A 56921-nucleotide genomic window follows, 5' to 3' on the forward strand; every position below is an offset into this window, starting at 1 on the left:
TCAAGAAGCGATGACGGAAGAAGAAAGAACAGACCAACAACAATTGAGTGAAAGAGAGCATCGGGCAAAGGGTTATGGTCATCAAGTAGCAAAAATGCAACGGGAGAACGTTTCTCCGGCTTATCAAGAGGTTCAGACAGAAACACAACACACTCCGCATTCAACTGTTAAGCAGGAGAATAAACAGCCGAATCAACCAGTTATAAGACCATCTGAGACACCTTCAAAAGTCCGAACAGATGGTTTTTCTATGGAGAAAAAACAGTCTGTTTCTTCCAGCAGTGAAAATCGATTCGTAAATCGTGAAGTTCCGAAAAAGATCACTGAAAAGCCTGTGACGCTGAAACGTAACAGTCCAAAAGTGATGAATAAGGTGGAGACCCTTCCCCTGCATGATATTGTGGGTCGCTCATCAGCAAAAGGCATAGATAGATTAAGAGAGGATGAAAGGACATGACAGTTTTAAGTAAGCCGAAGCCGAAAACATATCTTTGGATATTCATATGTTCAACTCCTGTCATCCTCTTCTTTCTTTTGGGGGTGGCTGCTGTCATGTTGATTTCGAGAGAACATGACATTGGAAACGATGAAATTGGGGGCGGAGATGGGGAATTTGAGACGATCGGTATTGCCCCGGAGGTTGAACGTTTCCGATTTGCGTTTGAAAGATACGCTCGTCAAGAGGGCGTATATGATCAAGTAAATGTGATTATGGCGCTCACCATGCAGGAAAGTGGTGGGCGTTCTTTAGATATTATGCAAAGTTCTGAAAGTATAGGATTGCCACCAAATACCATTACAGACCCGGAATATTCTATTGAAGTCGGTATCAAACATTTTAAAAAAGTGTTTAAAGAAGCTGGCGGAGATGTCCGGCTGGCTTTACAATCGTATAACTTTGGCTCTGGTTTTATCGGATATGTAAAGAAGCACGGGGGCAAATACACAAAAAAACTGGCTTTAGAGTTCAGTCGTCTTCAAGCCATTAAGATGGGCTGGAAAAGCTACGGTGATCCGAGTTATGTAGATCATGTGATGCGCTATCTCAAAGGCTCTAATAAGGATGTGAAGCCAGTTGATGGCGCAATAGATGGCTATGAAAACATTATGAAAGAAGCTCTGAAATATGAAGGACAGCCATATGTATGGGGCGGTTCAAACCCAAAAAGCGGATTCGACTGTTCGGGACTTGTTCAATGGTCATATGCAAAAGCTGGCATCACTCTCCCACGAACAGCACAGGAACAGCACGGAGCAACGAAAAAGATCAGTGAAAAGCAGGCTGTACCGGGTGACCTCGTGTTCTTTGGCGGCACATATGAAGGAAAGGCAATTACTCATGTCGGCATTTATGTTGGTGAAGGTCGAATGTTCAATTCGAATGACAGCGGTATTCAGTATTCTGATCTAAAATCCGGCTACTGGCGCAGTCATCTGGTTTCATTTGGGAGAATAAAATTTTAAGGAGTGGAAGCATGAAAACACATATTTCATGGATTTGTGTTTGTTTCTTTGTAGGCTTGGTAACAGCGTATTGGTTTCATGGGGCACAGTATTCTAAAATTGACCAACTCAATAAGAAAAATGATGCGTTAATAGAGAAAAACAAGGAATTGAGTCAGATTCAGAATGGGGGCAGCGCAAAAAAGAACAAGGCATTTTTTGAAGCGTTTCTGAATTACAGTGATATTGATAAGCGATACGATGCGGTAAAAAAATACACAACGGAAAAAGGTTTTGATTATGCCTTCCCTTCCCGATCTGACAAAAAGCATTCTATCAGTGTACAAAGCAAATTACGTTCATTGGAAAGCTATTCAAAGCCGATTGATGATTCGACTGAATTGTTTTTGAACATTGTAGAGGTATCAACTACTGCGAATTCAGTAACCAGTCAGCAAGTGTTGATTGTCCAAACAAAGATGAAGAAGGAAAAGAACAAGTGGCTGGTAGATGATGTACAGGTAAAAGGAAATGGGTGAAAAGTGGAAAAACATCTATATTTTGAGTATAATGAATATTGAAAAAAGAGGAGGTGCATACTTTGAAGAACCTTTTTATTTTCCTTAGTATATCCGCCATTCTACTGTTAACTGCATGTGGTGGAAATAAATATGATGATGCGATTAATGATGTAATAAAGCAGGAGAAGAAAACCAGGAAAGAAACAAATATAGATTCGGATGAGTATAAGAGGGAGAATTCTATAGTTCGTGTATATAATAACGGAAAGTATATTCAATTGGCATTTTATAAGCCCGAGGATAATTATAAAAAGCTCACCGCATTTTCGTATTATGAGAAGCTTGGTGATTCATATGAAGAGCTGACCCATATGCCTGTCGACGGAGATCAAGATCGTCTAGGCTTGTATAAAAAAACGCCAGATTATGAAGAGGATAAAGGTAAAAAAACGGAGTAGGCCTTGTACCTGCTCTTTTTTTTGATGAAAAAATCACCGTTTTTCAATAAAAGTTCCAAAAAATGTTTTTTGTAGAAGGAATTATTTAGATATAAGGAGAAATGAAAAAACACATTAATAAAAAGGAGAGTTTAAAATGAAAAAGAAAATTTTAATTATGATGGTGGTTTTTATTACATGTTTTGGTCTCTTTACTTTCAAAAGTAACAATGCTGAAGCCGCTGTGAAAAAACATGGACCGTATAAAGTAATGTCTTATGTGAAAAATGATTATGATAGTGTTTCTGTACATCTAGGTTCTAAAGTGAATAAAATAGTGGTGAATCTAAAACAATGGGGTATCCATAGCGGAGAGAAAGCTGATATTACTTGGAGTATCTCATATTTTAACGGTGGCGAAAGAAAAACTTGGCGAGTACAAGGAGATGGGACTAACACATTAACATATTATGTGAAACACCCTGGCGGAAGTTATCACGTTTCCTGGATGTCAAATAACAATAATGATATGCAAGGTTGGTATTATGTCACGGTGGATGGTCAAGTGCAAACATAGGGGCTGGGACAAAACCCACCTCTAAGACGAAAAAAACGGTGAAATTTTACGACGAGTAAACTTTCACCGTTTTTGATTATTTTACAATAAAAAATAAGGACAACTTCTGATAAAATTAAGTTACCATACAAAATCTAATCAGAAAGAAGTGTCCTTATGTTTAAAGATTATACCATGAATCAAATCGTTTTGCCTTTAGATTTAGAAGTAAAGTTACAAAATAATGATATTGCCTACCATGTCCATCATTTAGTGGAAAGTATCCCTCAAGAAGCGTTTGAACCATTTCTTCGAAATGAAGGTTGTCCTGCCTATCATCCACGCATGATGCTTAAAATTATTCTATGTGCCTACACTCAATCTGTCTTTTCAGGGCGTAAAATAGAGGCCCTATTAAAAGACAGTATCCGTATGATGTGGTTAGCTCAAGGGTATGAACCAAGCTACCGTACAATTAACCGATTTCGTGTTCAACCAGTAGTGAAAGATTTAATCCGTCAATGTTTCATCCAATTTCGCTGCCAATTGATTGAAGAAAAACTGATCGATCAAGAAGCGATATTTATCGATGGTACAAAGATTGAAGCGAATGCGAATAAATTTACGTTTGTCTGGAAGAAAGCGATTGAGAAATTTCATCAGCGTTTAATTGATAAGTCAAACCAGTTGTACAATGAGTTGCTTGAGAACGAAATCATACCCCAAATGGAACGGGAAAGTGATGAACAGCTATCATTTGGAGAGCTCACTCAAATGGTTCAAAAAGTAGACGAAGTAGTGACCGAATATGATAAACAAATAGAAGCATCTTCAGACGTTACGGAACGAAAAGCCTTACGAAGGGAACGAAAATACCCGAAACAAGTGCGTAAACAGTTGATTGATTTTATCCTAAGAAAACGGAAGTACCAACAGGATCTTAAAATCTTTGGACCACGTAATAGCTATTCTAAAACAGATCTAGATGCGACATTTATGCGAATGAAAGATGATTATATGAAAAACGGGCAATTGAAAGCTGGTTACAATGTACAAATCGCAACGGAAGGTCAATATGCGCTTGCTTATAGTCTATTTCCAAACCCAACAGATACACGTACGTTAATTCCATTTTTAGATGAGATCGAGCAACATTATTTCGAGTTACCGAAACATATAGTTGCAGATGCAGGTTATGGTAGTGAACAAAACTTTAGTGATATTCTCTCAAACAGAAACCGAGAAGCACTGATAACATATAACATGTTTTTGAAGGAACAAAAGAAAAAGTACAAACAAAATACATTTAATCCTGATAACTGGGTATATGATCAAGAAACCGATACATATACGTGCCCTAATCAGAAACGTTTAGAATTTCAATATCATTCTGTCCGAACGGACGCTACAGGTTTCCAAAGGAGTTTCAAAGTCTACGAGTGCGAAGACTGTTCAGGATGCCCATTCCGTTCATCATGTACCAAGGCAAAAGAAGGAAACAATCGAAAACTAATGGTGAACAAAAAATGGGAACAGCAAAAAGAATATGTGAGAGCGAAGCTTTCAGAAGAGAAAACGAGTGCCATCTATCGAAAACGTAAAACCGATGTGGAACCAGTTTTTGGATTCTTGAAGGCTAATTTGCGTTTCACTCGATTTTCTGTACGAGGAAAATCGAAGGTAGCAAACGAAATGGGTCTCGCATTAATGGCAGTGAATTTAAGAAAATTCACTGCCAACTTCTAAGGTAATAGAAGAATTTATACATAAAAATAAAGAAAGATGAATTTGAGTACCCCCAAATTCACCTTTCTCATTATTTGAAGCTAGTTTTGTCCCAGCCACTTTATTTCATTGATTGTGCTAACTGGACCATTTCCGTATCCTTTAAGTTAGAGCTATCCATTTCTACATAGGTTCCGTTTTGTACCCATCTTAAAATGCCGCCTTTTGTTCCGTCAGCCCATCTTTCAAATATACCTTTCTGTCCATTAATAGTAACGTTTTTAACGTTTTTTCCATCTGAATAACGTAACGGTTGATTTTTAAATTTGCTTTGTGCAATTCCGACCATTACATAGTTTCTGTAAGCATGGTCTTCATAATTAAGTCTTGTCATACTTATTTTTTTGTCATGATTTGGATAATTTTTTATGGTTAATTTCCAATTTGAAGAAGTGTCTTTAGGTACTAAAACGTGAAAATTTGCATGTTCTTTTAAATAAGATAAATCTTTTCTTGAAGAATTCCCCACCCCCAAGTCTGAAGTTGCAGTAACTTTAAGATTTGACCAAGGATTTAAAAGGAAAACAAGGGAAAGTGATATTCCAATCATAAATCTAAGAGGATATTTCATTTTAATTGCTCCTTTTCTGTTAATAAGCATCTTAAGGACAGTATCCCAATTTTGATATGTTAAATACGTAAAATTTTAAATTTTTTTTGTGCATAATTTGGATTGGTGAAGGTATCAATATAAAAAATATCTTTTGTCTGTAGCGATCAACGAATAAAGAATGAGTAGACATAGTATCTACTCACTTTTTGTATGTGCAGGAATGTGCTTTAGTTTTGAAACCAAGTATAACTTAAGTCGTAATTTTAGATATAAAGTACCTTTTTGCATTTTAACTTTGTCAAAAAATGTTGAATCTGACATAATACAATTAATGTAAATATTCCAACAATTTAGTGGAGATGGGGGAGCTTTCTTGCAGCAGGGTTTTTTAAAGAGAAGCAAAATTCCATATGATTTGGTGACAAAAAAACTAAATGCTTGGTACATGGCGATAAAGAGTGATTTGGTTGAGGAAGCAGAACGAATTAAAGCTGAAGTTGAAGCTGAACTAGCTAATATGGAAGAAAATCAAGATGCTCTATTATATTATCAGCTGCTAGAATTCAGACATGAAATCATGTTGAGCTATATGAAGTCAAAGAATATGGATAGCTTGGAAAATGCATATGAGACGCTAAGGGAAATTGAATCCCAAGGTCAATTAACCGGTATGTTGGAGTATTATTTTTATTTCTTTATGGGAATGTATGAATTTAGAAGGAAAGAACTGACTACAGCAATAAGTGCTTATCGAATCGCGGAGAAAAAGTTGTTTGAGGTGGAAGATGAAATTGAAAGGGCGGAGTTCTTCTTCAAAGTCGCCCATGTGTATTACTATATGAAACAAACTTATTTTTCTTTAAATTATGCCAATCGGGCGCTTAAAATTTTCAAACAGTACGATGCGTATGCAGTTCAAACCATAAGATGTCAAAATATAATTGCTGGTAATTTAATTGACTCTTTGGATTATGAAAGAGCACTAGATGTGTTTAGAGACACATTGCGTATAGCTGAATCAGTTGGAGCGGATTACTTGATTGGTATGTCTCGAATGAATATTGGTATTTGTTATGATTATATAGGTGAATATGATAAAGCAGCTGAGTATTTACAAACGTCATTAGAATTTTTTGAAAAGACTGAACACGTCTTTTTGACAAAAACATTGTTCAATATTGTAAATGTTAAAACGAAACAGAAAGCTCTGGCTGAAGCCTTACTTTATTTAAAAAAGGGGCAATCTGTCGCAAAGAAATACGGAGATTCAGAATATGAAGCAAAGTTTAAGATTATAGAAGGACTTTATTTTAGTGATGATGAATATTCTTTAATTGAAGAGGCCTTTTCGTATCTGAATGAAAAAAGAATGTTCGGAGACATTGAAAATTTTGCTATCAGAGTAGCGGATTATTTTTATGAAGAAGGGGATTTATCACGTTCCAATGAGTATTATCGACTGAGTATTGAAGCAAGACGAAAAATAAAAAAAGGGGAGATTATTAATGAAAATCAGCCGGACTTTGTTTACAGTCATTTTATTGGGTAGCATTGCAGGAGTGGTTTTAACAAATGATGTCCCTGTTATCAAAGCTCCTTTTCACGTTGCTGATGACAGAGTAGGTGCTTAATGATTTGGACAAAATATACGCTAAAAAGCTCTAACTAGACCCTTTGTGGACTAGTTAGAGCTTTTTTATTTGACCATGTTACCCAGTGTACTCCTCCATGGTGTGATTTAATACGCTATGGTTTAAAAATCCGAAATTACTCGTGAAGCACTAAAATTTCTCCTAAGCGCATTCCAGTCAGATAATCGGTCGTATAAAATAATCATTGTGTTGTTTATTGTTTTATTTTCAAGTCCTTTATCTTTTGAATTTGAAAGTGAGTGAGTGTCCATTTTGTGCCCAAAATTAATATAAAACGGTGTAAATGAATGTAATGAATAGCTTCAAATGCTTGAAATGACGGGGTTTTGTAACTAGTGATAAGCTATCACTTTATTGAGGGACCAGCGGGTGAATGACCCGTGAAGGTTCAAGTCCTCTCGGCCGCATCTCAAAAATACCAAAGGTTTAACCACCTTTGGTATTTTTTTGTGCTTATTTTTAAATGATCTACTATCCACAAACTGCCCACTTACCTAAAGTAAGTCATCTGCAGTAGACATCGCACAAATATTTTCATCATTATAGGTAGTTACTAATGCCTCAAACTCCAATTTGCAAAAGCAGAGAAAGTATTGCTAAGCATGGAAGAAAACCAAGATTTCGAGGAAAATGTTTCTGATGTTGAAAATTTTTCGATTGAAGTCGCTGATTATTTTCATGAACGAGGAAGCTTAATGCTCTCTACGAAAATTAAAAAAGGGGAGATTATTGATGAAAATCAGCCGGTGTCTATTGGCTGCAGTGATTTTAGGTAGTGTATTTTCAATAACTTATTTGCAAAGTGATCAAAATACTCAAACTATCTGGACAATACTTTGCTTGGTTCTTATTTGTCGATAGTCGCCGTAACGAAAGCACTAAACAACACCTTAAAGAGATTCTTTTGATATGACGGACACATATGACAGTTTGTGATTGTCAAAATTCAATGTTTAATCCTTGTTCAACTTACCCAGTTCAGTTAAAAGTTTGTTAAAATTGTGATAAATGTATGAAAGGATTAAATGTTCATATCGAAACATTTGGATTACAGGGAAGGGGAAACAAATACATGTCGATTTACCAAAAATAAAACCATTACCTAAGAAATGTTTCTTTATTTACAGCTGGATTTAAAAAATAATTTTGTTAGGTGTCATGCAATAAATTCAATTGTCGGTGATTGGCCTGATTATATGCATCCATTATTTCATACCCGGTGCTACTTATTTCTGTTGTAGTCTGTATACTGATTAATAGGTAAAGAAAGTCGAAAAGGTATACGACATTCTTCATACAAATTAAAGTTTTGAATGAAAGAGCAGGATTACTCCTGCTCTTTTTCTTTCTAATTGGGCTAGATTAAACGCAGACTGTTATTCCTTGGGAAAAACAAAAAAAATTTCTTCTATCCATTGACTAGCTTGGCTTTAGCCGGGTTTCTATCACCCTGTTGGGCTTGTCAGATTTTAAAAAGGTATGCTACGTTTATAGTGTTTTGTTTCACCTGATTGCGGGGTAATAAAGATAGAATCAGTAAATAAAGACGTAATGGAAGAACTAAAATATAGGTTTAGGATCCTTTGAAGAAATAAAAGTTTTTTTTCGATTGTGATAATATTCACAATAGAGCTGTATGAAGGGGAATCATTTCTCCAAATAGTCTGCAGAAAATACCAACCACAGCCCACGGATATATCACTAACCGCTTTGGCTGGTATTATCTGTTGGATGTTTCTCTTTTTGTTGCTTTTTGTATTATTTTTAGTCCAATCGGCAAAAATAAGTTAAGGAAACCAGCGAAAAAACTGAATTTCATCCTTCTTTCCTGGTTTACAATGTTATTTGGCGCTGATATGGATATTCGTCTAGTCTTTTAAGGTACAGTTGAACCAATCATCCACTATGCCGTTAGCTCTCCATCAGGTGAAACAGAAACCCCCAGACTTTAGAGAAGCATTACGCTATACATTCTGGGACTGCATGCTTGGACCGTTTATACGCTTGTATAATGTGGATTTGATAATTAAGGAGTCGATATTATTAAATGAAGTTTAACAAGAAAAAAATTAACGTTGTAGACATTCAAAAAGCGAAGAAAAGCGTGTTTGCTACAGGGATAGGAAACGCGATGGAATGGTTTGATTTTGCTTTATATTCTTATTTGGCAGTTATTATTAGTAAAAACTTTTTCAGTCCGGTTCAAAACGATGAATTAAAGTTAATATTTACTTTTGCTACATTTGCAATTGCCTTCTTACTTAGACCGGTAGGCGGAATTATTTTTGGTAAAGTGGGTGATAAATTTGGTCGGAAAATAGTATTAACAATTACTATTTTAATGATGGCTTTATCTACTTTAATAATTGGTGTGCTTCCTACCTATGACCAGATTGGTGTATGGGCCCCTATATTATTACTCTTAGCTCGTATTCTGCAAGGTTTTTCTGTAGGTGGAGAGTACGCTGGTGCAATGGTATATATCGCAGAATCTTCTCCAGATAATAAACGTATAAGGTTAGGCAGCGGTTTAGAAATCGGCACATTATCTGGTTATATAGTAGCGTCTGTTTTAGTTACAGTACTTTTCTGGACTTTATCTGATGTTCAAATGAATAGTTGGGGATGGAGAATTCCTTTCTTCTTGAGTATTCCAATAGGATTATTTGGTTTATATTTGAGAAGTCATTTAGATGAATCACCAATCTTTGAAAATGACATCTCTGAAAACCAAGAACAACAACCAGGTTTATTAGAAGTCATTAAAACATATAAAAAAGATATCTTTTTATGTATCGTATTTGTGGCATTTTTCAATATAACCAATTACCTATTGTTAGGTTATATGCCTTCTTATTTAGATGAGAACCTTGGTATAAGTGATAATATAAGTACACCGGTTACAGCAATTGTATTGATTATTATGGTACCGTTCGCTTTAACTTTTGGTAAATTGGGAGATAAATTAGGAAATAAAAAAGTTATAACAATTGGATTAGTATTAGGAATTGTATTTTCGATTATCTCTTTTCAATTTCTTAATATGGGGAGTCTAATATTCTTATTTATAGGACTTTTAATGTTAGGTATTGTATTATCTGTATACGAAGGTACTATGCCAGGATCTTTACCTACGTTGTTCCATACTGACATTAGATATCGAACATTATCCTGGACATTCAACTTATCAGTTTCTATTTTTGGCGGAACAACACCTTTAGTTGCTTCTTGGTTAACCCATGTGACAAGAAACAATTTGGCGCCGGGTTTCTATTTATTGGCAGTTAGTTTAATTGGCTTAATAGTTGTGTTAACCTTATTTAAAGATACTTCAGGTAAATCTTTAAAAGGTTCTTACCCAACAGTTGCTTCTAAAGCTGAGTTTCAAGAGGCTGTTGAAAATCCAAAAGATTCACTATGGTGGAAAATGGAACAAACAGAAAAGGAATGAAAAAAACATCCATTTAATTGACCGGCTACTCGAAATACAGACTCAGAATAAGCTGGGATTATCCGAGCAGCAATGACTGCAGCTCTTTTATATTCTGGAGGGCTTACTGCTTTGCAAAAGCAGCGTTGCTATTCTCGATCGTCATTATTTTATTGGTTGTGTCCTAATAATAAAACATTGACGCAAGAACGAAGAGAAATTAAAAGGTCTGAGCAATACAGCAAAATAAGAAACAAGAAGCTTTGTTATGCCAGTTCTTCTCCCGAAGGAGAGCTGGCTTTTTATTTTCTATATGGGGTCCAAAGCAGAAAACGAGAACTTGTACGCTAACTAATAATCCTATTGTTTTTATCAACAAAGGTTTTTTGGATATGAAGAGGGTGGACTGGTGAAAAAATAGAGTTTGTTGTGGAGTTAGCTTTTCAATTAGGGACATCTCAACAACAAAATAATAACCAGCCCGATTTAAAAGCTCATCAAAAGTTCCATTATTCCAACGTGAATATATTTGCGATAAGTGATTGAATCAATAATACGATCCACTCAATTATTTGAGTGGATCTGTTTGTTTTTTATTTATTTGCAGCAGTCTCTATGTGACGAAACAATAGATTCATTAAAACCCTTTACGCAGCCAGGTTGCGGCAAGATCAATTGCTCCGCGCGCAGCTTCAGTTTTAGCTAAGGCGTTGAGCATCACGAAATCGTGAATGATACCTAACGCAGTATTTGATAAAACCGGTTGTAATGAAGAAGAAATTAAAAGTTATAACAAGGAAATTCGTAATTTACTTAACATGCTGACAACTGAGCAATAGTTTTATGAATATAGATGGAGGGCCCTGCGGGTGAATAACCCTTGGAGGTTCAAGTCCTCTCGGCTGCATCAATGTTACCAAGGGTTGTAGACGCCCTTGGTATTTTTTTTGCGGAAAATTCATCTGTTACTGTATAGTAGGCCGTATGATTTGTCAGTCACCTTCATCCTTCTGCTGACTGCGTGCGGCGGTAGTAAATATGATAATGCAATTAATGAAGTGATGAAGCAGGAGAAGAAAGTCAGAAAAGAAATGCGAGCAGATTCAGATGAGCACAAAAGAGATAACGCCATAATTCGTGTATATGATGACGGGAAGTTTATTCAACTTGCGTTTTATCAGCCAGAAGAAAGTTCTCGCAAGCTTACTGCTTATTCTTATTATGAGAAGCTTGGAGATTCTTATGAGGAAATGACACATATGCCGGGTGATGGTGATGGCGACCGCCTTGGTCTTTATAAGAAAACACCTGATTATAAAGAGGTTAAAAGCAAGTAAACAAAAACAATGTGCTTGTTCATTCCTGATAGGGGAACAATTGTTTCACCGTTAAGTTGTTGTGTGAGAGCCAGTATGTTAAAATGCTACGTAGATTTAATAATAAAGTTTAGATTCAAGGAGATTTATTTATGAAGTTGGATGAATTCACCATCGGGCAGGTTTTTCAAACTAAATCTTTTGAATTAACAAAAGAGAATATAATGAATTTTGCAGAAGTGTATGACCCACAATACATGCATTTAAATGAAGAAAAAGCAAAAATGGGCAGATTTAATGGAATTATTGCTTCTGGAATACAAACGTTATCTATTACTTTTAAGCTTTGGATTGAAGAAGGGTGTCATGAAGACGATATTATTGCTGGGACAGGAATGAATAATATAAAATTCCTAGCACCCGTTTACCCTAATGATAAACTGCACACTATTGTTAAGGTTATTGATAAAAAACCAAATAAAAGCCAGACGGGGATACTTACTGTATTGTTATCTACCTATAATCAGAAAGAAGAAAAAGTGTTTGAAGGTGAGTTATCAGTATTAATTAAACGCTAAATGACTTTTGTGGCATATCATCGTCACCTTTCATTTTTTATAGGTGTCTGGATGAAATAAGCAATCATCTTAATGAATTGAGTGGACTTTGAGTCTGCTCTTTTTTATTTGTTCAACCTATGTCAAGAAACAAAGGACTAACAATAACGAAAAAATCATCTCGTAAATACGAATTTAAACATTGCTGCCTTGAGGTTTTTTGCATATTCCTCTGTATCATTGCACCGGATGAATATCTATAATAAGCGTTCTATCCCTCGATGTTATGTTTCCTTTTTACTTTTTGGTTTTGTCAGTTCAAAGCTGTACTTTACCATGTCATGGATTTGGTGCTCTGGGAGTCCCTCATCTAAGGTAAGAGTATTCCAATGCTCCTTGTTCATATGGTATCCGGGCTTGATCTCTTCAAAAAGACCACGTAGAAAATCAGCCCTTTCAGGCTCGCATTTAAGATTGACATATAAGTGTTCGTCGCGAGTGAAGATAAGTGCAAATATTTTCTTATTCCCTTTGTGACGAATTGCAGTCCAACCATCCCCAAAAGGATGGTCTTCATAAGAGTTTGGAAAGGTTAGGCAGTAATCTTTTATTTCATCATAATTCATTATCAATTCACTCCATACCTCATTATTTTTATATACAGAACATATTCGTTCAAACTAAGATTTGCGGTTTCTTTTATACCAATCCGAGATTTCCTCAAGTCTTTGTTTGAACTTAGCTTCTGAACCTTGAGTTGTTGGATAGTAACACTCACGCCCTATTAAAGAATCTGGCATCGTCTGCATTGTCGTTAATTTTTCCTCTGTATCATGAGCATATTTATATCCCTTACCGTAATCTGAATCTTTCATCAAAAGGAGCAGACTTTATGTCTGCTCTTTTTTTGTTCATGAAAAAGCCATTTTTCTTATCCTCAATCTGATAAAAGATTTTCTGTGAAATCATTTAACAATTATTGGTCAATTTTTCTTTTTCAATAATATCCTTTACCACATCATCAATTGTGATATGCCCAAGAGCTTTTTCCAAGGCAGATTGGGCGATTTCAAATATTGGACCAATTGTACTTTGAATGTTCCGGCCTACAGGACATTGAGGATTGGGATTTTCATGTATACTAAACAATTCTTTATCTTGAACAACATGAACTGCTCTATAAACATCAAGTAAGGTGATTTCAGTTAAATCCCTCGCTAATTCAGCTCCTGCAATACCTGGCCGAACTTTTACTAAACCTGCTTTTTTCAGCATCCCCATAATTTTTCTTATGAAGGCGGGATTTGTATTTACACTTCCAGCTAAAAATTCAGAAGTGCTAATTCCGTCTTCATTTATTTCAATAAGAGCCAATATATGAATTCCTACAGCAAAACGGCTGCTAATAGACATGATTTCTTCACCATCCTAATTACGTTACACTCTTTATAGTACACTTGTAACTGAATGTATTACAAGTTCTTTTACTCTAATATGCTCAATTAACAAGATGATAAAAGTATTGACAAATAAATAAGGTGTAACTAAAATTATTACATGTAATCGATATGGTTACATTTAAAATTTTGAATGATTAGGAGGACTTTAAATTGAAAATTGGAATCATTGGTGCAACCGGAAAAGCTGGAAGTCTTATCTTGAAAGAAGCGGTAAGCAGGGGACATGAAGTAACTGCAATTGTAAGAGATGCTGCAAAACTTAAAGGGGAAAAGATTTCAATCATTGAAAAAAATATAATTGATCTTACATCGGATGATCTAAAAAAGTTAGATGTAGCAGTTAATGCCTTCGGTGCTCCATTAGGAGAAGAACAGGCACATGTAGATGCTGGCCGGGCATTAATTAGGGCATTAAAAGGAACGGGCACAAGAGCTGTAATTGTAGGTGGAGCAGGGAGTCTTTATGTAGACGAAAATAAAACTGTCAGTGTAATGGATACACCTGATTTCCCGGAGATTTTTATTCCAACAGCTAAAGGGCAAGGTCGTAACTTGCAAGAACTAAAGGAAACTTCTGATATTAACTGGACATTTATCAGTCCTTCAGCGGTATTTGACCCAGACGGGAAAAGAACTGGATTTTATCAGTCAGGAAAAGATCATCTTCTTGTGAATTCGAAAGGCGAAAGTTATATCAGCTATGCAGACTATGCAATTGCAGTATTGGATGAAATTGAAAATCCAAAACATATAAATGAACGCTTTACAGTTGTTGGAGAAGCTGAATAAGTTCCATGTATAATAAGTATCTTTCCTAATCCTGTGTAAAATTATTGAAGGTCAGAAACTGTTCTCCATCTCGATTAAATCTTTATTAGCAATGGCCAGCCGGGATACAAAAAGCGTATGAAGATTATACCCGGCTCTTTATCGGGCCAAACTCTCTCCATGCTCCCCTATGTGAATCGGTTTATTTAGACCGTAAACATTGATTGTTTGAGGAACAAACATGACAAGTTAATACCGTTAAAATAGGGGGTATACTTGAATGATCGTTTGGAAACATCTGCAGAAACAAAGCTATACCAGTGAACAGCCAAGAGTATCTTGTACTTGAACAAGAAACAGCTGAGCTTTTTAAAGAAATCTTTAACAATCAATATGAAGTACTGGGTTTGAAGACACTCGTGATTCATTTTCACGGTGTTTTCAAACCATAGTTATTAATAGGCATCTTATTTTGCACTCGTATCGACAGGTTTAACAAATAAAACATGAATGAACACATTATTAATTTGCAGTTATTTCCGTTTCGTGCTATGATAAAGGGGAATTATTTTTGTTCGTGTAAAGGATAGTATGAATATCGACTTTTCGTCTTGATGATACTTTGGGCAAGGATAGTAATACAATGTGTAACACACTAGGAGGCAACAAAAATGGAACAAGGTACAGTTAAATGGTTTAATGCAGAAAAAGGTTTTGGATTTATCGAACGTGAAAATGGAGACGATGTATTCGTACACTTTTCTGCAATCCAAAGTGACGGATTCAAATCTTTAGACGAAGGTCAAAAAGTAACGTTTGACGTTGAGCAAGGTGCTCGTGGAGCTCAAGCTGCTAACGTTCAAAAAACTGCTTAATCTTCAATCGTTTATACAAACAGGCTCTTTATATAGAGCCTGTTTTTTTATGTTCTCTGTATCATACTGAATAAAAAAACCCTACTCAACGTTCGAGTAGGGACAGTTGCTACAAGGTAAGAAAAAGGTTTAAAACCTCAAAGGATTGTTTACAGTATAACATACCGGATTGACGATATGTGGAATATATATAAATGATTTGTTTTTATGTTCTCAATATATCTGTATGTTATTCTTTGTTACATTTCGCATATCTCTAATATAAAAAGAAGATAAACAACTGCTATTCACTGTGGAAGCAGATGTAAGAAATTCTTAAAGATAAAGAGGAGAGTGGTTGTTTTTTCTTCTGGAAATAATCACTTAGACCTAAAACAATGAAAGCCCTGCCTCTCTTCCATCCTTACGGCTCCTTGTCCGTGCCAGTGTGAATCAGGATTACAAAAATTAAGTGACTATTTCATCGAGTTTTTTGATAAAAATTCAAATGTTCGTTGAAGAAAAAAATAAAACAGATTAGATTGTTGGGGTAATAAAAGGGGTTAATGTTTTAAAAGTAAGTTGAAGAAGTTAAACATCTAATCGTAATATTCCGAAAACTTTCGGGTGCTTTTTGGAATGCAAAACATTATTTAAAATTAACCTTAGCAAAAACTTTTTATTTGTTTTTCAGTGATTCCTTTAATGAATTCCAGTTCACTAATCAAAAATTCATATGCATGATCCAACATTTTTTTTTCGCTTGAATTAAGTGCTTTTTCTTTCTTCATCCGTCTTAAATCACGTACAACTTCAGCGCCTTCTTGTATTTCACCCGTTTTTATTTTGTTCGTGTTTACTATATACCTTTGCTTCCACGGCAGTAGCCTATCTGATTCTCCATGCTGAAAAATGTGTATAATGTGTTTTAATGCACGTATATCAGTAACCGGCCGTATATTTGAACTCAATATTTTACGCGTTGGAATCATAACTGTCATATTACTGATTGACATTCTTATGACATAATACTGTTGTTTTTCCTCTAAGAATTGTTTTTCTTCTATGGCTTCAATTGTACCTGCTCCGTGCATTGGATAAACAATGTTATCGCCAATTTGAAACATATCATCCACCTCCATATATAGGAACTTAACTTAAGGTTATCATATATGGAGTGAGATATCAAATTTTTAATGATAACATGGTCGTTTATTGGTGTCAATAACTTTTTGGAAAAACAGCATCAAAACAAGAGGGAGCCTGTGGGATTCCTAAAAAAGGAAAGGTCAATTGGTCCGTGTATATCTTGGAATCTCGACTAATTAACAGAGAGCAGTTTTTCGTTGAAAATGAGTTATTAAATCTCCTTTAGGAGTTCATGACTTGACATCAATGACAGCAATTGAATCCTAGGTTTGTTTACTTTTTTACTTTTTCGATGTCTTCTTCTCCTCAAGGATACCAATTATGCAATTAAGAGCATGTTAAGTAAATATGGAGACTTCTTGTGATTAATCTTTTGGGTTTAACGTAAAACAGGGGGTACTAATATTAACTCTTTATAATCATTCTCATGCCGTCTTGAAAATTGACAGTATACCTGTAAGGGTATAATATTGATTCACAAACATTATCTAGTTAATAATGTAGTGTGATAAAGCATAGTATGAAGTGATAGTTGATAACATGCAAATATATAAATTTCAAAGAAGGAGTTCAACGCATGGAATATGATCAAAAGATTAAAAATCGCTTACGCCGGATAGAAGGACAGATAAAAGGTGTATTGACCATGATGGAACAAGGAAAAGATTGCAGAGAGGTTGTGACCCAATTAGCTGCTTCACGTAATGCGATCGATCGAGCAATGGGTTTGATTGTGAGCACAAACCTTGAACATTGTGTTCGTGAAAGTTTAGAAAAGGGAGAAGACACACAACACTTAGTAAAAGAAGCGGTCGAATTATTGGTAAAGAGCCGATAAAAAAATTCATCAACCTATCATCTTTAAGGTTGACGAATTTTTATATTTATTATAATATACCCCTGCCAGTATTTTGGGTTGAATAATAGGAGATCTTCCGAAAAAATTTTTAATTGTAATATACCCCTAGGGGTAATGGTGGTTAGTCAGGAGAATAAACATGACAAAACAAACAAAACGCACAACAATTGTTTTATTTAGCGGCGAATATGACAAAGCAATGGCAGCCTATATTATTGCAAATGGTGCAGCTGCCTACGATCATGAAGTGACGATCTTCCATACGTTTTGGGGATTAAACGCTTTACGTAAAGAAGAGCTGATTCCAGTGAAAAAAGGATTTCTTGAAACAATGTTTGGAAAGATGATGCCTCGCGGTGCTGATAAGATGGGTTTATCTAAAATGAACTTTGCAGGTATGGGCCCTAAAATGATTAAAAATGTGATGAAAAAGCATAATGCACTTACGTTGCCTCAGTTGATTGAGATGGCTCAAGAACAAGGTGTAAAGCTCGTAGCTTGTACGATGACAATGGATCTTCTTGGTTTACAGGAAAAAGAACTATTAGATGATATCGACTATGCTGGTGTAGCTGCTTATTTGGCAGATGCTGAAGAAGGCAATGTCAACTTATTTATCTAATGTTATCCATTGCAAATTGAATAAGTGAAGGGGGTTATAACACTATGAATAGCGGAGTAATGTTCAATACTTTACTCATTTTATTTTTACTTTGGATCGTATTTCGACGTTTTTTCCCATTGCATGGTGTTAAACAAATAACAACTGCTGATTTAAAGTCAGAGCTGAAAAATAAAGACAAACAGTTTATAGATGTACGAACACCTTATGAGTTCCGCACAAGGCATATTAAAGGGTTCAAAAATATTCCTTTGTCTATCTTGCCTCGTCAAACTCATCAGCTTTCGAAAGACAAAGACGTCTTTGTGATCTGCCAAAGCGGAATGAGAAGTATAAAGGCAAGTAAAGTATTGAAGAAACAAGGATTTAAAAATATCACAAATATAAAAGGTGGTATGAATACATGGTATTAACATCCAGAGAGTAACTTTTTGCATATTTATATACCCCCGCCCCTATATGAGAAAAGGAGGAAAAAATGATGAAAGCAAATATTGTACTAGACGCTAAAGGTTTGGCGTGTCCAATGCCTATCGTAAAAACGAAGAAGAGTATGAAGGATTTAAAAGCTGGTGACATATTAGAAATTCAAGCGACAGATAAAGGTTCTACAGCAGATCTGGAAGCATGGGCAAATAGTACAGGCCATGAATATCTAGGTACTGAAGCAGAGGGGGAAATACTTCGTCATTTTCTTCGAAAAGGAGGAGAGCTTTCAGCAGAAAATGCAGCTTCAATTCCTGAGATTTCATTAGAAGCTTTCAAACAGAAAGTGGATAGTGACGAGTCTCTTCACATTTTAGATGTACGAGAGATAGAGGAGTATGAAGAAGCCCATATCCCCGGAGTGGTGCATATCCCTCTTGGCGAAGTGAAAAAGCGCTCTAACGAATTAAACAAAAATGATGAAATTTATATTATCTGCCATTCGGGAAGAAGAAGTGAAATGGCGGCCCACACCATGAAAAAACAAGGTTTTAAAAAGGTTATTAATGTTGTCCCCGGTATGCGGGATTGGACTGGTAAAACAGAAAAAGGAGGTATGTAAACATGACCGTTCAAGCACTTACCGCAAAAGAAGTCACACAAAAAATCTTTCACAAAGAATCTTTATTTATTCTGGATGTACGTAATGAAAATGATTTTAGCGATTGGAAGATTGAAGGACATTATTTTGACCATTTAAATGTACCGTATTTCGATCTTTTAGATGGCGTAGAAGATATCTTGGAGAAAATTCCTTCTGATAAAGAAGTGCTGGTCGTTTGTGCAAAAGAAGGTTCATCTGTCATGGTATCCGAAATGCTTTCTGAAGCAGGTCATTCTGTATCCTATCTTAAGGGCGGAATGAAAGCATGGAGCGAACATTTAGAGCCGGTAAAAGTCGGGGATTTAAAAGGTGGCGGTGAGATGTATCAGTTTGTTCGAATCGGTAAAGGCTGCCTGTCATACATGGTCATTTCCAATGGTGAAGCAGCGATTATTGATGCGACACGTATGGCGGATATTTTTATAGACTTTGCGAAAGAGAAGGGCGCGGAGATTACTCACGTATTTGATACACATCTTCACGCAGACCATATTTCAGGCGGCAGAGTCATAGCTGAAAAAACAAAAGCAACCTACTGGTTACCACCGAAGGATGCAGAAGAAGCGGTATTTGATTATCAGCCGCTGGAAGAAGGCAACGATATTGTCATTGGAAACACAAAGATTGGCATTCAACCGATTTATTCACCGGGGCACACGATTGGCTCCACTTCTTTCATTGTCGATGATCAGTATCTTCTTTCAGGTGATATCTTGTTTATTGATTCAATCGGAAGACCAGACTTAGCCGGTATGGCAGAAGATTGGGCGGGAGATTTAAGAACAACGCTTTATAGCCGTTACAACGCGTTATCAAAGGATTTAATTGTATTACCGGCACACTTTATGATCATTGACGAGCTAAATGAGGATGGAAGTGTTGGTAAAAAACTACGTACATTATTTAGCGAGAACCATGGTTTGAACATTGCGGATGAAAGAGAATTTAGACACCTAGTAACAGATCATTTGCCTCCGCAGCCAAATGCATACCAAGAGATTCGAGAAACAAACATGGGGAAAATCAGCCCAGATGAAGAAAAACAGCGTGAAATGGAGATTGGTCCAAACCGCTGTGCAATACGGTAACACAAGTTTCTATTAAAAAGAGGAGAGATGAACATGAAATCAGATAAAGTATTAGACGCAAAAGGCCTGGCATGCCCAATGCCAATCGTCAGAACAAAGAAAGCGATGAATGAACTGGAATCAGGTCAAATATTAGAAGTGCATGCAACAGATAAGGGAGCTAAAAATGATCTTGCAGCTTGGTCTAAATCAGGCGGGCATGACCTTTTAGAGCAAACTGATGAAGGCGATGTATTGAAATTCTGGATTAAAAAAGGCTAATAAATGTGAAAGGGTATCGAATACAAAGATGCCCTTTTTCTTTGAAAGGAGGAACCAAAATGGATATTGCCTTTATCACAACTCTTTTCATTATAGGGTTTATTGGTGCCTTTATTTCCGGAATGATGGGTATTGGCGGATCAGTTATTAATTATCCAATGCTATTATACATTCCTTCTTTAGTGGGAGTGATGTCATTAACTGCCCATGAAGTGTCAGGGATAGGGGCTATTCAAGTTTTCTTTGCGACACTTGGCGGTGTTTGGGCTTATCGTAAAAGTGGTTTTTTAAATAAAGCATTAATTATGTACATGGGAAGCAGCATCCTTTTAGGGAGTGTATTGGGGAGTTACTTTTCTCATTATATATCTGAAAAAGGAATTAACTTTATATACGGAATTCTGGCTATACTAGCAGTTGTTTTAATGTTTATACCTAAAAAAGGACAAGAACATAGCGAAGACGAAGAAGTGATATTTAATAAATGGTTGGCTTCGTCCCTAGCGTTTATCATTGGCGGCGTATCAGGTATTTTAGGAGCTGGCGGCGCTTTTATCCTGGTCCCCATTATGTTATCGATTTTAAATATCCCTGTTAGAATCACAGTCGCTTCATCTCTTGCGATTACATTTCTTTCATCTATTGGCGCAACAGTTGGAAAAGTAATCACGGGCCAGGTTCTTTTTGCACCGGCTCTGGTTCTTATGATTGCCAGTTTAATTGCTTCTCCTATTGGCGCATCTGTTGGGCAAAAAGTAAATACAAAATTCCTGCAATGGATTTTAGCGTTATTAATAAGTGCGACAGCTATTAAAATTTGGTTAGAGCTCCTTTGATATGAGTCAGCGGGTAAAATGAAAGATTAAAAGATTCATCACTCCTTGGTTTCTTATTCATGTTATAACACTTGCTCACGTTCAATAAATGTTTCAAGTGCTTGATGAAATTCTTTTTGATAATGGTGACTTGGGCAAGTCTTGACTATAGTACCGTGAAAAACATTTGACTTAGTTGCGACCAGTGTTTTATTTAGGACAGCGTTATGGGACACTATAAACCTGTACGTTTTAAAACGAAGATGGTGATTTTAACAAACATGGCGCCCAAGAGCAAGTCGTCTGGTTTGCCAGCTATCTTTTTTAAAGTCCCTTTTTCGATTAATGAAATGATAAAATAGGAGAAGACAGCCAAAAAGAAATGAGAGCAAATTCAGATGCGTAACACAAGAATAACTCATCGTGATCGTATTCGTACACATTTTTACAGAGGAGGACAATTATGATTGGAATACTGGCAGGAATGGGGCCAAAATCTACTGGGCCATTTGTAGATAAGGTAGTAGACGAGTGCCAAAAAATATATGGAGCAATACATGACATGGATTTTCCTCATATGATGATTTATTCCTGTCCGACTCCTTTCTACATGAATAAACCTCTCAATCATACGGACATGGAAAAGGCAATTATTGAGGGGGCTGTAAAGCTTGAAAAAACGGGTGTTGATTTTATTGCAATCCCATGTAATACCGCACATATCTATTTTAACCAAATAAAAAATGCGCTTTCAGTCCCTTTACTAAACATGGTTGATGAAACCATAAATAAAATACCTAAAGGTTCAAAAAAAGCAGCTCTTTTAGCCACCGTTCCAACGGTTCAATCTGGAATATTTCAAGAAGCGTTAAACAGAGAAGGTTATGATTTTTTACATCAAGATAGTTGGCAAATCTATGTCGATCATATAATAGAAAAGATTAAACAAGGTCAAATCAATGAGGCTGGTACATTATATGATGAATTACACCGTGAATTAGCAGAAAAGGTTGATACGGTTATCATTGCATGTACGGATTTAAATATGGTCACGGATCAAAAAAGCAGCGAACTTACCTTTGTTGATTCATCAGCTTGTCTCGCTCAAGCCATTGTAAATAAGTATGTATCATTAACAAAATGAGCCGTCTGATTTATCAGCAAATTCAGGGCGCTTTTTTCCGTTAAAGCGCCCGGCTTCGTCAGATACATGATCCTCGATTACTTCTTTAAATGTAACTTCCCCGCGTTATTGTTCTTTTAACATTGAATATTTTCGATACGCTTTATAGAAACTGCAGCCAAAGAGAACGGCCATAAGAGCGGGAAGCGACCTTAAAAGGGCAAATGGAGTTTCAAATAAAAATGCTTTCCAAAACATTGCGCCTTCCATACTCCACAGACCTTCAGCTAAATACAAACCTGAATTCGTGTAAATCATATTACAATAAAACAAGCACAGTAACCCAAAACAAGATGAAAAACTCATTAGTCTTTTATAATAATTACTCTTTGATTGGCGATCCGAGAAGATTTCATTTTGATCATCATCTTCTTTTTGCCAATATCGAGTTCCAAGCCCCCAAGGGCCATTTATATAACTCCAGCCGAAGTCTTCATATATCTCTCTGTAATCTTCGAATTTTTTCTTTGATAAATAATCTTGATAATCCAGTCTCATCACATATTTTTTGTCGGTTTTTTCGAAAGTGTATATTCCTAATCCGCTGATATTTGTACAGCGATAGCCTTTTTGTAATTGCTCGTTCAGCCATTGCTCCTCTTTTTCAATATCAAAAAACATCTTAAATTTCTTCATTCGATTCACTTCCTTCGTGCAGGGATAAAATATGCAGTAACCTGTTTTGTTCCATCTTCAAAATGGCGCTTCCTTCCGCAGTTATCATATAAACTTTTCTCCGGCCCGACTCTCCAACAGGTTCAATCCAGCCATGCTTATTCAAGTTTTCAATCGCGCCGTATAATGTGCCGGCTGCTAAAATAACAGTTCCGTTACTCATCTTCTCGATCTTCTGCATGGCGGCATAGCCATGAAGCGGCTCCCGCAGAGCTAATAAAATATAATGCATGGTTTCAGACAGCGGTAATAATTTATGTTTCATATCCTCATCCTCTATTCAGTCTGACTATATAGTTAAACTTAATACAGTTCAACTGAATAGTCAATGGTTTTTTCAAAATTTGTCAAAGGAACTTGAAAATCAAATCTCAAAAGTCGCTTCCCTTACGTAATGGGAAGCGACTTTTGAGTAGTCCTATTCAATTAAATGGCCCGATTGTTGGATGTAATGCTTAACTTCAGTGCTTGAAATGCCGGGTGGTAATAAGCTAAGCTTTCACTTTATCGAATGCCCAGCGTATAAATACCCCAGGAAGGTCCAAACCCTCTCGGCCGCATTAATAATACCAAGGGTTTTGAGTCCCTTGGTATTTTTTGTTCATTGTATGATGACGTAAACTTCTGACTTACTTAGTGGCTGTCGTTCCAGTTTTTCTCTATAAAAGTATTAGCAGGCTGTAAGTTGGTTTTGTTCGCAATTTCAATGACAGCGGGAACCACGGAAGGGTCTGTTTTGGAGAAGTTAGGAATCCGCGGATCTAACCGGAAAAAGCGATCTCCCAGCAGATTCGCGCTGACCATGGATTCATAGTAGCCATTTCCGCCGGAGATCATCTGAAGAAATGGCAGTAAAGGTTCATTAGGCGACCTGTCCAAAAGGACTCCCCAATTTGGAGGAAGGTTCTTCAGATTTTCGGGACGTATGTTATCCGCACTCACCATTCCCCATCCCCTCGTATCTCTTCTTAACCGAGTCGGGGCTTCACTTGTACCGATGGATAGCGCCGCAATTTGATCCAGTGGCACGTTGGCTTTACCAACCGCAAACGCGATACTGGCCGTACTGGGGTTCGTTGCCACTACATATCCGTCCACGTAGTTTTGATAGGCTCGCTGCGTCGCGGGAGCACCGCTGCTCCGCAGTATGACATCGCTCACTTTCTCATTTAAATAGGGAGAGCCGGGAAAGTTGTGAAATAATACGGGCGTCCAACGATCCAGTGCTGGGGAGTATAATTTGAATGAAGGGACAACAATTCGTTTTCTAAGATCTTTAAGACGAAGGCCTGGCGGGAAAAAGTTTCGCACCGCTTTAATAAAACCGGAATAGGGCAATTGTTGATTGAAAACAGGTCCCCCCGGCCGGGAAACGCTGAATGCGGGCAGGATCTCATCCTCAAAATACTGAAGTGTTTCCTCCGGAGATCTTCCGCTTGCTAATGCAAGGGCAGTAAATGAACCGATTGAATTTCCCGCAAATACATGGGTTCGACTTATTAATGCTGGATTTTCTTCAGCCAGTCTGTTCAATAGTTGTAAACTTAAAGCACCTAAGGTACCGCCCCCGTCAAAGGTCATGATCCGATATTTTGCCAAAGCTGATTTCTCCTTTCTGATGAAAACTATCATTCAGTATATGTTCAGCCAGAGTCTATTGTATGGATGAATGAATATCTCCTTATCTTAAAAATGGTTTGATTATCAATCCAGCGAGTCGGGAAAGAATATGTTTTTTATTTGAAGAGGTTTTTTCCGGGAAAAAGGAGAATTATTTAAAAATAAAAGGGGGAAAACACTTGAATACGATTGACCTTATTGTTTTACATTTTGAAGAAGTAAGACGGCGAAGCATCAAGTTATGGACAGCTATACCTGAGGAAAAAATGGACTGGCGCCCCGATTCCGAAGCAATGTCGTGTAAGGAAATGATAAGACATGTATTAGAAGCGGAATTTCTTTATCATCACATTTTACTAAAACAAATGAATGAGTCTTCAGAGGAATCTAAAAACCCGTATGAATCAAAAACGTTTACCACAGTAACCGAAGAATTAGAATTCGCAAAACCGTATCGGGCCGAGTTTTTGACATTCATCAAATCGTTAAACGAAACAGATTTAACAAATATAAAGATTGACAGGTCTGATGTTGGATATATTCGCGAACTAGGAGACATGTTATTAAGAATCGCTTACCATGAGTCCGTACATACCGGTCAGCTTTTAGACTATCTCAGAACTGCTGAGGTTGACAGGCCTTTAATTTGGGACTAGTTAAATGATTGAGTTTCACACGGGAAGGGGAAATAACGGAAGCCTTAACTTCACCCAAAGTTAAGGCTTTTTATAAATCATTAAAACAAACATGTTGCCGTTGTTTTAATGATCTGTTCCCCAAACCGCTTTCCGATAATTTTCCGGATCAGTATCACCTTCTGTATTAATCATTAACACATTAGATGACTGATCTAATTCTAATTTCTTCTTTATCTGTTCCATTGAAGTATTCTTACTTAACTCATGCAGCAAACCTAATGGGACGGAACCTGACTCACCAGAAATAATCTTCGGATCCGGATCAATAGGATTACCCAATATTCTCATCCCCAATGCGCTTATCTTGTCATTACAGGAAAAGAAATAATCACTGCATGTTCTCAAAATGTTCCAACCGAATGGGTTGGGTTCGCCGCAGGCAAGCCCAGCCATCATTGTAGAAAGATCACCGTATACTCGGACAGGTGATCCAGAGGCGCTTTGGGCTGACCGGTACAGACAATTTGCGCTTTCGGGTTCAACTATGGAGATTTTGGGCTTATTCCCGCTTTTTACATTTAATAGGGAAGCTGCCATTGAAGCAGCGAAAGATCCCACTCCAGCCTGAAGGATAACATGACTGATTGTATTGAAGAAATCTTCATTTTGTTTGTATATTTCTGCAATAATTGTTGTATATCCTTGCATGATAGAGAGAGGAATTTGCTGGTATCCTTCCCAAGCCGTATCCTGAACTAAAATCCAATGATGTTTCTCAGATAAATCTGCCGCCATTTGAACAGTGTCATCATAATTTAAATCTGTAATGTACGCATCAGCACCTAAATGTTTAATGGCTTCCAATCTCGCGGGAGAAGAACCTTTCGGCATATATACCTTTGCTTTCTGTCCAAAAAGAGAAGCCGCCCATGCCAGTCCCTTTCCGTGATTACCGTCGGTAGCTGTAGCAAATGTAGCAGAAGGAGCGCTTTTTACAAGTTCAACCAATTCGTTAAAATGAATGGAATTAAGGTCGATTTTAAGTTTTTCACAATAGTAAGAAGCAATCGCATATGAAGCACCCAAGCTTTTAAAAGCATTAAGGCTAAACCGTTTAGATTCATCTTTGACATAAAGACTGTTTATGCCGAGATATTGTGCGAGACCTCTTAACGAGTGAAGCGGTGTTGCTTGATAGCCGGGAATGCCGGAATGAAAATGAAGCGCTTTTTTTGTTTCCTCTGCAGAGAAATAGGAAGATTCCTGAGGTAACGTATCAGATCTGAAATGATTCGAAACCCAATCAATATTCGCAAACAAATTTCTTCACCCTTCCAATATGTGATATATCACATTATACATGGATCGGAATGTAAAGCAACTCTTCTTTTTCGCAAACGATATACTGAAATGTGGTATATTACATGTAAAATGATGTTTTAAAGAGGTGGAAACGTGACAATGAACCAACAGCACCAATTAAAACGAACATTTATGAAAGTTGAAGCTTATCAGTTTCTGAGAGAGTGGATTATAACAGGTAAGCTTGAGCCGGGAGAAAGACTGAGAAATCAAGATCTATCTGAGACACTCGGAATCAGCCGCACGCCGGTCCGGGAGGCGTTGCTTCAGCTTGAAAATGAAGGTCTTGTCATAACGAAAGCCAATCGGTGGACAGTGGTAGCACCTATTGACCTGGAAAATGCGAAAGAGGTTTACTCGGTCGTTTGGTCTCTCGAGTGTCTCGCTTTTGAACAGGCACTTTCAAGAATTACGCAAGATCATATAGACGAGATGGAAAAATTAAATAAGCAAATGAATGCAATCATGGAGATGGATGATAAGGTAAAAGCGCTGGAATTGGATAATGCCTTTCATCAAAAGATCATTGAAGTCTCAAATAATACTGAACTGCAGAAATTACTGCAAGGACAAAAAACGAAAATACAGAGAATTGAAATTCGGTATTTCAGTCAAAATCACGCAATGAATGCATCCTGCAGTGAACACTATCAAATATTAGACGCAATGAGGAATAAAGATCTTAAACAAGGACTGAATGCCATAAGGAGTAATTGGGAAAACAGTCTGACTCGAATCATTTTAAACAGCCAATTAAAAGCCTGACAACTCGTCAGGCTTTTTTGTATGAATTTTTCATTTGACTAATATGAGATATGTGATATATTACTCTTAACTGAAAGCAATTCAGTTTTTTATGAAGAATATTTTGAATCTTATATCAATAAGGAGAAGGTGATTATTATGTTAAAAGCAGTTTTCACAGAAAAAGCACCAAAAGCGATCGGACCTTATTCTCAAGGCATTAAAGTACAAGATTTTTTATTTTTATCAGGACAGCTTCCTGTTAATCCAAACACGGATGAAGTTCCGGCTGATATTAGGGAACAAACGATTCAAGTTTTAAAAAATATTGAATCCATTCTGAAATCAGAGGATTTAAAAATTGAAAATATAGTGAAAACGACTATTTTTCTTAAAAATTTAGGTGATTTTCAAGCTGTTAACGAGGAATATGGTAAATATCTTGGAGACCATCGTCCTGCGAGATCCACAATTGAAGTAAGCCGGTTGCCTAAAGATGTACAGATTGAAATTGAAGTCATCGCGTATTCCGGATAAATATATACGAGTGAAAAGCTGCCCGGCTTCATGGTAATTCGTGATATTCCAGAGCATGACATTCTTTTTTCGGGAGGATAAATATGTCTATAGAACAGGATGTGGATGTGCGGTGCCGGAGTTCTTCATCGAATAATGCCTCTTATGAAGATCCGGCTAAATGGTGCAGGCAAAATACAATTTGGGTCTTAGGCCTGTTTGGCACAGCAATAGGCGCGGGCGTGCTTTTTTTGCCAATTAATGCGGGAATAGGGGGCATTCTGCCTCTGATGATCATCACTGTTCTGGCTTTTCCGATTACGTACTTTTCTCACAGAGCTTTGGCCAGATTTGTTTTATCAGCAGGTTCTGCAACAGACGGGATTTTAGCGGTGACAGGAGAATACTTTGGAGCGAAAGCAAGAAGAGTATTCACTGTCATTTATTTTCTTGCGATTTACAGCATCCTGTTAATGTATTCAGTTGCCATTACAAATACAGCTCAAAGCTTTATTGTGAATCAAATGAACATGTCAGAGCCGCCAAGGGGTTTAACTGCCGGATTTCTGATAGCAGGATTACTGTTTATCGTGCGTTTTGGTCAGGATGCGGTCATGAAGACTATGAGTTTGTTAGTTTATCCATTTATAGGTTCGTTATGTTTGATGGGGATCTATCTGCTACCTAAATGGAATACAGCCATTTTGGATGTCACACACTTATCATTATCCGGATCAGGACAAGGGATGTTCATGACGGTATGGATGACATTCCCTGTCCTAGTGCTTTCATTTAATCATTATTCAATGATTTCACCATTCGTTGTAGCTCAAAGGCAGTGTTATGGAGACAAATTTGCTGATGATAAATGTGCCCAAATACAAAAATACAGTTATATATTGATGATACTTACTGTTTTATTTTTTGTATACAGCTGTGTATTCAGTTTGTCGCCGGCAGATCTTGCTATGGCAAAGAAACAAAACATCTCAATTCTCACTTATCTCGCCAACCATTTTCATTCAGCGTTTATTGCTTGTCTTTCCCCGATTATCGCATTTGTCGCAATTACGAAATCCTTTTTAGGACATTATATAGGAGCCTATGAGGCCATGCGGGATATCATTGTTGAGGTTTTTCCATCAAGAAATAATAAGAAAAAAACAGATTTTATCATTCTGTTTTTTATGTTTGTCATTTGCTGGCTAATAGCTTATATCAACCCAAGTATTCTAGGCATCATTGAAAGCATCAGCGGACCGATAGGGGCTGTTATTCTATTGCTGCTCCCTATGTATGCCATTCGTAAGCTGCCAGTATTAAAAATGTATCGAAATAAAATCAGTAATGTTTTTGTTGCGATTATTGGTGTCATCACTGTTTCGGCAATTATTTTTGCTTTATTTTAATTATTTGTGTAAACGCTTTCTATTTAATGATTATATTGGAGTGGTCTTTATGAATGATATCACAATGAAAGATCAATTAATAAAATGGAGACATGACCTCCACATGATACCTGAAACAGCTTTTGAAGAACACATGACCTCAGTGTATATTGCTGAAGAATTAAAAAAAATGGGAGTAAGCGTTTGTTCGGGTCTGGGCGGAACAGGTATAGTCGCCACCTTAAAAGCGGGAGAAGGTTCAAAGGTTATAGGAATCAGAGCGGAACTGGACGCATTACACTTCACTGAAGCAGCAGATCATTCGTATGTGTCTAAAAATAAAGGGAAAATGCATGCCTGCGGTCATGACGGACATATGGCAATCCTTCTTGGGACAGCTAAAATATTGAGTGAAAGACAACATTTTAACGGCACCGTGTGTTTTATTTTTCAACCGGCGGAAGAACCGGGCAAGGGTGCGAGGGCCATGATTGAGGATGGACTTTTTGAACAATTTCCGCTCGATGAAATTTACGGATTGCATAATATGCCTGGATTGCCGGCGGGTACTTTTGCAACCCGCCCCGGGGGAATTATGGCCGGTGAAGATAACTTTGTCATCCGGATTAAAGGAAAAGGCGCTCATGCAGCCCGCCCTCATATGAGTATTGATCCATTGGTCATAGCGTCGCAAATTATTCTCGCCTTACAGACTATTGTGTCCAGAAATTTAGATCCAAGCGTTCCTGCCGTTATATCCTGTACGGAAATCGTAACAGACGGGGTGAGGAATGCGATTCCGACTTATGTGGAAATCAAAGGTGATACGCGAAGTTATTCTCCTGACACCCGACGTTTTCTCGAAGAAAAAATGAGGACTATCAGTTCCGGGATTTGTGAGATGCATGGTGCGGAGTGTCAGTTTGAGCATACACATGAATTTGCTCCAACGACGAATTGGGAAGAATATGTCGGGTTTACTGTTGAAGCTGCTGCCAAAACAGCCGGAAAAGAGAATGTCACTTCTAACATAAATCAGATGATGATTTCAGAAGATTTCTCGGCTTTTTTAGAGAAGGTTCCCGGTGTATTTGTTTTTCTTGGCAATGGTGATGAGCATGATCAAAAGGGCCATATTCCATTACACAGCCCGTCATATGATTTTAATGATGACATTCTTTTAACCGGTGCAGCGTATTTTGCGGAATTAGTTAAAATTCGCTTATCCTAAAACACATGAAACAAAGAAAAACAGCAATTACTGAATCAGTCAGTGCTGTCTTTCTTTGTTTTTTTGTTTTTTATAAGCCAGCGGCGTCATCTTCATGGCATGTCTGAACCTGCTGATGAAATAACTTGTGCTGTTAAAACCAACTTGATAAGAAATGTCTGTCACACTCGCATCTCTTTGCTGCAATAAATATAAGCTTTTTTGAATTCTGTAATCTATAACGTAGTGTAACGGAGAACATTTTAAAAAGCGCTTGAAATAGCGGCAGCACTCAGAACGGCTTAGCTGCCCGGCTTTCGCAATATCCTCCAATGTGATTTTTTCAGCATAATGCTGATGGATCCAGCTCAGCATATTCTTCATCCTTTGGTTCTTCAACCATTCTGTTTCGATACATTCAAGGTGGAAGCAATTGGCGATTAAGTGTTTCCAAACAGACGTAAGTTTCATCGTGATATCTATTTCATAAAAGAGGGATTTTTGCTCGATGCATTTGTGGATCTCTAATACAGCATTCAGAATGTTTTTTTCTAAAGGGTCGTCTGCGTGGATATATAAGTAAGGGACATTCGTTGCGTGAATCAAAGGTTTTACATAGGTCGTGTAGAGTTCCTGTGATAAAACGAAATGCGGGGAGACATTTAAACAGATATAAAGACAATCTGAACTGCCATGCTCCTTTGTCATATGCAGGCAGCCGCTGTTAATAAACAGCCCGTCGCCTTGATGGACAACCACCCATTCCTCATTTACTTGGAACAGCGCTTCTCCTTTTATTATAAGCACGAATTGAATTTCATCATGCCAATGAAGGGGAATATATCCGTGCAAATGGTTCTTAATGGTTTTTTCATAGCAAGCAACCGGCATAACAATTGTATGGTGTTTCGTCAAATCTTGCAGACTGTCATCCATCAGAAAGTTTTGCGTTTGCATGTTAAACACCTCAATATACTTATATTTTTAAATCCAATATTGGTATTAAGATGATGAATTCTTATATATCATAACATTATTGTTATATCAATGAAGCGATTGACTCAGTGCAGGGAGGAATGCAAAATGGCATCTGAACATGTGAACCTTTACATGAATTCTGAACGTTTACTCAGCCGTCTTAAGGAGCTTGGTGAAATCGGACGTGACCGCAATGACAGACTCACAAGGTTAGCTGCTTCCGATGAAGATAAGGCGGGACGGGACTTATTGGTAACATGGATGAAAAAAGCAGGCTTAGAGGTTATGATTGATAAAATCGGAAATATTTTCGGGGTATGGTACGGTTCTGATCAGAATAATGATGCGCCCATTATGATCGGCTCTCATATCGACACGGTCATCAACGCGGGTATTTACGATGGATGTTACGGGGTTATTTCGGGACTTGAAGTCATAAACGCTTTAAAGGAGTCCGGCTTCAAACCGGAGCGTCCGATTGTCATGGCGGCTTTTACCAATGAGGAAGGTGTGCGATATACTCCAGATATGATGGGATCACTCGTATTCGCCGGAGGACTTTCTTTAGAAAAGGCGCTTCAGACCCGCGGTACGGATGGGACGAAACTGGGTGAAGAACTTAAACGTATAGGATATGAGGGAACAGAAAAGCCCGGCTTTTTAACACCGCACGCCTTTATTGAGCTCCATGTTGAGCAGGGGCCGATTTTAGACAAAACAGGCATTCCGGTCGGTGCCGTTGAGAATTTGCAAGGGATTTCCTGGAAGCGTATAACGGTTCAAGGCGTTTCAAATCATGCCGGGACAACTCCGACTGATATGCGTCAGGATGCCGGGCATGCAGCCGCACAAATCATAACGTATTTGCGCAAACGTGCCAATATGTCTAACGGCCAAACTGTCGCCACGGTCGGAACAATCAGTTTTGAGCCAAATGCTATCAATGTCATTCCATCATTGGCAGCACTTACAGTTGATTTGCGAGATCCGGACGAAAAGAGACTTCAAGAAGAAGAATCAGCACTGGACGATTACCTGAAAGATTTGGAAGAGGCTGAAAACGTATCTATCACATCTGAACAATTAGTCCGTTTCAATCCCGTTGTATTTGATAAAAACATTGTTGCATTAATTGAGCGGGCTGCCAATAAACGCGGACTGGAGTCAAAACGGATGACATCCGGTGCCGGGCACGATGCACAAATGATGGCCCGCATCTGTCCGACGGCTATGATTTTCGTTCCCAGTATAGAGGGGATCAGCCATAATCCTGAAGAATACACGAAAGATCATGACTTGGCTGCAGGTGTCAATGTATTATTAGATGTCGTTAGTGATCTTTCTTCTAACTAAGGAAACGGGAACATCAAGGAATACAAATCGAGATAAAGAGTGAAGATAGAGAGTGTCGTACAGAAAAGCCCTTCTCATCATTGATATCTCTGATGAAAGTTCAATTTTTCCCGGCGTATCAATCATGCCAAAGGTTTAACCGCCTTTGGCTTTTTTTATGTCAACTTTTGCGTCTGTTAAAATTGTTTTATAAACGGTGTGATCATATAATTGAATGAAAAAGGATGCATATCATGCCGATCAATTCTTTTGAAAACTATCCGATGAGCTGGAAGCCGGCGATTGATAAAACGGAAAAACCCATTTATAAAGCGATTGCAGAGAAATTAGAACAGGATATATTACAAGAAGTTTTATTACCCGGAACCAAACTGCCTCCTCAGAGAGAACTGGCTGATTTTTTGGATTTAAATGTAAGCACCATTTCAAAGGCTTTTAAAGTCTGCGAGTTAAAGGGTCTGCTGAGTGCCTCTGTCGGGAGCGGGACATTTGTTGCTTATGATGCGTTATCGAATGCGTATCTGCTGGAGGATACAAAGCCGAAGCATCTGATTGAAATGGGGGCGACGCTTCCGGATCAGGCTTCTTATGAGCCGCTGCTGCTCCAGCTGAAAAGTATGCTGCAAGAGGAAGATTATGAAAAGTGGTTTGGCTATGGCCGGACGGGTGAAAGTCTTTGGCATAAAGATGCGGCTGTTAAGCTGATTCGAAGAGGCGGATTTGAAACGTCCGTTGATCACATTTTATTTGCAAACGGCGGGCAAAATGCGATTGCCGCGGCATTGGCGAGTCTTTGTAAACCGGGTGACCGCATTGGAGTTGATCACCATACATACCCAGGCTTGAAAACGGCCGCTTCAATGCTGAGTGTGCAAATTGTGCCGATCAAATCAGAGAACAATGAAATGAGCCCTGTCTCATTTGAGTACGCGTGTAAAAATGAAAATATTAAAGGCATCTACCTCATCCCGGATTATCATAATCCGACAGCGTCCTTTATGTCTGTTGAGAATCGAAAAATGATCGCGAAAATCGCAAAAAAATATAACCGATTCATTATTGAAGATGCCTCGTACCATCTTCTTGGCAAGAATCCGCTTCCGGCAATCGCATCATTTGCACCGGAACAGGTCATTCACATTGCCGGTTTATCAAAATCACTGGCACCAGGGTTAAGGATGGCGTATGTCGCCGTCCCGAGTCAATATAAGGAGCCGATTTCAAAGGCGCTTTACAATTTAAATATAACCGTTTCCCCGCTGTTAGCAGAACTCACTGCACGCACAATCGTATCGAATCAATTTGAAATCTTAATTGACAGTCATCGTGAACAGACTATTCGCAGAAACAAAATGATCGATCAATATTTAAACGGCTATACGTGTGCAGGTGCTGAGACGGGAATCTTTCGATGGTTGCTGTTACCCGGAAATATGACAGGTGCTGCATTTGAAAAATCAGCCGCACAGCATGGAGTGCAAGTATACGCGGCTGAACGTTTTGTCGTCGGGAACAGTTGTCCGGAAAGGGCTGTAAGGGTGTCTGTCTGTGCACCGAAAACGCTTGGGGAGCTTGAGCAGGGACTGCTGATTCTTAAACGCCTGCTGGATGAGCTTATCTAATATTGTCCGCCATACAATTACTATATTGTATGGTTTTTTTGTGCGTGTTATGATAATCCAAATCTGTTGGAGGTTATAGAAAGGCAGGTCGGATTATGCTTCACAAAGACAGTGCAAAAGGGTCAGATACTCAATCGGCATTATTGGAGCAATTCATAGGTTCTTCTGATAAACAAAAAAGATTATATAAGCGTACTTTGTTTGTCGTCAGTCTTTCACAAATTTTCGGCGGCGCAGGGTTGGCGGCCGGAGTGACTGTCGGTGCGCTTATTGCACAGCAAATGCTTGGTACAGATGCGTTTGCCGGTGTGCCCTCTGCTTTATTTACCTTAGGATCAGCAGGCGCCGCGTTATTTGTGGGGAGGCTTTCTCAGCGTTACGGCCGCCGGACAGGTCTTTCAGCCGGATTTATGATTGGCGGACTGGGAGCGATAGGAGTCATCATTGCGGCTATTTTAAATAGTGTGTTTCTGCTGTTTGCTTCTTTGATTATTTATGGTGCGGGAACAGCGACAAATCTGCAGGCCCGTTATGCGGGTACGGACTTGGCAAATCATAAACAGCGGGCGACTGCTGTCAGTATGACTATGGTTTTTACCACATTCGGTGCCGTTGCAGGCCCGAATTTAGTGAATGTAATGGGGAACTTCGCTCGCTCCATTGGTGTTCCGTCACTGGCGGGTCCATTCATTTTAGCGGCGGCAGCATATATGTTGGCAGGTGTTACTCTTTTCATCATGCTACGTCCTGACCCTTTAGTCATAGCAAGAACAATAGAAATTGCCGGCCAAACACCTGATGATAGAGGACAAGTGACCGCCGACGAACACACAGAGAACAAAAAAGGTATTATTGCGGGTGCGGCGGTTATGATTCTTACTCAAATTGTAATGACTGCTATTATGACAATGACACCGGTCCATATGAGACATCACGGCCATGGCTTAGGAGCGGTAGGTCTTGTTATCGGTTTTCATATAGGCGCCATGTATCTCCCTTCTTTGGTGACAGGTGTGCTTGCGGATAAATTAGGCCGTACTGTAATGGCTGTATCTTCCGGAATGACGCTGCTTTTGGCAGGGCTCATATCAGCATTTGCACCGGGAGATTCTATGATTCTTATGGTCATTGCTCTGTCTTTGCTCGGGTTAGGATGGAATTTTGGTTTGATAAGCGGAACGGCACTGATTGTTGATTCAACTGAAACGTCAACACGGGCTAAAACCCAAGGTACTGTGGATGTTTTGATTGCGTTGTCCGGAGCCGCCGGCGGAGCATTGTCCGGAATGGTCGTAGCAGGTGCCAATTACCTGACATTATCACTTGGCGGAGGGATATTATCGTTATTATTAATTCCGGTGGTGATATGGTCGCTTGGAAGTAAGGAATAGTATCTTATGTTTAAAAGCAGTGCGAGGCTCCCGTGGTTGAAAAACTCATGAAGCGTAAGTCCTCCCGGCTGCATCTCAATGATACCAAGGGTGTAACGGCCTTTGGTATTTTTTATGTTCTCTTTTATTTTTAAAGTTTACTCTTATTTGCTCTGCTCAATAGACTGTCGTTTTTAAAAAAGGTTCTAAAACGATACAAATGATGCGCTTGAATGGTTGTAAGTTTGATGTATTACAAAAAAACAGCTGTTATATCCCTTTATATTCTTTACAGTAAATATATAAATAAGCGGTTAAAAAATATTTTTAGTAAAGGAGAGTCATATGGAAGAAGTTAAAGTTGTATACGCATTGATTAGAAATGAGTTCAATCAGATAGTAATGGTAGATAATCATGAGGGGCATTGGTCACTTCCAGGCGGAAAAGTTGAGCTTAATGAAAATCTAATAGAAGCAGCTGTACGTGAGGTATATGAAGAAACAGGGCTGGAAGTTGAAATTGGGGATATACTAGCTGTTAATGAAGCGAAATTTATAAAGAGAAATCATTACGCCATATTTTTTACATTTGAAGCAAAAGTTACAGGAGGGAAAGAAGGAATTAAAAATGCTCAAGAAATATTGAAAATAGAATGGGTTGATATTGAACAGGCAAGTCAACGATTGCCTTATTACACCGAAGGGATTAAAAAGCTTATGAAAGGAAATGCGCTGTATAACAATCAGGGAACAATATACTGATAATCCCGTACTTTGATTAATGGTTGTGGAGGGTGAAGAGGTAAGGTACTCGTTCTTCAAGGAAAAAACAAAATAGTAATAATGATTTTTACTTGAACGACAATTAAGAAAAATTTAAGGTTAAATATTGAAAAATTTTGTTAATATTATAATACATTGTTTGGAAATGTAATCATTTTATAAGGAGTTTTCTAATTGCGTTGGAGTAAATGGTTCAATATTTTTTGCATAGCAGCATTGGGATCAATATATGGCTATAAATTGTTTACTAACCAAGAAGTCAGTACGGCTCGTTTGATCATAGCTGCCGCAATTATCTTGTGGAACATTGTCGGACTTTTTAGCAAAGAACCAGTAAAACAAACACAGCAAGCAAACTAAAAGTCAAAAACACAAAAAGTTGGTACAGAAGGATGCTGCAGCGCGCAGCATCCTTTTTCGCAGTCTCTCTTTTTACGCTGCTTATCATAAATCATTTAAGTTTCATCAAGCATCCAGAATCTGTTGCATCGATAAATGAAAATTGCCCTAAAATGTGTCGATTCATCAACATAATAGTCCAAGCTGGGGTTTTTTATTTACATAGTATGAAGAGATTAAAAAATGCGAGAAGGAGTGGCGTAATGTATTATAACGAAGGTGAAGATCAACAGTACGTTCAGAAGAAAAAGCCATACAACGAAGCCTGTGACCTTGGCCATGATTTTGATATGGCGGACGACGAAGCAAGAGCGGAAGCAGCAAGAGAAGCAGAAGCGAGAGCCAGAGCGGAAGAGGCAATAGCAAGAGCGGAAGAAGCAAGAGCCCGAGCAGCAGAAGCAAAGGTAAAAGCGGCAAAATTAGCAGCAAAAGCGAAATGTAAAAAACGTCATAAGAAAGAGAAAAAACATGATTGCAAACGTAAGCACAAGAAGAAAAAATAAGAGCTTTTCATCATGTAAAAGATAAAATTCATGTGTATTGATTTTACCCGTACAGGGGTGCAAAAACGATAAAGAAAAAGATTCTTGTCGGGGGATCAAACAGAAAGGTTGCTCAGCCGGTGTCTCAGCAGAACCACGCATGGCAGGGCAAACATAATTTTCTATGGACTTCCATAGTCAGGTCGGGATATCACGCCAATAAATGTAAGTGCCTATCATGACAAAAAAGCAGGAGAGACAAGAGTTTCGGCAGCTTGCCGCTCTTGTCTTTTTTTGTTTTTATATCATCTTCGCGTATAGGTATCTATTTTTAAGTTTGCAGATCATCTGTCTAAGAATTTGTCCAATTCCTACATATACTGGTATCGGAATCAAATGCTTATTGGGAGTGAAATAGATGGGATCAGCACAGTTAACAGGACGCGTCATCTTCAAAGGGGACCCCGGCTATACACAGGCGGTTAAGAATTGGAACCCTTATGTTGATGTCTGTCCGCTTGTCTTTGTTTTTGCACAAAATTCATACGATGTAAGTAATGCTATTAAATGGGCTCGTGAGAAGAATGTGCCTATGCGTGTCAGAAGCGGCCGCCATGCTCTGGATAAAAATCTTTCCACGGTAAGTGATGGGATTGTTATTGATGTGAGTGACATGAATAAAGTTTTCTTAGATGAAAAAAACGCGGTAGCAACTGTTCAAACCGGCATTCACGTCGGCCCGCTTGTAAAAGGTTTAGCTCGGGAAGGTTTTATGGCCCCGTTCGGAGACAGTCCAACCGTCGGAATCGGAGGAATCACGATGGGAGGCGGATTTGGAGTGCTTTCCCGATCGATCGGCCTGATAAGCGATAACCTTCTCGCATTGAAAATGGTAGATGCCAAAGGCAGGATTATTCAAGCAAATCAATCCCGCAATGAAGATTTACTGTGGGCTTCCAGAGGCGGCGGGGGAGGCAATTTCGGATATAACACCCAATATACGTTCAAAGTTCACCGTGCCCCTAAAACCGCAACCGTCTTTAATATTATTTGGCCGTGGGAACAGTTAGAAACGGTATTTAAAGTGTGGCAAAAATGGGCGCCGTTTACAGACGAACGATTAGGATGCTACCTTGAGATTTACAGCAAAGTAAATGGCTTGTGCCATGCAGAAGGATTGTTCCTCGGTTCAAAACCAGAGCTGGTTCAATTATTAAAACCTTTATTAAATGCCGGAACGCCGGCACAAACAGTAATCAAAACACTATACTACCCGGATTGTATAGATTTCTTAGATCCTGACGAACCGATTCCCGGCAGATCTGATCAGAGTGTTAAATTCTCCTCGGCGTGGGCGCTCAATCTTTGGCCGGAAGAACCTATTGCAGTAATGAGACAATTTTTAGAAAAAGCGACTGGGACAGAAACCAATTTCTTTTTTATCAATTGGGGCGGCGCGATAAGCAGAGTTCCAAGCAGTGAAACAGCCTTCTATTGGCGCCGGCCATTGTTTTATACGGAATGGACGGCTAGTTGGAAAAATAAATCACAAGAAGCTTCGAATCTTGCATCAGTTGAAAGAGTGCGTCAGCTGATGAAACCATATGTAACAGGTTCTTATGTAAATGTTCCGGATCAAAATATCGAGAACTTCGGAAAAGCATATTATGGCTCAAACTTTGCAAGGCTTCAAAGAATAAAGGCGAAATATGATCCCGAAAATGTATTCCGTTTTCCGCAAAGCATCCCGCCATCGTATAAATAGTTTGATCGTTTTGGGAAACAAAATAAAATGCTGTGTTTGCATTCTAAACATTATTATTGGAGCACACCAGAACATTCAGGTGTGTTTTTATTGTTGTTTTCATTTCTGAAATGCAGTTATTCACTTATATCTCAATGCGGATTCCAAACGATTTCCCATAAGTGTCCATCGGGGTCTTGGAAGTGACCGGCGTATCCGCCCCAAAAAGTATCATGAGCGGGGTCAGTTATCGTTGCTCCTGCCTGTTTTGCCTGTTCCATGGCTTTATCGGCTTCAGCTTTACTGCCAACATTATGTCCTCATGTAAATTCTGCAGGGCTTGGCGCAGTTAACGTAATGTTTGATTCATGTGCGATGTCTTTGCGGTCCCAAAGGGCAAGTTTCAGTCCCGTTTGTAAGTCAAAAAAGGCAACTGCATCATGTTCAAATTCTGTACCGGCTATTCCCTCTGTAGGCAGACCCAAGCCATCTCGATAGAAGTGAAGCGATTTTTCTAAATTGTCTGCGCCTAAAGTAATTACTGTAATCCGCGGCTTCATAGCAATCATTGATTAAGAGCAATATAAAGTATTGGACATTTTCATTGAAAAGATTTTGACATTTCAGTAAAGAACCTATATATTCTTATATGAGCACATAATCATATATGGTTATTTTTGTGTCCATGTTAGAATGCTTCATAACAGAAAAGAAATAATAAATGCAGTGTATGAGATAAGGAGGAGATTTTTATGGGTCACAATCACGCTGGCGGATCCAATAAGAAGCTTTTATTGATCTCTTTTATCATAATTACAGGTTATATGATAATAGAAGCGATAGGCGGATTTTTAACCAATAGTTTAGCGCTTTTGTCAGATGCAGGCCATATGCTGAGTGACTCGATCTCATTAATGGTTGCTCTGATTGCTTTTAAATTGGCCGAAAAAAAGGCAAGTCATCATAAGACATTCGGCTACAAACGATTTGAGATTCTCGCAGCTGTGATAAACGGTGTTGCATTAATATTGATTTCCCTTTATATCATTTATGAAGCAATCAAACGTTTCTCTCATCCGCCGGAGGTAGCAACAACCGGCATGCTGACGATTAGTATCATCGGGTTAGCTGTAAATATATTGGTCGCTTGGATTATGCTGAACGGCGGAGATACAAAGAATAACCTGAACATAAGAGGGGCTTACTTACATGTGATAAGTGACATGCTCGGATCTGTAGGTGCCATACTGGCTGCGATCCTTATCATCTTCTTCGGGTGGAGCTGGGCAGATCCAGCGGCCAGTGTCATTGTGGCTATTCTTGTTCTGAGAAGCGGTTACCATGTGACGAAAGACTCCATTCACGTATTAATGGAAGGAACTCCGGAAAATATCGATGTCACTGACATCATTCATACAATTGAAGAGACAGAAGGAATTCAAAGCATTCATGATTTGCACATATGGTCTATCACAAGCGGATTGAATGCTCTTTCCTGCCACGCTGTTGTTAACGATCAGCTGACCATTTCTGAAAGCGAAAGTATTTTACGCAAAATTGAACATGAACTTGTAGACAAAGGCATTACACATGTAACCATTCAAATGGAAACAGCAGCGCATAATCACGACAATACGATTCTTTGTCAGGCCCAAACTGAGAATCCGCGTGACCATCATCATCATCATTAAAGGAGGAAATAGGGACTCACTTGTCTGCTGACAATTAAGATAAAACCGGAGGGGGGATTCATATGTACGACACGATAGTAATCGGAGCCGGTCAGGCAGGAATCTCAGTAGGATATTATCTAAAGAAGTCGAAACAAAAGTTTATCATTTTGGATAAAAGTCATGAAGCAGGAGAAAGCTGGAAAAACCGGTATGACTCATTGGTTTTATTTACTTCTCGAATGTACAGCTCTTTGCCTGGAATGCCGCTTGAAGGAGACAAGCATGGACTCCCTTCAAAAAATGAAATTGCTGCTTATCTGAAAAAATATGTTAAAAGATTTGAAATCCCGATCCAATTACGGACAGAAGTAATAAGTGTCCAAAAATTAAACAACTATTTCTTAATAAAAACAAACCGGGAAGAATATCAAACGAAGAATCTTGTGATGGCCGCAGGTCCTTTTCATACCCCTAACATTCCATCAATATCAAGGGATGTAGCCGATCATATTCATCAATTACATTCTTCACAATATAAACATTCAAAACAACTGGCGCCTGGGAATGTACTGGTAGTTGGCGGCGGGAATAGCGGGGCTCAGATAGCTGTTGAATTATCCAAAGAAAGAGTTACATATTTGGCTTGCAGTAATAAACCGGCTTATTTCCCTTTATGGATTGGAAAAAGAAGCATCTTTTGGTGGTTTGATAAATTAGGAGTTTTACATGCAAGTCATACATCAATATTAGGCAAGTTCATTCAGAAGAAAGGCGACCCCATATTTGGGTATGAATTAAAACATGCAATAAGACAGAAGAAGATCACCTTAAAACAAAGAGTCATAGCCGGAAAGCAAAATGAAATCATTTTTAAAGATTCATCTTCATTAGAAGTAAACAATATCATTTGGGCAACTGGTTTTAAGAATCCGCTTTGTTGGATGAAAATAGAAGGTGTTTTGGATAAGGAAGGCCGAATTATACATCACCGGGGTGTTTCAGCTGTGGAAGGATTGTATTTTATTGGTTTGCCTTGGCAGCATAGGCGAGGTTCAGCGCTGCTTCAAGGTGTAGGAAATGATGCTGAATACATTGTAAAACAAATGAACGGCGGATAGACAGAGGAGAGCAGTAACTTACGTGTTTACTGCTCTTTTTTGTGTTGAATAAGTCCGGTTATGTGACTGTGTAAAGCCGAAAAAATCATTAATAAGAAGATCCCTGACTCATTGATTGTGCAACATTCTGACGTACCTCCCGAGCTAACTGCGCGGCACGTAAGGAAGCCTGCCAAATAGCCGGACTCACTGCAGATTGACTGATGGATAATGCCTGTTGTGTGGCTGGAACCATTGGTCTTAGGAGATTTTCCGCCTCGTCTACAGATGACTCGTATTGGTGACCGGCTGCTCTTCTCAGGTCTGCTATCGCTGCGGGGAAGTTTGACCATAGACGAAGTATCGAGTTCATGCAGCCTACCATAAGAGGAAAATGAGGAGCCCGGCCTTGTCCGGAGGCGAGAAGCTCTGCTGCGCCTAAAGCGGAATAAACGTGATAGCTCAACGGAGTAAGATATTTTGCGTGTACAGTATGAAGTTCTCGTAATCCCCAAGTGTCTGGAAGAAATCTGAATTCTGAACTCATACCGCATCCCAGAGCGAGTGCTCTGCTGACAGCCTGCAAGTGTTTCACTACCGCAGCCATTGATTGTTGAAAGGAGGATGAGTGTATTGGAATTTGTTGAATCGCAGATAAATGGCTTCGCATTTTATGATTTGCCTGACTTAAATCAGGCTGCTGTCTGTAATCATATACATAATACGGATAATAATAATACATATCTAAACTCCCTTTATGAATGACTTTTAGGAGCAGGATATGCACCCAGATTGTTTTTGATAAGGGCATGTGCCTAAATGAATCCATCAGTGCAACTATTTTAGTCCGCGCATATTCAGTTGGTATTTTTTATGCAAACGGATTTTGTGGCCAAAACGTTTCTGCTAACTTAAGTCTTTTAGGCTGAACAAGGGAATTTCTTAGTGCGGCACACTCTCATTACAAAACGCATAGGATAATATCACAAAAATTTAAAATTGCGGGGATGAAAAATGTATTATATACCTTTTTCGCATCAATGTTATTATTGTGTGAATGTACCGATGTATAGCGATGGAAGATCTGTTTATTGGACTGTTCCAAATAACTATAATCCTTCATACGAAGATAGAAACCTTCTCTTGAAAGATTATGGACCAAAACCATTTGTCGTGAATATCAATAAAGCCGCAAAACAAAACAATACGTTCCGTACGGCCCTATGGACGGGAAAACATTTTCAAATTACTTTAATGAGTATCGGCATTGGAGAAGATATCGGTTTGGAAATCCACCCCCACGTAGATCAATTCTTACGGATTGAGCAAGGCCGGGGGATCGTTAAAATGGGTAAGAGCAAGGAACATTTAACTTTCCAAAGAAATGTCTATGATGACTTTGCCATTGTTGTCCCTGCCGGCACTTGGCACAATGTTGTGAATACGGGTAATACGCCGTTAAAACTGTATTCAATTTATGCTCCTCCTAACCATCCGTTTGGTACAGTTCATGTGACAAAGGCCGATGCAGCGGCTGCGGAAGATTAGTATAGGATTCCAGAGGACTTTACTGCTGCAAAGACTATAAAAAAATGGTATTGGGACAGCATGATGAAAAGGCTGAAACACAAAATATTAACGTTTCAGCTTGTCATAGTGCAGTTGATGCGATGCTTTATTCCACAACTTTTCAACAGCAAATGTGGTTTTTTGTCTGACCATTTTAATTGATTGGCAGTCAGTGAAAATAGACATTTGTAATGAATTTATCCTTGCTCCTCCTAATAAGCGGCTTTAACTGCCAAGTTTCTGTTTCTCTTCATACCATTTGCGAAGCTGATGAATATGAGCTTGATGATATCTATTATGGTCTGCCATATGCCATATTCCCCATTGAATGGTTGCTTGTTTTTCTGCCTCATAATCTGCTGTATGATTCAGCTGATCGTCAGTTAATTGATAACAAACAGACTTAAACATGCTGAATACTTCTTCATAATCAGTGAGAATTTGTTTTAATGAAACACCGGAAATGAAAGGGATCTTATTGTTCTGATCTAACATTGGTCCATACTTCTCTTCAAGCTGCTTTGGTATTGGTTCACCCTTTATTCTGAATATCCAGTTGAGATCAACATATGCTAAGTGTCTTATTAGCTGAGCTGTACTATTGTATGTTTGATTTGGTCCTTTATAATCAATCTCCTGCTGTGACATGTCTGACACAATGGATATTAAGCGGCTGTAATTTTCATTAACGGCAGAATACAGCATTCCCACAAGATGATCCATGTGCGGTTCACCTTTTAAATCTAAAATCATAAATCCCACCTCATTAGTACAATTTTTATATTTAGTTTGCCTTATTACTCTTATTTGTCAAGCAATCCAGAGAATGAATCGCTATAGGATGAAGCGATGAAGCAGGCTCTCTTTGCCTGCCTTTTTTGTGTGTCAGCCTTTACATCTGACATGTTGAGTTATCTGAAACTGTACTTTTTTAAATGTCAGACAGTGTTATATGATACTCTGCAGATATTCAAGAATAGTACTTGGAGGTCATTCTCATGCAAATTTTATTGCTATCCCTACGCCTTTTCATGAAGATGAACGTTTATATTCAGCAGGATTTGATCCTATTGTCGAACATTTGAAAAACAGCGGTATCCATTCGTTACTCATATGCGGCACGATTGGTGAACAGCATTCACTCAGCATAGATGAGCGTCTTCAGATCATTGAGTATGTTAATCAGCGAAAATTTGAAGATGTTGAACTGATATTCGGGGTTTCAGCCGTAAGAACCAGTGATGCCGTCAAACTGATGAAACACATCGAGAAAACCAATATTGATTCTGTACGGATTGTTTTTCCTCCTGATATAAGACCGACACAGCAGCAAGCCGTTTATTACGTTGACGAACTTCTCAGTCATACCTCTAAAGAGGCTGTGCTTTATAATAACCCCGGCCGGACCGGTTTTAATCTGAGTGAGAAAGCGCTTAAAGACTTAATAAGCCGGCATCCCGGGATAAGGGGGCTGAAAGAAGGAGGAGACGTTCTGCGTCATAAACAAACAGAGTTCCCTGATCACTTTATTTTGTTTGCGGCAGGAGACGTTGAATTTCCGAAGATGCTGAGTAACGGGTGTAACGGCCTGTCAAGCATGGCCGGAAATGTCTATCCTGAAGAAATCAGAGAAAGCTTCAACAGCTTATCAGAAAATAAACCGATTAATCTGGATCGAATAAACGATCTGATTGCTGAAGTGACAAATCATCATACTGTCATGAATATAAAAAATCACTATAAGAAGATTGGGATTCAAGCAGGCAGCTGCCGGTCACCCATTATATAAGAAATGTTCCGTCGCGGATAAGTGAAACATGTGATCAGCGCGCTTTCTGTACTTGGATTAGGCTTAATAAGCAAGTTATATAATACTGTCATTAGCGGAGGCGTAAGCATTTGTTTAACTTTACATAAGGGAACCCTTATGATATGGTGATTATTGCTAATATTGACAAGAAAGAGGTGAAAGCGATGATAACGATTTATGGAATTTTGTATGGTGAAAATGCAAAAATTGGAAACATCTTGGCGGATAAAGGGAGCAGTCTGTCCTTTTTTAAGCCAAATCATCATACAAAAACAGTTATCGGTGCTTTTTCTCTATGTCAAATAAACGATAATCCAATGACATAATGTCCTTGTTTATTTGTGCATGATGTTATTTAAGCGTAACACCGATAATTGTGTCGGTGTTTTTTTGTGCCTGATTTTAAAAAAAGGTTAGATGATCACTCCCTTCTATTTACTCAAACAAACCAGAGTTTTATGGAAGGATGAGAAAACATGCAACAAAAAAACAAGTATATAAGAATTCAAGAGTTCCTGAAACAAAATAAGTTTCCTGATTTTAGAATGAATCAAATCAAAAATGCTGTGTTCAAAGGGAGAATAAATCATTTTAATGAAATAACGGTTCTTCCTAAATCCTTGAGAAAATTGTTAATGAATGAGTTTGGAGAGTCAATTTTAAATATTGCTGCTTTAAAAGTGCAGCATTCTGAGCAAGTAACAAAAGTCTTATTTGAAATTTCAGGAGACGAAAAAATAGAAACGGTCAATATGAAATATAAAGCTGGCTGGGAGTCATTTTGTATATCCTCGCAGTGCGGCTGTCATTTTGGCTGTACATTTTGTGCAACAGGAGATATTGGTTTAAAACGCAGCTTAACATCAGATGAAATGACTGACCAAATTTTGTACTTTCACTTAAAAGGACATTCAATTGACAGTATTTCTTTTATGGGAATGGGAGAAGCATTAGCGAATGTACAAGTTTTTGATGCTTTACATGTGCTTACAAATCCGGAGTTGTTTGCTTTAAGCCCTCGCAGGTTATCTATTTCGACCATAGGTATTATTCCGGGCATTAAAAAAATCACTCAGGATTATCCGCAGGTCAACCTGACGTTTTCATTACATTCTCCTTTTAATGAACAGCGAAGCAAGTTAATGCCGATTAATGAACGCTACCCGTTATTAGAGGTAATGGACACATTAGATGAGCATATACGTGTGACCTCAAGAAAAGTTTATATTGCTTATATTATGCTGCCGGGAGTTAATGATTCTATTGATCATGCGAATGAAGTAGTAAATCTTTTAAGAAGCAGATATAAGAGAGGGAACTTGTTCCATGTAAACATCATTAGATATAACCCGACTGTTAGTTCACCTATGAGATTTGAAGAAGTAAATGAGAAACAAGTTGTAAACTTCTATAAAAAATTAAAGTCAGCAGGAATTAACGTGACCGTCAGAAGTCAATTTGGCATTGATATAGATGCTGCTTGCGGACAATTATATGGAAATTATCAAAAAAATAAGAACCGATAAATCAGGTGCAGAACTCGGTTTGACTTCATATTATTTCATTTGATAACATAAAATGGTTATCGTGATTGAAAAAAAGATACCCGTTTTTATAAAAAAGGAGTCATAACGTTGCTGAAAAGGTTTTTTCTTGTTTTTCTTACGCTGATAATGTCTATATTTGCTGTATTCGCGGCTGCTGAAGAGTCTCCCGGCGATCGTGTCATTTCTTTTGACGAGCCTATGATTTTATTGATCTCGCTCGGAATCATCTTATGTTTGTTCATTCCGCCATTCGTCATGTCCTTTTTTGGCAGCTTGGTTGTGAGAATCATATCCGGAGTCTATCAATGTTTTATCGTCCTCACGTTTGCGGGGCTCATTCCGATTGGATTTCTGATCCCCAATGGCTTTTTGACAATTCTTGCTGCCGTCCTGGGAACTTTGGTCAGTTCAGCCAGTGTTGCGGTCACCTTATTCGTTGGCAGGACAGAGAACACAAATAAGCTTTCGTAAGCGGTTTTGACAACAATAACACGTCCTGAAAACACCAAGTGTCACAGACCCTTGGTGTTTTTTAATTCCGGCAGAAAAGAAGGTATAATGGGCGGGGAAGAGGTGTCAGCCAATGAAAATAACCAGAGAGACATTAGAAAAACAGCAAATTTGGATATATGGTGTGACTCTTGTGATCGGAGGAATAGCGGGGATCGCCGGGAAAGATTCAGGACTTCGCTGGGGATGGACGATATCACCGTTTATCGCTGTTCTCATGTATGCCATGTTTGCCCAAATCCCATTCTTGAAGCTGAGGGAAGCCTTGTCAAACCTCAAGTTTATGGCGGCTTTACTGATCGGTAATTTCTTAGCTGTACCTGTCGTTGTATGGGTGTTAACCGCCATTTTTCCTCAATCTCCTCCTATATTATTAGGGGTTTGTTTGGTATTGCTTACACCTTGTATTGATTACGTCATCGTCTTTACTCAGCTCGGCAAAGGAAATGAGAGATTAATATTGGCTTCCACGCCGGTTTTGTTCGCCGTTCAGATGGTATTGCTTCCGTTATACCTGTGGCTGTTTATCGGGAAAGAAGTGATAGGGGCTGTTCATGCGGGACCGTTTGTGGAAGCATTCTTATGTTTAATAGCGGGGCCGCTGCTGGCGGCAGTGATGACACAATTGTGGGCTGATAAGAAGCCGGCTGGAGAAAAGATGTTAGAGTGGACGGCCTGGCTGCCTGTTCCTTTTATGGCTCTCGTATTGCTGGCGGTCGTTGCCACACAAATCGGCAAGGTATACAGTGATTTTGAGGTCATTATACGCGTAATTCCGATTTATCTGTTATTCCTGCTCATGATGCCGTTTGTCTCCCGTTTTATCGCATATGCGTTCCGTCTGGATACAGGTGAAGGAAGAGCATTGATCTTCAGCACGGGCACAAGGAATTCTCTCGCAGTCCTTCCGTTAGCGCTGGCTCTGCCGGATGCTTGGGCCTCATTAGCCGCTGCTGTTATCGTCACACAGACGATTGTTGAGCTGATCGGTGAATTGGTTTATATCAAAGCGGTGCCCGGATGGCTGCTGAAATAAAAAATAATCTGCGCTGAAAAAAACATACCAATAGATATTGGTATGTTTTTTATGAGAATTATAAAGTTGCAATATCAATAACGAAACGGTAGCGGACATCGCTTTGGAGAACCCGTTCGTACGCTTCGTCGACTTGATCGGCCGGTATCACTTCAATTTTAGGAGCAATGCCGTGCTCGGCGGCGAAATCAAGCATCTCCTGAGTCTGCGGAATACCGCCGACGAGTGAACCCGCAATGCTGCGGCGGCCCGTGATTAAGGAGAACACACTGTATGAGTCCGGCTTAGCGGGCGCTCCCACATTTACCAATGTACCGTCAATGCGAAGCAGGGATAAGTAGGCATCTACGTCAAGGTTCGCGGATACTGTATTTAAAATAAGATCAAATCGTCCGGCCAGCTCAGTAAATGTATCCGGATCGCTTGTCGCAAAGTAATGATCGGCTCCAAATTCAAGCGCTTCGTCTTTTTTGTTCATTGAGCGGCTGAGGACGGTGACCTCTGCGCCCAAAGCGTGCGCGAATTGAACGGCTAAATGTCCGAGCCCGCCCATTCCGACAATCGCCACTTTTTTGCCGTGACCGGCATTCCAGTGTTTCAGCGGAGAATAGGTGGTAATGCCCGCGCACAATAGCGGACTGGCAGCATCCAAATCCAGCTGATCGGGAATACGGACAACGAATCTGTCAGTGACAACTATTTTCTGGCTGTAGCCTCCGTACGTAGGGTTTCCGTCGTAGTCCAGGTTATTATAGGTCTGAACAACGCCTTTTGTGCAATATTGTTCGTCTCCGTTCAGGCAGTATTCACATTCCCCGCAGGAGTCTACAAAACAGCCGACACCCACACGGTCGCCGGCGGCAAATGTGGTGACTTCTTCACCCACGGCTTCCACAACTCCGGCAATTTCGTGCCCGGGAACCATCGGAAAGATTCCGCCGCCCCATTCATCGAATGCACTGTGGATGTCTGAGTGACAAATCCCGCTGTACTTAATATCAATCAGGATATCGTGCGGCCGTAATGCTCTTCTCTCAATCGCCGTCCGCTCAAATTTAGCTTTGGCATGCGGAGCGCTTAATACACGAGTCGGATGATTATTGCACATGGTTATCTTCCTTTCCAAGATAAAGTGATGAATCCTCTGTTCGGTTTTACTTTAAATGTTAAAGCGGACTTTAAGTCAAGGGGTTTGGTCTATTTTTTTATGAAATGATATTCTATAATGGCACGCTTATGAAAGGTATGAAGGATGGGTGGTAAGAATATGAAGATTGCGCAGGCTGCAAAGCAGGTTGAGTTATCAGCCGCGACGCTTAGGTATTATGAAGGTATAGGACTGATTCCTCCGGTAAAACGCGATGAAAGCGGCATCCGCGATTATGACGAAGGTGATGTGAATTGGATTCAATTTATAAAATGCATGAGAAGTGCCGGGCTGTCGATTGAGGCTCTGATTGAATATACCGCTTTATTTATTGAAGGAGCCGATCATACGATCGAACCCCGAAAAAACATCCTTATAAATGAAAGGAAAAGGCTGACGGAGAAACAGAGGGAAATTGATGAAACCATAAAACGATTAAACAGGAAGATTGAGGATTACGAAGATATCCTGGAAAATGAAGCGAAACTTAAAAACAGATTGAAAGCTGAATGTATTTCTGAATGAAGAGAAGGTGTCCCGGGCGCCGGGCCGCATGAAATGTACCAAGGGAAACGAGCCTTGGTTTTTTTATTTTCTAAAGAGAGGAAACAAAACAGCTTTTTCTATCTTATCAATCATTACTTATCCTTTTTTCAGCTTGACTTTTTTACTGCAGACTTTTAAAGTGTGAAATGTTGCTTAGACTGTGATAGCGACTTTAATGCTGAAAAGAGGTGGTTTACCCAGATGAACAATAAAAAGAACCCTTGGGCGTTATTGCCTTTAGTCTTATTCGTAGGGCTTTTTGTCGGCTCTGGTCTGGTGACCGGAGATTTTTATAAATTGCCGATCTTGATTGCCGCGATCATTGCGTCAGCTTTTGCGCTGTTATTTAACCGGAAGAAATCGCTCAATCAAAAAATAGAATGGTTCGCTTCCGGTGCGGGACATCCTGATATTATCATTATGGTTATGATTTTTATATTGGCAGGTGCCTTTGCTTCAGCGGCTGAGGCGATGGGAGCGGTGCATTCAACTGTCAATCTTGCTTTGAGCATTATTCCGCAGCAGTTTTTGCTGCCGGGGCTGTTTATCATTGCTTGTTTCATTTCTATATCGATGGGAACATCAATGGGCACGATTGCGGCGGTTGCGCCGATCAGCGCCGGTTTGAGCGGAGAGCTTGGCATCTCCAGCGCGATACCGATTGCGGCTGTGGTCGGGGGAGCTATGTTCGGAGATAATCTTTCTTTTATTTCAGATACGACCATTGCGGCAGTCCGGACGCAAAAAACACAAATGAGGGATAAATTCAAAACGAACTTTCTGATTGTTTTGCCCGCTGCCATTGTGACTGTTATTATCTTATTTTTTATTCCGGCAGGCCACGCCCTCCATACGGATGCTGCATCTTACAGCTGGATTAAGGTGCTTCCTTATGTCGCCGTGTTAGTTTTTGCGTTAATCGGTATTAATGTGATGGCTGTCATATTCGGCGGATTGGTTTTGACGGGAATCATCGGATTGGCGGGCGGGAGCCTGACGTTTGATTCTTATTTTAAAGCGATTACGGATGGAGTTGCCGGAATGAGCGACCTTATCATCCTGTCCATGCTGATCGGCGGAATGGTCGGTGTGATGAAACAAAACGGCGGGATCGACTTTTTACTGGAGTTCATCACGAAACGAATCCGTTCCAAAAAAGGCGCCGAAGCCGGCATTGCCGGATTGGTCAGCGTGACGAATCTGGCTGCGGCCAATAATACGATCTCGATTATCGCAGCCGGGCCGATTGCAAAGAATATTGCTGATAAATTCAACATCGACAACAGAAAATCGGCAAGTATTCTGGATATCTTTTCGTGTATGATACAAGGATTGATTCCTTACGGCGCGCAGCTGTTATCAGCCGGGAAATTCGGGAATATTTCACCCGTCAGCATCCTGCCATACTCTTTCTATCCCGTTTTAATCGGAATCTGCGGCATCGCCGCCATTATATTTGGACTGCCGAAATTCACAAGAAATACGAAATAAAAGATAAAAAAAGGCGCCGTTCGGCGCCTTTTTTCTTTCATGACAGCCAAGCATTTCTCAAAAGCTGTACGCCCTGTGTGATCTGATCCGTATCGAGATGGGCGAAACCTAACTTTATGATCGGCGGTTCGGGCTTTCCGGCAACGAAATAAACAGCGGTAGGATATACCTTCACTCCGTACTGAAAAGCGCGTTCGATTAATGTTTCTTCTGTATAGTTCAGGTGAACTCTCACCAATATATACAATCCCGACTGCTCGCCGATGATCGTCACTTGCTCGCCGAACTGCTGCTTGATATGTGAAGTCAAGTGCTGCATCTTACGCTTGTAGACAGTGCGCATGCGCTTAATATGGCGGGTCCATTCACCGGCCTTCATCAATTCAGCCATGGTCAGCTGGTTAAGCGAAGAAGCGGTGCTTTCGAAATGAATAAACCGTTTTTTATACCGGTGCAAAAGGCGCTGCGGCAAAACCATATAGCTTATGCGGATGCCCGGTAGAAAGGATTTTGAGAAATTCCCTAAATAAATCACCCGGTCTGATTGAATGGAAGCAAGAGCGGGAAACGGCTGCTGTGTATAACGGAATTCACTGTCATAATCATCTTCAAGAATATAACCCTCTCTATGATTCACCCAATTGATCAGTGTTTGGCGCTGCTGAATGGACATGCTTACGCCGTAAGGGCTGTGATGGGATGGGGTCACATAGATTAATTTTTCTTTCATTGCATGCAATTGAGAAAAATCAGCTCCGTTTTCATAGACAGGCATCGTTTCCAGAGATAGCCCGTGAAATTGAAATGCCGCTCTGGCACCGTCAAACCCAGGGTCTTCAACGATAATTCCGGAAAAATCCTCTTTCAGAATCCGGCTGAGATATATCAGCATCTGCTGGGTGCTGCTGCCGATGATAACCGAATCCGCATCTGTTTTCACTCCGCGTGATTCCAAGAGATAAGCGGCAATTTGTTCACGCAGGTTTCTCTCGCCGAACGGTTCACCGTACAGAAAGCTTTTCTCTGATGCCAAAACTTGATTGTATAATTTTCTCCATGTTTTCAGAGGAAAATGCTTTTGATCGACGGCTCCAGCGCGAAAATCAATCAGGGCCGGCTGAGTTGATTCGGTTTTCTTAGCGTAAACAACATCGTTTTCTTTTTGAAATAAAGAAGGTTCTACTTCATTTGCAAAATAACCTTTGCGCGTTTCCCCGCGAATGTATCCCTCCGCTAAAAGAAGATCATAAGCCATCAGCGTTGTATTGCGGCTTACCCGCAGGGAATCCGCCAGCTCGCGAATGGATGGCAGCCGCTCATCTGCCTGAATATTTCCTTGCTCAATCAATGTTTTAAATTGCTCGTAAATTTGTTTGTATTTCGGGGTGCCGCTTCTGAAAGCGAAAATCAAATTTTTCATCAGATGTTCTCCTCTGACATGTGTATTTATTTGAAACTGTATCTTTTTAAATGTCAGTTGATATTTTATTATAGCGGAAAGCGCTTTATCAGTCCATGTTCAGAGAGGAGAGTTTTGTATGTATATTCCCGCTCCATTTCAGCTGAGTGAAGCTGAAGCGTGCGATGTAATCAAAGAGTATGGTTTCGCAGCATTGTTTTCAACGGCGGAAGGCATGCCGTATGCAACCCACCTGCCATTGATGATGAGTAAGGGTAACGAATGCTTATACGGTCATTTTGCATTGCCGAACCCCCAATGGAAAGAGATTGATGGCCAAAACGTATTAGCCGTTTTTCAAGGGCCTCATTGTTATATCTCGCCTAAATGGTATGAGACGAATCAGGCTGTTCCCACATGGAATTATGTGGCGGTTCATGTTTACGGAGAGGCGGAGCTTTTGGATGAGGAAGAAACCGTGCAGTCGATGAGTGATCTCGTATTGAAATACGAAAGCCCCGACAGCCCGTACAAATTAGAGGATGTCGATGCGAAATTGCTGGCAGGCATGAACAAAGGGGTAAAAGGTTTTAAAATCAAAATCAGCAAAATAGAGGGACAGGCGAAGCTTAGTCAAAATCATTCAGCCGCAAGACAAGGGCTGGTTGTACAACAGCTCAAACAGATTCCTCATACAAACGAACAGCTCATTTCCGGCTTGATGGAAGAAAACATCAAACGAATCACCGCAAAAAACTGACAAGCATGTTAAAAACATACCGGCAGCATGCGGTATGTTTTTTTCTGATTATGAAGCTTTTCTCAGGATGAATAACGACTCGAACAGCACATAAATCAAAGGCGCCATTAAAATGAAGAAAGAATGAAAAATAGCATACGGTATGAGTAAGTAAACGATAAGTTTCAATAGAATGGAAGACGTTTTACTCAATGTCCAGCGGTTTTTCAAGATATCAGTCATACAGGCTGAAACAAGGCCGACCGTCAAATATCCGGCTGCTATGTAAAGATAAATAAAAAGGTAAAACGGGTAAGAAGACAACGGGGGTGTGTCTTCCTGTGTCATTTTTAAACCCACATAAAAGACCAATAAAAAGCAAACGGACGAAACGAGAGCTAAAAAAAGGTGTTTATATAAATACTTCTTCATGTGTTTCACCTGCCTATGGACAATTATTTCTAAACATATTATGACATGGTTTTACCGCTGCTGAAAGAATCGGCAGCGGGCATGCGCCCGTCTATATGAGCGGGGCGTAAAGAATCAATATCATCTTTTCATGAATCCGGATGTTTTGTTCGGATGGATGTAAAGAAGAATACACCCCAAAAAAAGCTGTCAGCTTGGTCCTGACGGCTTATTTTTGGTGAAAGGCTTATTTCTCCGTGGTGAAATAAAGCAATGCTATGACCGGAAAAGCGATTCCAATCCATAATGTGATACTCCACCCGCCTGAGGCGTATGCCCATCCTCCGATTGATGATCCTATAGCGCCGCCCAGAAAGAAGATTGCCATAAATAATCCGTTTAATCGGCTGCGGAATTCAGGTGCCAACGAAAAAATGGCACGCTGACTGAGTACGAGATTGGCAGATACCCCCATATCCAACAGGATAGCTGCGGCCACCAGAACTGCTATTCCGACGGGAGAGCTGCTCTGAATCATGAGCGGGAGTAATAAAGAAACGATGACAACACCGAGAGCGATTCCGGTGGCAAGCCGGGTTAAGCCGCGATCAGCCAGACGGCCGCCTATCGGTGCAGCCGCTGCACCCGCAATGCCCGCTAATGCGTACAGCGCGATTGCCTTTTGAGAAAAATGAAAAGCAGGACCGGACAATAGTAAAGGTACAGTCGTCCAGAATAAGCTGAAAGCTCCAAATACAAACGCATGATAAATGGCACGGCGGCGTAAGACCGGAGTCGTGCGCAGCAGCTTCCACATTGAACCGAGTAAGACGGTGTAGCTTGTGTTTGCTGTTGGTTTTCTGGCAGGAAGCACTTTTGATAAGACGATTGCCAGGACAACACTTAACGCGGCGGATAAAGCAAATATGGCATTCCACCCCCATATATCAGCGACCAGGCTGGATATCGGACGTGAAAGCATAATACCGAGCAGCAGGCCGCTCATCACATTGCCGACAACCCGGCCGCGTGCGGCGTCTGGCGCAAGGTATGATGCGAACGGAACTAGCACTTGGGCCGCGATTGATCCCAGTCCGATGAAAAACGCAGCGGCTAAAAACAGTGTTCCATGCTTCACACATGCTGTCAGTGTCAAAGCGGCTGCGCTTAGAAGGAGCGATACCACGACAAGTTTTTTGTTTTCGACAATGTCTCCCAAAGGGACAAGAAACAGTAAGCCGGCAACGTATCCGATTTGGGTCAGCGTGACAATCAGTCCGGCACTGCTTGGAGAAAGCCCGATTGCCGCACTGATGAATCCTGCCAAGGGCTGTGCATAATAAAGATTAGCGACAATGATACCGCATGCCGTTGCGAGAAGAAGGGTTAAACCAGTTGAAATCCCCTGATCCGCTGTTTGTTTATTTTCTTTAGCCATATGAATGAACTCCTTTTTAATGATTTTATGAGGTTTGATACATATTTTGCTGATTCATCTCCTTTACGCAGAGGCTTTTGGAGTCTGCATTTCATCAAGACTTCCCTCAAGTTATTTTATAAACTGAACGTTTAGTTTTATTATAAGCAAATGATATACTAAACGTTCAGTTTTGTAAATGGGTTTCTGTTTTCTTTTTTTATACAGGTTAAGTATACTGAACGTATCGTTTATAATTCGGGAAGGAATGATTCATGTGCAGAGTAAACGAGGACGGCCGCGTGATGAAGGAACACATAAGGCGATTCTTTCTGCTGCCTATGACCTATTGTTGGAAAATGGCTTTGACGCGGTGACAGTCGATAAAATTGCAGAGCGTGCCAAAGTGAGTAAGGCAACGATTTATAAATGGTGGTCAAACAAGGCTGCCGTTATCATGGACAGCTTTCTTTCGACCGCTACGGACAGACTGCCTGTGCCCGATACAGGATCAACAGTGCAAGATATATTGACCCACGCCGCGAATTTAGCAAGGTTTTTGACGAGCCGGGAAGGAACCGTTATTAAGGAATTAATCGGTGCGGGGCAGCTGGATGCAAAATTGGCGGAAGAATATCGCACGCGATTTTTCCAGCCCCGCCGCCTCCAAGCGAAAGGCCTTCTGGAAAAGGGAATTCAAAAAGGTGAATTAAGAGAGAATCTTGATATTGATGTAAGCATCGATCTCATTTACGGACCGATTTTCTATCGTCTGCTTATTACAGGTGATGAGGTGAATGATTCCTATGTGCATGATCTGGTGATGAGTGCGTTTAAGGGAGTTCAGCCTGCCTGAAAAATAGCCGGATCATGTGAAAGAGATACAGACTTCTGCTGCCTACGGGCCGAATATAATGAAAAGGCCGAACAAGTTCATTGTTCGGCCTTTTCTGATTGATTTGCGAACTGCCGGGCGGCCGCCACGCAAGCGATAACGCCGACATTCACCGCCGCAAGTTCCCATCCTGCTTTTTCATGGAGAATCATGGCGGCCAGTAACAGTCCGAAGAAAGGCTGCAGAAGCTGCAGCTGTCCGACCGCGGCGATGCCTCCCTGGGCGAGTCCGCGATACCAGAATACGAAGCCGATCAGCATGCTGAATATTGAGACATATGCAAGACTGAGCAGTGCGGGCGCGCCGATGTTTGACCATGAGTCCGGCATGAAGCAGAAAGACAGGATGAAC

General features: G+C 39.6%; 62 protein-coding genes and 6 pseudogenes (2 of these 68 only partly in view). 49 read left to right on the plus strand and 19 right to left on the minus strand.

What is annotated here, in order from left to right; all coding sequences use genetic code 11:
• The 6 genes from NYE50_RS02670 to NYE50_RS02695 form a co-directional block, all read left to right on the plus strand.
• A protein-coding gene (locus tag NYE50_RS02670) for a CD3337/EF1877 family mobilome membrane protein (protein ID WP_224988895.1) crosses the window boundary here: on the plus strand, positions 1-457 show its final stretch. Its footprint begins 1916 nt before the window's first position; 457 of the gene's 2373 nt are visible here — the last part of the coding sequence; the start codon falls outside the window, past its left edge; it ends in the stop codon at positions 455-457.
• Positions 454-1464, plus strand: a complete 1011-nt coding sequence (locus tag NYE50_RS02675) for a bifunctional lytic transglycosylase/C40 family peptidase (RefSeq protein ID WP_224988893.1) — start codon at positions 454-456, stop codon at positions 1462-1464. The genes NYE50_RS02670 and NYE50_RS02675 overlap by 4 nt, the downstream gene beginning before the upstream one ends.
• Positions 1465-1475: 11 nt before the next feature.
• Entirely contained in the window at positions 1476-1982 is a 507-nt protein-coding gene (locus tag NYE50_RS02680) for a hypothetical protein (RefSeq protein ID WP_159353835.1), read from the plus strand.
• 62 nt (positions 1983-2044) lie between these two features.
• Positions 2045-2422 carry a cystatin-like fold lipoprotein gene (locus tag NYE50_RS02685; protein ID WP_017418470.1) on the plus strand — a complete coding sequence of 126 codons (378 nt, stop codon included), beginning with the start codon at positions 2045-2047 and terminating at the stop codon, positions 2420-2422.
• Between the two features lie 136 nt (positions 2423-2558).
• Entirely contained in the window at positions 2559-2978 is a 420-nt protein-coding gene (locus NYE50_RS02690; RefSeq protein WP_017418471.1) for a hypothetical protein, read from the plus strand.
• A gap of 156 nt (positions 2979-3134) precedes the next feature.
• Positions 3135-4703 (plus strand): IS1182 family transposase, encoded by a 1569-nt coding sequence (locus NYE50_RS02695; protein ID WP_340762868.1) that lies wholly within the window; start codon positions 3135-3137, stop codon positions 4701-4703.
• Positions 4704-4803: 100 nt separating this feature from the next.
• Here NYE50_RS02695 and NYE50_RS02700 read toward each other — a convergent pair whose 3' ends face one another.
• The gene (locus tag NYE50_RS02700) at positions 4804-5313 is read right to left on the minus strand and encodes a DUF4367 domain-containing protein (RefSeq protein ID WP_159353810.1); all 510 of its coding nucleotides are present in this window, start codon (positions 5311-5313) and stop codon (positions 4804-4806) included.
• Between the two features lie 355 nt (positions 5314-5668).
• Here NYE50_RS02700 and NYE50_RS02705 point away from each other — a divergent pair, with 355 nt between their 5' ends.
• From NYE50_RS02705 to NYE50_RS02725, 6 genes and pseudogenes are all read left to right on the plus strand, one after another.
• A complete protein-coding gene (locus NYE50_RS02705) occupies positions 5669-6844 on the plus strand; it encodes a Rap family tetratricopeptide repeat protein (protein ID WP_159353809.1) in 1176 nt (391 codons plus the stop codon).
• A 724-nt stretch (positions 6845-7568) separates the two neighbouring features.
• A pseudogene (locus NYE50_RS02710) lies at positions 7569-7723 on the plus strand (tetratricopeptide repeat protein); the annotation flags it as partial.
• Complete coding sequence (locus NYE50_RS02715; protein WP_223204396.1) at positions 7680-7808, plus strand: hypothetical protein; 129 nt, start codon at positions 7680-7682, stop codon at positions 7806-7808. The pseudogene NYE50_RS02710 and the gene NYE50_RS02715, both read left to right, overlap by 44 nt.
• Positions 7765-7883, plus strand: a pseudogene (locus NYE50_RS21910) (IS1595 family transposase); the annotation flags it as partial. The gene NYE50_RS02715 and the pseudogene NYE50_RS21910, both read left to right, overlap by 44 nt.
• A gap of 707 nt (positions 7884-8590) precedes the next feature.
• Positions 8591-8956 (plus strand): annotated as a pseudogene (locus NYE50_RS02720) (BCCT family transporter); the annotation flags it as partial.
• A 38-nt stretch (positions 8957-8994) separates the two neighbouring features.
• On the plus strand, positions 8995-10398 hold the full coding sequence (locus NYE50_RS02725) for an MFS transporter (RefSeq protein WP_021495073.1): 1404 nt from the start codon (positions 8995-8997) through the stop codon (positions 10396-10398).
• A gap of 616 nt (positions 10399-11014) precedes the next feature.
• Here NYE50_RS02725 and NYE50_RS02730 read toward each other — a convergent pair.
• Positions 11015-11119 (minus strand): annotated as a pseudogene (locus NYE50_RS02730) (esterase); the annotation flags it as partial.
• Positions 11120-11366: 247 nt separating this feature from the next.
• Here NYE50_RS02730 and NYE50_RS02735 point away from each other — a divergent pair.
• Both NYE50_RS02735 and NYE50_RS02740 read left to right on the plus strand, forming a co-directional pair.
• Entirely contained in the window at positions 11367-11714 is a 348-nt protein-coding gene (locus NYE50_RS02735; RefSeq protein ID WP_172869033.1) for a cystatin-like fold lipoprotein, read from the plus strand.
• A 131-nt stretch (positions 11715-11845) separates the two neighbouring features.
• The gene (locus NYE50_RS02740; RefSeq protein WP_014416973.1) at positions 11846-12271 is read left to right on the plus strand and encodes a MaoC family dehydratase; all 426 of its coding nucleotides are present in this window, start codon (positions 11846-11848) and stop codon (positions 12269-12271) included.
• 263 nt (positions 12272-12534) lie between these two features.
• Here NYE50_RS02740 and NYE50_RS02745 read toward each other — a convergent pair whose 3' ends face one another.
• The 3 genes from NYE50_RS02745 to NYE50_RS02755 form a co-directional block, all read right to left on the minus strand.
• On the minus strand, positions 12535-12876 hold the full coding sequence (locus tag NYE50_RS02745; protein WP_095061566.1) for an MmcQ/YjbR family DNA-binding protein: 342 nt from the start codon (positions 12874-12876) through the stop codon (positions 12535-12537).
• A gap of 54 nt (positions 12877-12930) precedes the next feature.
• Entirely contained in the window at positions 12931-13125 is a 195-nt protein-coding gene (locus NYE50_RS02750) for an AAA family ATPase (RefSeq protein WP_224988659.1), read from the minus strand.
• Between the two features lie 94 nt (positions 13126-13219).
• Complete coding sequence (locus NYE50_RS02755) at positions 13220-13663, minus strand: Rrf2 family transcriptional regulator (RefSeq protein WP_017419213.1); 444 nt, start codon at positions 13661-13663, stop codon at positions 13220-13222.
• A 197-nt stretch (positions 13664-13860) separates the two neighbouring features.
• On the opposite strand from NYE50_RS02755, the gene NYE50_RS02760 reads away from it, so the two are divergent.
• From NYE50_RS02760 to cspC, 3 genes are all read left to right on the plus strand, one after another.
• Entirely contained in the window at positions 13861-14499 is a 639-nt protein-coding gene (locus NYE50_RS02760; protein ID WP_072177235.1) for an NAD(P)-dependent oxidoreductase, read from the plus strand.
• 104 nt (positions 14500-14603) lie between these two features.
• Positions 14604-14702, plus strand: a complete 99-nt coding sequence (locus tag NYE50_RS21915; RefSeq protein WP_072177240.1) for a molecular chaperone TorD family protein — start codon at positions 14604-14606, stop codon at positions 14700-14702.
• Between the two features lie 447 nt (positions 14703-15149).
• Complete coding sequence (cspC, locus tag NYE50_RS02765; protein WP_003156143.1) at positions 15150-15353, plus strand: cold shock protein CspC; 204 nt, start codon at positions 15150-15152, stop codon at positions 15351-15353.
• A 644-nt stretch (positions 15354-15997) separates the two neighbouring features.
• Here the strand turns inward: cspC and NYE50_RS02770 are convergent.
• Positions 15998-16459, minus strand: coding sequence for a CarD family transcriptional regulator (locus NYE50_RS02770; protein WP_014416980.1), 462 nt, complete (start codon positions 16457-16459; stop codon positions 15998-16000).
• A 599-nt stretch (positions 16460-17058) separates the two neighbouring features.
• Here NYE50_RS02770 and NYE50_RS02775 point away from each other — a divergent pair.
• The 8 genes and pseudogenes from NYE50_RS02775 (at position 17059) to NYE50_RS02810 (ending at position 22360) form a co-directional block, all read left to right on the plus strand.
• Positions 17059-17319, plus strand: coding sequence for a metal-sensitive transcriptional regulator (locus NYE50_RS02775; RefSeq protein WP_014416981.1), 261 nt, complete (start codon positions 17059-17061; stop codon positions 17317-17319).
• Positions 17320-17479: 160 nt separating this feature from the next.
• Positions 17480-17962, plus strand: coding sequence for a DsrE/DsrF/DrsH-like family protein (locus NYE50_RS02780; protein WP_029974203.1), 483 nt, complete (start codon positions 17480-17482; stop codon positions 17960-17962).
• 44 nt (positions 17963-18006) lie between these two features.
• The gene (locus tag NYE50_RS02785; protein ID WP_022552640.1) at positions 18007-18375 is read left to right on the plus strand and encodes a rhodanese-like domain-containing protein; all 369 of its coding nucleotides are present in this window, start codon (positions 18007-18009) and stop codon (positions 18373-18375) included.
• A 65-nt stretch (positions 18376-18440) separates the two neighbouring features.
• The gene (locus NYE50_RS02790; protein ID WP_159353806.1) at positions 18441-19010 is read left to right on the plus strand and encodes a sulfurtransferase TusA family protein; all 570 of its coding nucleotides are present in this window, start codon (positions 18441-18443) and stop codon (positions 19008-19010) included.
• Positions 18982-20140, plus strand: a pseudogene (locus NYE50_RS02795) (MBL fold metallo-hydrolase). Before NYE50_RS02790 ends, NYE50_RS02795 begins: the two are co-directional and overlap by 29 nt.
• Positions 20141-20173: 33 nt before the next feature.
• Positions 20174-20401 carry a sulfurtransferase TusA family protein gene (locus tag NYE50_RS02800; RefSeq protein ID WP_003156135.1) on the plus strand — a complete coding sequence of 76 codons (228 nt, stop codon included), beginning with the start codon at positions 20174-20176 and terminating at the stop codon, positions 20399-20401.
• Positions 20402-20460: 59 nt separating this feature from the next.
• Entirely contained in the window at positions 20461-21237 is a 777-nt protein-coding gene (locus NYE50_RS02805; protein WP_159353804.1) for a sulfite exporter TauE/SafE family protein, read from the plus strand.
• Positions 21238-21679: 442 nt separating this feature from the next.
• Positions 21680-22360, plus strand: coding sequence for an aspartate/glutamate racemase family protein (locus NYE50_RS02810; protein ID WP_159353803.1), 681 nt, complete (start codon positions 21680-21682; stop codon positions 22358-22360).
• A 105-nt stretch (positions 22361-22465) separates the two neighbouring features.
• On the opposite strand, the gene NYE50_RS02815 is transcribed toward NYE50_RS02810, so the two are convergent.
• The 3 genes from NYE50_RS02815 to cotR all read right to left on the minus strand — a co-directional run bounded on the left by NYE50_RS02815 (position 22466) and on the right by cotR (position 24673).
• Complete coding sequence (locus tag NYE50_RS02815) at positions 22466-23035, minus strand: DUF2812 domain-containing protein (RefSeq protein ID WP_014416987.1); 570 nt, start codon at positions 23033-23035, stop codon at positions 22466-22468.
• Positions 23022-23339 (minus strand): PadR family transcriptional regulator, encoded by a 318-nt coding sequence (locus tag NYE50_RS02820; protein WP_014416988.1) that lies wholly within the window; start codon positions 23337-23339, stop codon positions 23022-23024. The genes NYE50_RS02815 and NYE50_RS02820 overlap by 14 nt, the downstream gene beginning before the upstream one ends.
• A 368-nt stretch (positions 23340-23707) precedes the next feature.
• On the minus strand, positions 23708-24673 hold the full coding sequence (cotR, locus tag NYE50_RS02825) for a sporulation hydrolase CotR (RefSeq protein WP_224988662.1): 966 nt from the start codon (positions 24671-24673) through the stop codon (positions 23708-23710).
• Between the two features lie 200 nt (positions 24674-24873).
• On the opposite strand from cotR, the gene NYE50_RS02830 reads away from it, so the two are divergent.
• On the plus strand, positions 24874-25350 hold the full coding sequence (locus tag NYE50_RS02830; protein WP_021495063.1) for a DinB family protein: 477 nt from the start codon (positions 24874-24876) through the stop codon (positions 25348-25350).
• Between the two features lie 105 nt (positions 25351-25455).
• On the opposite strand, the gene NYE50_RS02835 is transcribed toward NYE50_RS02830, so the two are convergent.
• Positions 25456-26652: a diaminopropionate ammonia-lyase gene (locus NYE50_RS02835; RefSeq protein WP_224988664.1), complete on the minus strand. Its 1197-nt coding sequence runs from the start codon at positions 26650-26652 to the stop codon at positions 25456-25458.
• A gap of 141 nt (positions 26653-26793) precedes the next feature.
• On the opposite strand from NYE50_RS02835, the gene NYE50_RS02840 reads away from it, so the two are divergent.
• From NYE50_RS02840 to NYE50_RS02855, 4 genes are all read left to right on the plus strand, one after another.
• Complete coding sequence (locus tag NYE50_RS02840) at positions 26794-27459, plus strand: GntR family transcriptional regulator (protein ID WP_015388657.1); 666 nt, start codon at positions 26794-26796, stop codon at positions 27457-27459.
• Positions 27460-27597: 138 nt separating this feature from the next.
• Positions 27598-27975, plus strand: a complete 378-nt coding sequence (locus NYE50_RS02845; RefSeq protein ID WP_003156121.1) for a RidA family protein — start codon at positions 27598-27600, stop codon at positions 27973-27975.
• Between the two features lie 77 nt (positions 27976-28052).
• Positions 28053-29363, plus strand: a complete 1311-nt coding sequence (locus NYE50_RS02850) for an aromatic amino acid transport family protein (RefSeq protein ID WP_224988684.1) — start codon at positions 28053-28055, stop codon at positions 29361-29363.
• Positions 29364-29412: 49 nt separating this feature from the next.
• The gene (locus tag NYE50_RS02855) at positions 29413-30573 is read left to right on the plus strand and encodes a M20 aminoacylase family protein (RefSeq protein ID WP_174747514.1); all 1161 of its coding nucleotides are present in this window, start codon (positions 29413-29415) and stop codon (positions 30571-30573) included.
• Positions 30574-30612: 39 nt separating this feature from the next.
• Here NYE50_RS02855 and NYE50_RS02860 read toward each other — a convergent pair whose 3' ends face one another.
• Positions 30613-31509, minus strand: a complete 897-nt coding sequence (locus tag NYE50_RS02860) for an AraC family transcriptional regulator (protein WP_209387921.1) — start codon at positions 31507-31509, stop codon at positions 30613-30615.
• 126 nt (positions 31510-31635) lie between these two features.
• Between NYE50_RS02860 and NYE50_RS02865 the strand changes: the two genes are divergently transcribed.
• From NYE50_RS02865 to NYE50_RS02895, 7 genes are all read left to right on the plus strand, one after another.
• Positions 31636-32883 carry a Zn-dependent hydrolase gene (locus NYE50_RS02865; RefSeq protein ID WP_224988666.1) on the plus strand — a complete coding sequence of 416 codons (1248 nt, stop codon included), beginning with the start codon at positions 31636-31638 and terminating at the stop codon, positions 32881-32883.
• 233 nt (positions 32884-33116) lie between these two features.
• Positions 33117-34505 carry an aminotransferase-like domain-containing protein gene (locus NYE50_RS02870; RefSeq protein WP_024084933.1) on the plus strand — a complete coding sequence of 463 codons (1389 nt, stop codon included), beginning with the start codon at positions 33117-33119 and terminating at the stop codon, positions 34503-34505.
• Between the two features lie 92 nt (positions 34506-34597).
• A complete protein-coding gene (locus NYE50_RS02875) occupies positions 34598-35896 on the plus strand; it encodes an MFS transporter (protein WP_172869096.1) in 1299 nt (432 codons plus the stop codon).
• A gap of 324 nt (positions 35897-36220) precedes the next feature.
• The gene (locus NYE50_RS02880) at positions 36221-36637 is read left to right on the plus strand and encodes an NUDIX hydrolase (RefSeq protein WP_172869027.1); all 417 of its coding nucleotides are present in this window, start codon (positions 36221-36223) and stop codon (positions 36635-36637) included.
• 195 nt (positions 36638-36832) lie between these two features.
• Positions 36833-37018 (plus strand): hypothetical protein, encoded by a 186-nt coding sequence (locus NYE50_RS02885; RefSeq protein WP_017419203.1) that lies wholly within the window; start codon positions 36833-36835, stop codon positions 37016-37018.
• A 242-nt stretch (positions 37019-37260) separates the two neighbouring features.
• Positions 37261-37560, plus strand: a complete 300-nt coding sequence (locus tag NYE50_RS02890; RefSeq protein WP_017419202.1) for a hypothetical protein — start codon at positions 37261-37263, stop codon at positions 37558-37560.
• Between the two features lie 397 nt (positions 37561-37957).
• Entirely contained in the window at positions 37958-39304 is a 1347-nt protein-coding gene (locus NYE50_RS02895) for an FAD-binding oxidoreductase (RefSeq protein WP_172869026.1), read from the plus strand.
• Between the two features lie 131 nt (positions 39305-39435).
• Here the strand turns inward: NYE50_RS02895 and NYE50_RS02900 are convergent.
• A pseudogene (locus NYE50_RS02900) lies at positions 39436-39843 on the minus strand (VOC family protein).
• A 192-nt stretch (positions 39844-40035) separates the two neighbouring features.
• On the opposite strand from NYE50_RS02900, the gene NYE50_RS02905 reads away from it, so the two are divergent.
• Entirely contained in the window at positions 40036-40974 is a 939-nt protein-coding gene (locus NYE50_RS02905; protein WP_172869025.1) for a cation diffusion facilitator family transporter, read from the plus strand.
• 62 nt (positions 40975-41036) lie between these two features.
• On the plus strand, positions 41037-42074 hold the full coding sequence (locus NYE50_RS02910; protein ID WP_172869023.1) for a flavin-containing monooxygenase: 1038 nt from the start codon (positions 41037-41039) through the stop codon (positions 42072-42074).
• An 88-nt stretch (positions 42075-42162) separates the two neighbouring features.
• Here NYE50_RS02910 and NYE50_RS02915 read toward each other — a convergent pair whose 3' ends face one another.
• Positions 42163-42795: a hypothetical protein gene (locus NYE50_RS02915; RefSeq protein ID WP_172869021.1), complete on the minus strand. Its 633-nt coding sequence runs from the start codon at positions 42793-42795 to the stop codon at positions 42163-42165.
• A gap of 272 nt (positions 42796-43067) precedes the next feature.
• Here NYE50_RS02915 and NYE50_RS02920 point away from each other — a divergent pair, with 272 nt between their 5' ends.
• Positions 43068-43601 (plus strand): cupin domain-containing protein, encoded by a 534-nt coding sequence (locus NYE50_RS02920; RefSeq protein ID WP_172869019.1) that lies wholly within the window; start codon positions 43068-43070, stop codon positions 43599-43601.
• A 246-nt stretch (positions 43602-43847) separates the two neighbouring features.
• Here NYE50_RS02920 and NYE50_RS02925 read toward each other — a convergent pair whose 3' ends face one another.
• Positions 43848-44375: a DinB family protein gene (locus tag NYE50_RS02925; protein WP_224988668.1), complete on the minus strand. Its 528-nt coding sequence runs from the start codon at positions 44373-44375 to the stop codon at positions 43848-43850.
• Positions 44376-44574: 199 nt separating this feature from the next.
• On the opposite strand from NYE50_RS02925, the gene NYE50_RS02930 reads away from it, so the two are divergent.
• The 5 genes from NYE50_RS02930 to NYE50_RS02950 all read left to right on the plus strand — a co-directional run bounded on the left by NYE50_RS02930 (position 44575) and on the right by NYE50_RS02950 (position 48525).
• On the plus strand, positions 44575-45411 hold the full coding sequence (locus NYE50_RS02930) for a dihydrodipicolinate synthase family protein (protein WP_172869017.1): 837 nt from the start codon (positions 44575-44577) through the stop codon (positions 45409-45411).
• 143 nt (positions 45412-45554) lie between these two features.
• A complete protein-coding gene (locus NYE50_RS02935) occupies positions 45555-45758 on the plus strand; it encodes a hypothetical protein (RefSeq protein ID WP_017419194.1) in 204 nt (67 codons plus the stop codon).
• A gap of 150 nt (positions 45759-45908) precedes the next feature.
• Positions 45909-46958: a Cfr family 23S rRNA (adenine(2503)-C(8))-methyltransferase gene (locus NYE50_RS02940; protein ID WP_172869014.1), complete on the plus strand. Its 1050-nt coding sequence runs from the start codon at positions 45909-45911 to the stop codon at positions 46956-46958.
• Between the two features lie 108 nt (positions 46959-47066).
• Positions 47067-47450: a hypothetical protein gene (locus NYE50_RS02945; protein WP_015239247.1), complete on the plus strand. Its 384-nt coding sequence runs from the start codon at positions 47067-47069 to the stop codon at positions 47448-47450.
• Between the two features lie 112 nt (positions 47451-47562).
• On the plus strand, positions 47563-48525 hold the full coding sequence (locus tag NYE50_RS02950; protein WP_224988672.1) for an arsenic resistance protein: 963 nt from the start codon (positions 47563-47565) through the stop codon (positions 48523-48525).
• Between the two features lie 58 nt (positions 48526-48583).
• On the opposite strand, the gene NYE50_RS02955 is transcribed toward NYE50_RS02950, so the two are convergent.
• A complete protein-coding gene (locus NYE50_RS02955; RefSeq protein ID WP_043866863.1) occupies positions 48584-49633 on the minus strand; it encodes an NAD(P)-dependent alcohol dehydrogenase in 1050 nt (349 codons plus the stop codon).
• A 159-nt stretch (positions 49634-49792) separates the two neighbouring features.
• On the opposite strand from NYE50_RS02955, the gene NYE50_RS02960 reads away from it, so the two are divergent.
• Together NYE50_RS02960 and NYE50_RS02965 are read left to right on the plus strand one after the other, a co-directional pair.
• Positions 49793-50197, plus strand: coding sequence for a MerR family transcriptional regulator (locus NYE50_RS02960; RefSeq protein ID WP_014304432.1), 405 nt, complete (start codon positions 49793-49795; stop codon positions 50195-50197).
• Positions 50198-50419: 222 nt separating this feature from the next.
• Positions 50420-51709, plus strand: coding sequence for a Na+/H+ antiporter NhaC family protein (locus tag NYE50_RS02965; protein WP_003156086.1), 1290 nt, complete (start codon positions 50420-50422; stop codon positions 51707-51709).
• A gap of 37 nt (positions 51710-51746) precedes the next feature.
• On the opposite strand, the gene pdxR is transcribed toward NYE50_RS02965, so the two are convergent.
• Positions 51747-53129, minus strand: a complete 1383-nt coding sequence (gene pdxR / locus NYE50_RS02970) for a MocR-like pyridoxine biosynthesis transcription factor PdxR (protein WP_069473168.1) — start codon at positions 53127-53129, stop codon at positions 51747-51749.
• Between the two features lie 118 nt (positions 53130-53247).
• Here pdxR and NYE50_RS02975 point away from each other — a divergent pair, with 118 nt between their 5' ends.
• Positions 53248-53868 (plus strand): FMN-binding negative transcriptional regulator, encoded by a 621-nt coding sequence (locus tag NYE50_RS02975; RefSeq protein ID WP_044053038.1) that lies wholly within the window; start codon positions 53248-53250, stop codon positions 53866-53868.
• A gap of 48 nt (positions 53869-53916) precedes the next feature.
• Here the strand turns inward: NYE50_RS02975 and NYE50_RS02980 are convergent, their stop codons facing one another.
• Both NYE50_RS02980 and NYE50_RS02985 read right to left on the minus strand, forming a co-directional pair.
• Positions 53917-54279: a hypothetical protein gene (locus tag NYE50_RS02980; protein ID WP_003156079.1), complete on the minus strand. Its 363-nt coding sequence runs from the start codon at positions 54277-54279 to the stop codon at positions 53917-53919.
• Positions 54280-54505: 226 nt separating this feature from the next.
• Positions 54506-55696, minus strand: a complete 1191-nt coding sequence (locus NYE50_RS02985; protein ID WP_003156076.1) for an MFS transporter — start codon at positions 55694-55696, stop codon at positions 54506-54508.
• A 256-nt stretch (positions 55697-55952) separates the two neighbouring features.
• On the opposite strand from NYE50_RS02985, the gene NYE50_RS02990 reads away from it, so the two are divergent.
• Positions 55953-56531, plus strand: coding sequence for a TetR/AcrR family transcriptional regulator (locus tag NYE50_RS02990; RefSeq protein WP_172869010.1), 579 nt, complete (start codon positions 55953-55955; stop codon positions 56529-56531).
• A 77-nt stretch (positions 56532-56608) separates the two neighbouring features.
• Here the strand turns inward: NYE50_RS02990 and NYE50_RS02995 are convergent, their stop codons facing one another.
• On the minus strand, positions 56609-56921 hold the end of the coding sequence (locus NYE50_RS02995; protein ID WP_172869008.1) for a DMT family transporter. 572 nt of this gene lie beyond the right edge of the window; only the last 313 of its 885 coding nucleotides appear in the window; its start codon lies beyond the right edge, outside the window; it ends in the stop codon at positions 56609-56611.

This window comes from Bacillus sp. EU55 (genome assembly GCF_038005925.1).
Lineage (GTDB): Bacteria > Bacillota > Bacilli > Bacillales > Bacillaceae > Bacillus > Bacillus velezensis.

Coding starts and splice junctions, on each gene's coding strand:
- NYE50_RS02700 (WP_159353810.1), bottom strand. CDS start 5,313: ATGAAATATCCTCTTAGATTTATGATTGGAATATCACTTTCCCTTGTT.
- NYE50_RS02985 (WP_003156076.1), bottom strand. CDS start 55,696: ATGGCTAAAGAAAATAAACAAACAGCGGATCAGGGGATTTCAACTGGT.
- NYE50_RS02750 (WP_224988659.1), bottom strand. CDS start 13,125: ATGAAAGATTCAGATTACGGTAAGGGATATAAATATGCTCATGATACA.
- NYE50_RS02840 (WP_015388657.1), top strand. CDS start 26,794: ATGAACCAACAGCACCAATTAAAACGAACATTTATGAAAGTTGAAGCT.
- NYE50_RS02800 (WP_003156135.1), top strand. CDS start 20,174: ATGAAATCAGATAAAGTATTAGACGCAAAAGGCCTGGCATGCCCAATG.
- NYE50_RS02805 (WP_159353804.1), top strand. CDS start 20,461: ATGGATATTGCCTTTATCACAACTCTTTTCATTATAGGGTTTATTGGT.
- NYE50_RS02975 (WP_044053038.1), top strand. CDS start 53,248: ATGTATATTCCCGCTCCATTTCAGCTGAGTGAAGCTGAAGCGTGCGAT.
- NYE50_RS02770 (WP_014416980.1), bottom strand. CDS start 16,459: ATGTTTCAAATTGGCGATAACATTGTTTATCCAATGCACGGAGCAGGT.
- NYE50_RS02895 (WP_172869026.1), top strand. CDS start 37,958: ATGGGATCAGCACAGTTAACAGGACGCGTCATCTTCAAAGGGGACCCC.
- NYE50_RS02820 (WP_014416988.1), bottom strand. CDS start 23,339: ATGAAACATAAATTATTACCGCTGTCTGAAACCATGCATTATATTTTA.
- NYE50_RS02680 (WP_159353835.1), top strand. CDS start 1,476: ATGAAAACACATATTTCATGGATTTGTGTTTGTTTCTTTGTAGGCTTG.
- NYE50_RS02915 (WP_172869021.1), bottom strand. CDS start 42,795: ATGTATTATTATTATCCGTATTATGTATATGATTACAGACAGCAGCCT.
- NYE50_RS02870 (WP_024084933.1), top strand. CDS start 33,117: ATGCCGATCAATTCTTTTGAAAACTATCCGATGAGCTGGAAGCCGGCG.
- NYE50_RS02865 (WP_224988666.1), top strand. CDS start 31,636: ATGGCATCTGAACATGTGAACCTTTACATGAATTCTGAACGTTTACTC.
- NYE50_RS02675 (WP_224988893.1), top strand. CDS start 454: ATGACAGTTTTAAGTAAGCCGAAGCCGAAAACATATCTTTGGATATTC.
- NYE50_RS02725 (WP_021495073.1), top strand. CDS start 8,995: ATGAAGTTTAACAAGAAAAAAATTAACGTTGTAGACATTCAAAAAGCG.
- NYE50_RS02855 (WP_174747514.1), top strand. CDS start 29,413: ATGAATGATATCACAATGAAAGATCAATTAATAAAATGGAGACATGAC.
- NYE50_RS02755 (WP_017419213.1), bottom strand. CDS start 13,663: ATGTCTATTAGCAGCCGTTTTGCTGTAGGAATTCATATATTGGCTCTT.
- NYE50_RS02890 (WP_017419202.1), top strand. CDS start 37,261: ATGTATTATAACGAAGGTGAAGATCAACAGTACGTTCAGAAGAAAAAG.
- NYE50_RS02960 (WP_014304432.1), top strand. CDS start 49,793: ATGAAGATTGCGCAGGCTGCAAAGCAGGTTGAGTTATCAGCCGCGACG.
- NYE50_RS02935 (WP_017419194.1), top strand. CDS start 45,555: ATGGTGATTATTGCTAATATTGACAAGAAAGAGGTGAAAGCGATGATA.
- NYE50_RS02695 (WP_340762868.1), top strand. CDS start 3,135: ATGTTTAAAGATTATACCATGAATCAAATCGTTTTGCCTTTAGATTTA.
- cspC (WP_003156143.1), top strand. CDS start 15,150: ATGGAACAAGGTACAGTTAAATGGTTTAATGCAGAAAAAGGTTTTGGA.
- NYE50_RS02980 (WP_003156079.1), bottom strand. CDS start 54,279: ATGAAGAAGTATTTATATAAACACCTTTTTTTAGCTCTCGTTTCGTCC.
- NYE50_RS02785 (WP_022552640.1), top strand. CDS start 18,007: ATGAATAGCGGAGTAATGTTCAATACTTTACTCATTTTATTTTTACTT.
- NYE50_RS02845 (WP_003156121.1), top strand. CDS start 27,598: ATGTTAAAAGCAGTTTTCACAGAAAAAGCACCAAAAGCGATCGGACCT.
- NYE50_RS02790 (WP_159353806.1), top strand. CDS start 18,441: ATGATGAAAGCAAATATTGTACTAGACGCTAAAGGTTTGGCGTGTCCA.
- NYE50_RS02965 (WP_003156086.1), top strand. CDS start 50,420: ATGAACAATAAAAAGAACCCTTGGGCGTTATTGCCTTTAGTCTTATTC.
- NYE50_RS02715 (WP_223204396.1), top strand. CDS start 7,680: ATGAAAATCAGCCGGTGTCTATTGGCTGCAGTGATTTTAGGTAGTGTA.
- pdxR (WP_069473168.1), bottom strand. CDS start 53,129: ATGAAAAATTTGATTTTCGCTTTCAGAAGCGGCACCCCGAAATACAAA.
- NYE50_RS02930 (WP_172869017.1), top strand. CDS start 44,575: ATGATACTCTGCAGATATTCAAGAATAGTACTTGGAGGTCATTCTCAT.
- NYE50_RS02815 (WP_014416987.1), bottom strand. CDS start 23,035: ATGAAGAAATTTAAGATGTTTTTTGATATTGAAAAAGAGGAGCAATGG.
- NYE50_RS02690 (WP_017418471.1), top strand. CDS start 2,559: ATGAAAAAGAAAATTTTAATTATGATGGTGGTTTTTATTACATGTTTT.
- NYE50_RS02905 (WP_172869025.1), top strand. CDS start 40,036: ATGGGTCACAATCACGCTGGCGGATCCAATAAGAAGCTTTTATTGATC.
- NYE50_RS02740 (WP_014416973.1), top strand. CDS start 11,846: ATGAAGTTGGATGAATTCACCATCGGGCAGGTTTTTCAAACTAAATCT.
- NYE50_RS02745 (WP_095061566.1), bottom strand. CDS start 12,876: ATGAATTATGATGAAATAAAAGATTACTGCCTAACCTTTCCAAACTCT.
- NYE50_RS02860 (WP_209387921.1), bottom strand. CDS start 31,509: ATGCAAACGCAAAACTTTCTGATGGATGACAGTCTGCAAGATTTGACG.
- NYE50_RS02920 (WP_172869019.1), top strand. CDS start 43,068: ATGTATTATATACCTTTTTCGCATCAATGTTATTATTGTGTGAATGTA.
- NYE50_RS02955 (WP_043866863.1), bottom strand. CDS start 49,633: ATGTGCAATAATCATCCGACTCGTGTATTAAGCGCTCCGCATGCCAAA.
- NYE50_RS02925 (WP_224988668.1), bottom strand. CDS start 44,375: ATGATTTTAGATTTAAAAGGTGAACCGCACATGGATCATCTTGTGGGA.
- NYE50_RS02950 (WP_224988672.1), top strand. CDS start 47,563: ATGAAAATAACCAGAGAGACATTAGAAAAACAGCAAATTTGGATATAT.
- NYE50_RS02940 (WP_172869014.1), top strand. CDS start 45,909: ATGCAACAAAAAAACAAGTATATAAGAATTCAAGAGTTCCTGAAACAA.
- NYE50_RS02880 (WP_172869027.1), top strand. CDS start 36,221: ATGGAAGAAGTTAAAGTTGTATACGCATTGATTAGAAATGAGTTCAAT.
- NYE50_RS02810 (WP_159353803.1), top strand. CDS start 21,680: ATGATTGGAATACTGGCAGGAATGGGGCCAAAATCTACTGGGCCATTT.
- NYE50_RS02910 (WP_172869023.1), top strand. CDS start 41,037: ATGTACGACACGATAGTAATCGGAGCCGGTCAGGCAGGAATCTCAGTA.
- NYE50_RS02780 (WP_029974203.1), top strand. CDS start 17,480: ATGACAAAACAAACAAAACGCACAACAATTGTTTTATTTAGCGGCGAA.
- NYE50_RS02775 (WP_014416981.1), top strand. CDS start 17,059: ATGGAATATGATCAAAAGATTAAAAATCGCTTACGCCGGATAGAAGGA.